This is a genomic window from Candidatus Saccharibacteria bacterium, from assembly GCA_016700315.1.
Lineage (GTDB): Bacteria > Patescibacteriota > Saccharimonadia > Saccharimonadales > SZUA-47.
This window is the reverse complement of record CP065013.1, coordinates 456,339-514,009: the sequence shown is the minus strand read 5'-3', so window position 1 is coordinate 514,009 and position 57,671 is coordinate 456,339. Positions and strand designations below refer to the sequence as shown.

56 protein-coding genes (2 of these 56 cut by a window edge) are annotated in these 57,671 nt (G+C 44.3%); 24 read left to right on the top strand and 32 right to left on the bottom strand.

What is annotated here, in order from left to right:
• Positions 1-315 carry the 3' end of an acyl-ACP desaturase gene (locus IPO96_02605; GenBank protein QQS64457.1) on the top strand. It extends 732 nt beyond the left edge of the window, so 315 of the gene's 1,047 nt are visible here — the last part of the coding sequence; the start codon falls outside the window, past its left edge; the stop codon is at positions 313-315.
• Between the two features lie 24 nt (positions 316-339).
• Here IPO96_02605 and IPO96_02600 read toward each other — a convergent pair whose 3' ends face one another.
• From IPO96_02600 to IPO96_02570, 7 genes are all read right to left on the bottom strand, one after another.
• On the bottom strand, positions 340-2,139 hold the full coding sequence (locus tag IPO96_02600; protein QQS64456.1) for a DUF2207 domain-containing protein: 1,800 nt from the start codon (positions 2,137-2,139) through the stop codon (positions 340-342).
• A 21-nt stretch (positions 2,140-2,160) separates the two neighbouring features.
• On the bottom strand, positions 2,161-2,367 hold the full coding sequence (locus IPO96_02595) for a hypothetical protein (protein QQS64455.1): 207 nt from the start codon (positions 2,365-2,367) through the stop codon (positions 2,161-2,163).
• Between the two features lie 86 nt (positions 2,368-2,453).
• The gene (locus IPO96_02590; protein QQS64454.1) at positions 2,454-3,041 is read right to left on the bottom strand and encodes a hypothetical protein; all 588 of its coding nucleotides are present in this window, start codon (positions 3,039-3,041) and stop codon (positions 2,454-2,456) included.
• A 4-nt stretch (positions 3,042-3,045) separates the two neighbouring features.
• Positions 3,046-3,600 carry a peptide deformylase gene (gene def, locus IPO96_02585; GenBank protein QQS64453.1) on the bottom strand — a complete coding sequence of 185 codons (555 nt, stop codon included), beginning with the start codon at positions 3,598-3,600 and terminating at the stop codon, positions 3,046-3,048.
• A complete protein-coding gene (locus tag IPO96_02580) occupies positions 3,597-4,532 on the bottom strand; it encodes an AEC family transporter (GenBank protein ID QQS64452.1) in 936 nt (311 codons plus the stop codon). The genes def and IPO96_02580 overlap by 4 nt, the downstream gene beginning before the upstream one ends.
• Positions 4,529-5,839 (bottom strand): aspartate--tRNA(Asn) ligase, encoded by a 1,311-nt coding sequence (aspS, locus tag IPO96_02575; protein ID QQS64451.1) that lies wholly within the window; start codon positions 5,837-5,839, stop codon positions 4,529-4,531. The genes IPO96_02580 and aspS overlap by 4 nt, the downstream gene beginning before the upstream one ends.
• Positions 5,840-5,964: 125 nt before the next feature.
• Complete coding sequence (locus IPO96_02570; protein ID QQS64450.1) at positions 5,965-6,933, bottom strand: hypothetical protein; 969 nt, start codon at positions 6,931-6,933, stop codon at positions 5,965-5,967.
• Positions 6,934-7,004: 71 nt separating this feature from the next.
• Here IPO96_02570 and IPO96_02565 point away from each other — a divergent pair, with 71 nt between their 5' ends.
• Both IPO96_02565 and IPO96_02560 read left to right on the top strand, forming a co-directional pair.
• Entirely contained in the window at positions 7,005-7,655 is a 651-nt protein-coding gene (locus IPO96_02565; protein ID QQS64449.1) for a thioredoxin domain-containing protein, read from the top strand.
• Positions 7,656-7,733: 78 nt separating this feature from the next.
• Positions 7,734-9,500, top strand: a complete 1,767-nt coding sequence (locus IPO96_02560; GenBank protein ID QQS64448.1) for a cation:proton antiporter — start codon at positions 7,734-7,736, stop codon at positions 9,498-9,500.
• 1 nt (position 9,501) lies between these two features.
• On the opposite strand, the gene IPO96_02555 is transcribed toward IPO96_02560, so the two are convergent.
• The 5 genes from IPO96_02555 to IPO96_02535 form a co-directional block, all read right to left on the bottom strand.
• Positions 9,502-10,539: an aminotransferase class V-fold PLP-dependent enzyme gene (locus tag IPO96_02555; GenBank protein ID QQS64447.1), complete on the bottom strand. Its 1,038-nt coding sequence runs from the start codon at positions 10,537-10,539 to the stop codon at positions 9,502-9,504.
• 26 nt (positions 10,540-10,565) lie between these two features.
• Positions 10,566-10,832, bottom strand: a complete 267-nt coding sequence (locus tag IPO96_02550; GenBank protein ID QQS64446.1) for a hypothetical protein — start codon at positions 10,830-10,832, stop codon at positions 10,566-10,568.
• Positions 10,833-11,371: 539 nt separating this feature from the next.
• Positions 11,372-11,983: a nicotinate-nicotinamide nucleotide adenylyltransferase gene (locus IPO96_02545; GenBank protein QQS64445.1), complete on the bottom strand. Its 612-nt coding sequence runs from the start codon at positions 11,981-11,983 to the stop codon at positions 11,372-11,374.
• A 235-nt stretch (positions 11,984-12,218) separates the two neighbouring features.
• On the bottom strand, positions 12,219-12,416 hold the full coding sequence (locus tag IPO96_02540; GenBank protein QQS64444.1) for a hypothetical protein: 198 nt from the start codon (positions 12,414-12,416) through the stop codon (positions 12,219-12,221).
• Positions 12,404-14,017: a hypothetical protein gene (locus IPO96_02535; protein ID QQS64443.1), complete on the bottom strand. Its 1,614-nt coding sequence runs from the start codon at positions 14,015-14,017 to the stop codon at positions 12,404-12,406. Before IPO96_02535 ends, IPO96_02540 begins: the two co-directional genes overlap by 13 nt.
• 235 nt (positions 14,018-14,252) lie before the next feature.
• On the opposite strand from IPO96_02535, the gene IPO96_02530 reads away from it, so the two are divergent.
• On the top strand, positions 14,253-15,275 hold the full coding sequence (locus IPO96_02530; GenBank protein ID QQS64442.1) for a hypothetical protein: 1,023 nt from the start codon (positions 14,253-14,255) through the stop codon (positions 15,273-15,275).
• 15 nt (positions 15,276-15,290) lie between these two features.
• Here IPO96_02530 and IPO96_02525 read toward each other — a convergent pair whose 3' ends face one another.
• From IPO96_02525 to IPO96_02515, 3 genes are read right to left on the bottom strand one after another with little or no spacing between them, the layout of a single operon-like run.
• Complete coding sequence (locus tag IPO96_02525; GenBank protein ID QQS64441.1) at positions 15,291-15,791, bottom strand: hypothetical protein; 501 nt, start codon at positions 15,789-15,791, stop codon at positions 15,291-15,293.
• A gap of 59 nt (positions 15,792-15,850) precedes the next feature.
• Positions 15,851-16,669 carry an undecaprenyl-diphosphate phosphatase gene (locus IPO96_02520; protein QQS64440.1) on the bottom strand — a complete coding sequence of 273 codons (819 nt, stop codon included), beginning with the start codon at positions 16,667-16,669 and terminating at the stop codon, positions 15,851-15,853.
• A gap of 20 nt (positions 16,670-16,689) precedes the next feature.
• On the bottom strand, positions 16,690-17,607 hold the full coding sequence (locus IPO96_02515) for a magnesium transporter CorA family protein (protein ID QQS64439.1): 918 nt from the start codon (positions 17,605-17,607) through the stop codon (positions 16,690-16,692).
• Between the two features lie 18 nt (positions 17,608-17,625).
• On the opposite strand from IPO96_02515, the gene IPO96_02510 reads away from it, so the two are divergent.
• Together IPO96_02510 and IPO96_02505 are read left to right on the top strand one after the other, a co-directional pair.
• Positions 17,626-18,033, top strand: a complete 408-nt coding sequence (locus IPO96_02510) for an EVE domain-containing protein (protein ID QQS64438.1) — start codon at positions 17,626-17,628, stop codon at positions 18,031-18,033.
• Positions 18,034-18,152: 119 nt separating this feature from the next.
• Positions 18,153-18,446, top strand: coding sequence for a hypothetical protein (locus tag IPO96_02505; protein QQS64437.1), 294 nt, complete (start codon positions 18,153-18,155; stop codon positions 18,444-18,446).
• Here the strand turns inward: IPO96_02505 and IPO96_02500 are convergent.
• From IPO96_02500 to IPO96_02470, 7 genes are read right to left on the bottom strand one after another with little or no spacing between them, the layout of a single operon-like run.
• Positions 18,432-19,130 carry a class I SAM-dependent methyltransferase gene (locus IPO96_02500; GenBank protein QQS64436.1) on the bottom strand — a complete coding sequence of 233 codons (699 nt, stop codon included), beginning with the start codon at positions 19,128-19,130 and terminating at the stop codon, positions 18,432-18,434. The two genes, IPO96_02505 and IPO96_02500, sit on opposite strands and share 15 nt — an antisense overlap.
• Positions 19,127-20,398 carry a glucose-6-phosphate dehydrogenase (NADP(+)) gene (locus tag IPO96_02495; GenBank protein QQS65400.1) on the bottom strand — a complete coding sequence of 424 codons (1,272 nt, stop codon included), beginning with the start codon at positions 20,396-20,398 and terminating at the stop codon, positions 19,127-19,129. Before IPO96_02495 ends, IPO96_02500 begins: the two co-directional genes overlap by 4 nt.
• Positions 20,399-20,405: 7 nt before the next feature.
• Positions 20,406-21,326, bottom strand: a complete 921-nt coding sequence (locus IPO96_02490) for an NADP-dependent phosphogluconate dehydrogenase (GenBank protein QQS65399.1) — start codon at positions 21,324-21,326, stop codon at positions 20,406-20,408.
• Positions 21,323-21,991, bottom strand: a complete 669-nt coding sequence (locus tag IPO96_02485) for a 6-phosphogluconolactonase (GenBank protein QQS65398.1) — start codon at positions 21,989-21,991, stop codon at positions 21,323-21,325. The genes IPO96_02490 and IPO96_02485 overlap by 4 nt, the downstream gene beginning before the upstream one ends.
• 34 nt (positions 21,992-22,025) lie before the next feature.
• Positions 22,026-23,651, bottom strand: coding sequence for a L,D-transpeptidase family protein (locus IPO96_02480; protein QQS65397.1), 1,626 nt, complete (start codon positions 23,649-23,651; stop codon positions 22,026-22,028).
• A gap of 14 nt (positions 23,652-23,665) precedes the next feature.
• Positions 23,666-24,178: a hypothetical protein gene (locus IPO96_02475; protein QQS65396.1), complete on the bottom strand. Its 513-nt coding sequence runs from the start codon at positions 24,176-24,178 to the stop codon at positions 23,666-23,668.
• Between the two features lie 48 nt (positions 24,179-24,226).
• Entirely contained in the window at positions 24,227-30,088 is a 5,862-nt protein-coding gene (locus IPO96_02470; GenBank protein ID QQS65395.1) for a collagen-like protein, read from the bottom strand.
• Between the two features lie 373 nt (positions 30,089-30,461).
• On the opposite strand from IPO96_02470, the gene IPO96_02465 reads away from it, so the two are divergent.
• The gene (locus IPO96_02465) at positions 30,462-30,710 is read left to right on the top strand and encodes a GIY-YIG nuclease family protein (protein ID QQS65394.1); all 249 of its coding nucleotides are present in this window, start codon (positions 30,462-30,464) and stop codon (positions 30,708-30,710) included.
• Positions 30,711-31,259: 549 nt separating this feature from the next.
• On the top strand, positions 31,260-31,640 hold the full coding sequence (locus IPO96_02460) for a hypothetical protein (GenBank protein ID QQS65393.1): 381 nt from the start codon (positions 31,260-31,262) through the stop codon (positions 31,638-31,640).
• Between the two features lie 3 nt (positions 31,641-31,643).
• Here IPO96_02460 and IPO96_02455 read toward each other — a convergent pair whose 3' ends face one another.
• Genes IPO96_02455 through IPO96_02440 form a run of 4 tightly spaced genes read right to left on the bottom strand, consistent with a single transcriptional unit; the run spans position 31,644 to position 35,061 of the window.
• A complete protein-coding gene (locus IPO96_02455) occupies positions 31,644-32,285 on the bottom strand; it encodes a hypothetical protein (protein ID QQS65392.1) in 642 nt (213 codons plus the stop codon).
• Positions 32,285-33,175, bottom strand: a complete 891-nt coding sequence (gene pyrF / locus IPO96_02450; GenBank protein QQS65391.1) for an orotidine-5'-phosphate decarboxylase — start codon at positions 33,173-33,175, stop codon at positions 32,285-32,287. The genes IPO96_02455 and pyrF overlap by 1 nt, the downstream gene beginning before the upstream one ends.
• A gap of 2 nt (positions 33,176-33,177) precedes the next feature.
• Positions 33,178-34,389, bottom strand: a complete 1,212-nt coding sequence (locus IPO96_02445) for a hypothetical protein (GenBank protein QQS65390.1) — start codon at positions 34,387-34,389, stop codon at positions 33,178-33,180.
• Between the two features lie 39 nt (positions 34,390-34,428).
• Positions 34,429-35,061: a hypothetical protein gene (locus IPO96_02440; protein QQS65389.1), complete on the bottom strand. Its 633-nt coding sequence runs from the start codon at positions 35,059-35,061 to the stop codon at positions 34,429-34,431.
• A gap of 51 nt (positions 35,062-35,112) precedes the next feature.
• Between IPO96_02440 and IPO96_02435 the strand changes: the two genes are divergently transcribed.
• From IPO96_02435 to IPO96_02405, 7 genes are all read left to right on the top strand, one after another.
• The gene (locus tag IPO96_02435) at positions 35,113-35,937 is read left to right on the top strand and encodes a hypothetical protein (GenBank protein ID QQS65388.1); all 825 of its coding nucleotides are present in this window, start codon (positions 35,113-35,115) and stop codon (positions 35,935-35,937) included.
• Between the two features lie 169 nt (positions 35,938-36,106).
• Positions 36,107-36,391 carry a DUF1905 domain-containing protein gene (locus IPO96_02430; protein ID QQS65387.1) on the top strand — a complete coding sequence of 95 codons (285 nt, stop codon included), beginning with the start codon at positions 36,107-36,109 and terminating at the stop codon, positions 36,389-36,391.
• A gap of 841 nt (positions 36,392-37,232) precedes the next feature.
• Positions 37,233-41,924 (top strand): DEAD/DEAH box helicase, encoded by a 4,692-nt coding sequence (locus IPO96_02425; protein QQS65386.1) that lies wholly within the window; start codon positions 37,233-37,235, stop codon positions 41,922-41,924.
• 159 nt (positions 41,925-42,083) lie between these two features.
• Positions 42,084-43,373, top strand: a complete 1,290-nt coding sequence (locus IPO96_02420; protein ID QQS65408.1) for an AAA family ATPase — start codon at positions 42,084-42,086, stop codon at positions 43,371-43,373.
• Entirely contained in the window at positions 43,370-45,088 is a 1,719-nt protein-coding gene (locus tag IPO96_02415; GenBank protein QQS65385.1) for a DUF262 domain-containing protein, read from the top strand. The genes IPO96_02420 and IPO96_02415 overlap by 4 nt, the downstream gene beginning before the upstream one ends.
• A complete protein-coding gene (locus IPO96_02410; protein QQS65384.1) occupies positions 45,088-46,446 on the top strand; it encodes a DUF2779 domain-containing protein in 1,359 nt (452 codons plus the stop codon). Before IPO96_02415 ends, IPO96_02410 begins: the two co-directional genes overlap by 1 nt.
• Positions 46,447-46,674: 228 nt before the next feature.
• Positions 46,675-46,857, top strand: coding sequence for a hypothetical protein (locus IPO96_02405; GenBank protein QQS65407.1), 183 nt, complete (start codon positions 46,675-46,677; stop codon positions 46,855-46,857).
• A gap of 227 nt (positions 46,858-47,084) precedes the next feature.
• Here the strand turns inward: IPO96_02405 and IPO96_02400 are convergent, their stop codons facing one another.
• Genes IPO96_02400 through IPO96_02390 form a run of 3 tightly spaced genes read right to left on the bottom strand, consistent with a single transcriptional unit; the run spans position 47,085 to position 49,504 of the window.
• Entirely contained in the window at positions 47,085-47,879 is a 795-nt protein-coding gene (locus IPO96_02400) for a metal ABC transporter permease (GenBank protein ID QQS65383.1), read from the bottom strand.
• Positions 47,872-48,624, bottom strand: coding sequence for a metal ABC transporter ATP-binding protein (locus IPO96_02395; GenBank protein ID QQS65382.1), 753 nt, complete (start codon positions 48,622-48,624; stop codon positions 47,872-47,874). The genes IPO96_02400 and IPO96_02395 overlap by 8 nt, the downstream gene beginning before the upstream one ends.
• The gene (locus IPO96_02390) at positions 48,572-49,504 is read right to left on the bottom strand and encodes a zinc ABC transporter substrate-binding protein (GenBank protein ID QQS65381.1); all 933 of its coding nucleotides are present in this window, start codon (positions 49,502-49,504) and stop codon (positions 48,572-48,574) included. The genes IPO96_02395 and IPO96_02390 overlap by 53 nt, the downstream gene beginning before the upstream one ends.
• Before the next feature lie 148 nt (positions 49,505-49,652).
• On the opposite strand from IPO96_02390, the gene IPO96_02385 reads away from it, so the two are divergent.
• Complete coding sequence (locus IPO96_02385) at positions 49,653-50,066, top strand: transcriptional repressor (GenBank protein ID QQS65380.1); 414 nt, start codon at positions 49,653-49,655, stop codon at positions 50,064-50,066.
• Positions 50,067-50,179: 113 nt separating this feature from the next.
• Here the strand turns inward: IPO96_02385 and IPO96_02380 are convergent, their stop codons facing one another.
• From IPO96_02380 to IPO96_02370, 3 genes are read right to left on the bottom strand one after another with little or no spacing between them, the layout of a single operon-like run.
• Complete coding sequence (locus tag IPO96_02380; protein ID QQS65379.1) at positions 50,180-50,923, bottom strand: SDR family NAD(P)-dependent oxidoreductase; 744 nt, start codon at positions 50,921-50,923, stop codon at positions 50,180-50,182.
• 16 nt (positions 50,924-50,939) lie between these two features.
• Positions 50,940-51,614: an NAD(P)-binding domain-containing protein gene (locus tag IPO96_02375; protein QQS65378.1), complete on the bottom strand. Its 675-nt coding sequence runs from the start codon at positions 51,612-51,614 to the stop codon at positions 50,940-50,942.
• On the bottom strand, positions 51,611-52,087 hold the full coding sequence (locus tag IPO96_02370) for a MerR family transcriptional regulator (GenBank protein QQS65377.1): 477 nt from the start codon (positions 52,085-52,087) through the stop codon (positions 51,611-51,613). The genes IPO96_02375 and IPO96_02370 overlap by 4 nt, the downstream gene beginning before the upstream one ends.
• Before the next feature lie 313 nt (positions 52,088-52,400).
• Here IPO96_02370 and sodN point away from each other — a divergent pair, with 313 nt between their 5' ends.
• The 8 genes from sodN to IPO96_02330 form a co-directional block, all read left to right on the top strand.
• Positions 52,401-52,787 (top strand): superoxide dismutase, Ni, encoded by a 387-nt coding sequence (sodN, locus tag IPO96_02365; protein QQS65376.1) that lies wholly within the window; start codon positions 52,401-52,403, stop codon positions 52,785-52,787.
• 1 nt (position 52,788) lies between these two features.
• Complete coding sequence (gene sodX / locus IPO96_02360; GenBank protein ID QQS65375.1) at positions 52,789-53,055, top strand: nickel-type superoxide dismutase maturation protease; 267 nt, start codon at positions 52,789-52,791, stop codon at positions 53,053-53,055.
• Between the two features lie 127 nt (positions 53,056-53,182).
• The gene (locus IPO96_02355) at positions 53,183-54,517 is read left to right on the top strand and encodes a cytochrome ubiquinol oxidase subunit I (protein ID QQS65374.1); all 1,335 of its coding nucleotides are present in this window, start codon (positions 53,183-53,185) and stop codon (positions 54,515-54,517) included.
• Positions 54,517-55,035: a hypothetical protein gene (locus IPO96_02350; protein QQS65373.1), complete on the top strand. Its 519-nt coding sequence runs from the start codon at positions 54,517-54,519 to the stop codon at positions 55,033-55,035. The genes IPO96_02355 and IPO96_02350 overlap by 1 nt, the downstream gene beginning before the upstream one ends.
• Before the next feature lie 234 nt (positions 55,036-55,269).
• Positions 55,270-55,467 carry a helix-turn-helix domain-containing protein gene (locus IPO96_02345; GenBank protein QQS65406.1) on the top strand — a complete coding sequence of 66 codons (198 nt, stop codon included), beginning with the start codon at positions 55,270-55,272 and terminating at the stop codon, positions 55,465-55,467.
• Positions 55,454-55,819: a hypothetical protein gene (locus tag IPO96_02340; protein ID QQS65372.1), complete on the top strand. Its 366-nt coding sequence runs from the start codon at positions 55,454-55,456 to the stop codon at positions 55,817-55,819. The genes IPO96_02345 and IPO96_02340 overlap by 14 nt, the downstream gene beginning before the upstream one ends.
• A gap of 77 nt (positions 55,820-55,896) precedes the next feature.
• Positions 55,897-56,445: a thioredoxin family protein gene (locus IPO96_02335; GenBank protein QQS65371.1), complete on the top strand. Its 549-nt coding sequence runs from the start codon at positions 55,897-55,899 to the stop codon at positions 56,443-56,445.
• A gap of 10 nt (positions 56,446-56,455) precedes the next feature.
• Positions 56,456-57,671, top strand: the 5' portion of a protein-coding gene (locus IPO96_02330) for a cytochrome c biogenesis protein DipZ (protein QQS65370.1). Its footprint extends 503 nt past the window's final position; the window shows 1,216 of its 1,719 coding nt (coding positions 1-1,216); its start codon is at positions 56,456-56,458; its stop codon lies beyond the right edge, outside the window.

Sequence of the window (57,671 nt, the reverse complement as noted above, 5' to 3'; positions counted from 1 at the left end):
GGTATCCCCAAATTCTCTGCTCTTGCTAAGACAATCGCTGTTTCGGGACTCTTCGATGTAGCCACCATCAAAAACCTTAAAGCTAAGCTTGTAGGCCCAAAAATCTGGGACATCGAAAACCGTCAGTTTGATAGTAACGAGGCCAAGCGTGCCCAGCAAGAACTGCTGGATGGCGACCCAAGAGACGACCGAAAAATCTCCATTTTAAACAGCGTTAGGCAGAAACTAATTGAGAAGAGCCAAGCAAGTGGCGGCTTACGCCCGTTTATCCTTGGGGTAACCGTGACTAAGGAGGAGCTGCGGGCAGTTGCATAAAAAAGAAACAGCCCGGAGGGCAATCTACCAGCCGCCGCCGCCTCCGCCGCCGCCTCCGCCGCCAGAGAAACCACCGCCACCAAAGCCGCTCCCACCAGAACTACTGGGTGCCATGAAAGCACTCTGGCTAGTTGAGCTGAACGAAGAGAGAGAGTTAGCGAAAGCCGCGCCTTGGAAAGTGGCGATATTACCGCTATACCACTGTGGTGGTTGGCTGTAGAGCGGCGCAAACTCTTTGGCCCAGTCTTTATCAAGCCCGAAAAGTATGGCATAGGGAAGCAATCTTTCGAAAAGTTTTATCTTATCATTGTCACTAACCGGACCTGCTAGTGTGCGCTCGGCCGTTTTTAGCCCCTGCGAAAACTCTAGACGCTCTTTTTCGGCCAGCTTCATGTACATCTTTAACCCTTCCAAATACTGTTTCGCAGCCACGCCCTCCTCTGTTCTTTTGGGCATAATACCACTAAAAATCATAACCAGTATTCCTCCCACAAAAAATCCCGCAGTCAGAAAGCTTAGTAACGGTATAAAAAACCCAACAAACGAGACAACTACTATCAGGCCACCGATTTTGAGGAAATTTTTGCGGGCGTCACGAGGCGCCTGGGCATAAAACTGCCGAGCAGCCAAACTCTCGCCCACTGCTTTGTCTGACTCGCTAACTGTTTTATAAAGTTTGTTAGTTAGATCGTTCAGCTTTACTGCACTTCCAACAACTGGCTCGCCACCGAACAGGTCGCGTGCCACCGCCAGCTCCTCCGGTGGCAAAGCTGACATATCTCGGACAACCTTGATGGTGTACTCCAGCTTATCTTTGAAAATCTTCTTAATCTTAGTCTCCTCGATCACAGCATAGTGCTTAACGGCCCAATCTAGCATCAGTGCTGTGATTGCTTGCGGCCTCAAACGCTCGTTTAGAAGTAGCTCGCTATCAAGCACCGATAGACCTTTTGGTGGTATGTACTCTGGCACAACTGAGTTGAGTGACTTTGGATCCCTGCCCTGCGTGCGCCATCTCCTGATGATGAAAAAAATTGAACCTAGTATAGGACTTATAACCGCCGTGAGCGCCGCAATGATCATGTTTCTCAAACGCCTCTTCTCGGCGGCAATCTCTGGCCCAATAACAAAACTGCCCTTGTTAAAACCGACAACTATCGTCAGAGTCTGACCGCCGCTTAAACTTTCAAGGGTTTTAGCACTAATAACAACGTCAGCAACACCTCCACCGCGCTCAATACTACAGCCAGACTGATTATTAGCTCCATAACGTCCACTAAAACAAGATTGATCTTCAGTAAGTAAACCGACCAAATCGCCTTCTATATGCAATCGAGCTGTTACTCGTTCAAAAGTCTGTGACCATTGATCGCCATTAACGTCCCAATAAAACTCGTCTTGGTCCTGAAAATTGATGACATTTTTCAGCCTATAACCAATGACATAGGTAGTTACGCCGTGAACATATTTATCTTTATTGCCGATTCTAAGAATTAGGTTCTTGTTCTCGTGAAGGCTGGAGAATTCTAAAGCAGCACCACTCTGGTCTCGGACATAGTCAATCACAAGACTTACAGTGTGACCCTGATATTCTTCGGGAATCGCCCGTTCTATACCGTGATTCTGATCAAAGCTCGGAAATTCGGCAACTATCCTCTCCTCGACTCTAAGTTGGCTGGTCTTATTAGCATCACGCGACAAGTAATAGTCTGCCTCAAAAGACTTAATAGTGAAATTATTTACGTCGTTTACGCCCTGAGCAGAAGCGGCCGCAGGAAAAAGCAGCAATAGAAGCGCCAGAACTGAGCCGAGCCTCCTAAACACGCTGCCTCCCTTCTTATAAGATTACTGCTTTTCGCCAGTAAATTTTTCTTGTGCTGCGTCAACTACCGAGTCACCCATGGTACCAGGAACAGCATCTTGAATCTTATCAACTACACTGTTGATTTCTTCGGCGTTGTTTTGAGCAAGATCTTTTACTTTATCAACTAAATCACCTGCACCTTGCACTGAATCGGTTTTCTTTTTCTTAAAAAAATCTAGAAATCCCATAATTTTCCCTCGCTTAGTTTGTAACTTCATTGTACTGCAAAACATCAGCACGTACAAAAATCTTAAGGTTATCGTCCGAAGTATTATTAGTTTTGTTTATACTTAAGCCCCAGTTTGAACTTGATCAGAACATAAAGCAGTGCTGTTACGATAACAATATAGAGAGCGAAAGCATAATTCTCCGCCTTCCAATCCTTAATCGTTAATAATGTCAGGCTCGACGCGATAAATGCTAGTAGGAATGTTATGGAATGCTCCGTTTCTGGCTGATAAAAAGACTTACTTATTGTAGGTAAAGCCGCCATAAGATCAGCCAACACACTCAGAAGTATCGCCAATAATCCTTTCCCTGTAGATAGCCAGAGAATTAACGCAAACAGTGAAACGCTGCCGCATAAATAATCGAATCGTGATGCTTGCCAGAAAGCCTTTTTGTTCATGAGCGACGCAATAAGCACTAGAAGTGGCATAAAGCCATTCATAAAAGTACTAAGAGCTATCAGCCCAACCCCCTCGCGGAACTGTGCAGATGCTGCAATTAACGGCGCTAGAGCCCACAGAAACCAAGTTACTCGATTTGGCTTGGCCCTACCTTTCAGGGTTTCAATAACGTATGAGCCGGTACCAATCACATTAAGAATCGCTCCCAGATATATAAAATTCTCGTCGATCATTATACTAGTCTAGCAGGTTTTTAACTTTGGCCTTCTTGTATGCTTGATAGGTCATGTACGTTTTTGAGTCAACCACCCTGTCAACAAACAAAATGCCATTTAAATGGTCGACTTCGTGCTGTATAACATGAGCAGGCAACCCCTCAAAAGCTTTTGTGTGTTTTTTTGCATTTTCGTCATAGTACTCTAGCTCAATTCTTTTATACCTTGGCACTTTGGCAAACAGCCCAGCCTTGCCGGCGCCACTGCTAATACAACCCTCCCACATCTGCATTTTACGCCCAAAAGTTTTAGTAACTTTAGGGTTAATTATATTTAGATCTAAGGCATCGACCTCTGGTCGAATTTTGGTAGGGTGGATTCTTATCACAGCAACTGCCACGCTAATACCAATTTGCGGAGCCACCAAACCAACACCTAGCTTTTTATCTGCCAATGTCGCAGCCAAAAGACTAATCAAGTTTTGAACAGTGGAGCTCTCTATTTCTTTTGGATTAACCTTGTTAGAGTTTTGGCGTAAGATTGGTTCACCAAACTGAGTTACCTGTGAATTCTTCATGTTATTGCTGGTAAAACGTATGTTGTCATTAACGGTATGTAAATTATTGCAAAGATAGTACTAATAAAGACCATAAACGCAGTTTTTTCTGGTTCAGTTTTTAGTAATGTGGCATAGGCTACTGTATTAGCGGCTAGTGGCACTAAAGATATCAAGAAACTAACGTTATATAGATTGTTAATATCATTGAATATTTGCCAATAGTTTTTATCTAACACTATCAGTAAACCAACCACGATTGGCCACAATATGAATTTAAATATGAAAGCTCGTTTCAAGGCTGGCAAATCGACGTGGTGCCGCCTAAAACCTGCCAGAGCAGCCCCAACTACAAAAGATCCCAAAATTACGTACGCACCCCTAAAATTCGGAACAAAATTCTCATATACACTACCTAAACTTATATTCATGAAATTCAGAATTAGAGCAAGTAAAAATGCATAGAGCATCGGCAAATGCAGTAATTTATTGATGCTTTCCCGAGCAGAGTAGCCGCCCCTAGCTGCCAAAAAGAAGCCGACGGTGTTTTCGTACATCACAAACCCAAAGGTCAAAAGCACTGCTAAACCAATTATCGAGTCACCAAATAAAGCAATAGCTACCGGCAAACCAAAATAGCCAGTATTACCACTGCCGGCCGTGAACGCCAATATGCCACGCATACTTTGTGGTTTAAACTTTTTATTTATTACAAAAGACAAAGTTGCTAAACAAGAGCTGATACAAAAGAATATTAACGGAACTAAAAGTAATTTACCGCTCAAATCCAGCGAGTATACCCCGCTAAATATTACAACTGGCGCAATTAAATAAATTAGAATTTTGACTAAAGTATCTTTATCTAATTTATGTAATCTTGTAAGCCAGAAACCTAGCCCGATAACAATGTAAATCGGTAAAAGTTTTAGTATTAGTGTGACAAAAACGCTCACGGTGCGAGGCGGTTAATGTCGCGTGGAAAGAGCGAGGCTTCCTTAACGTTTTTGAGCCCGATGACTCTAGCAGTCAAACGCTCTAGACCCAGCCCAAAACCACCGTGCGGTGGCAGACCAAACTTAAATGCCGACAGATACGCCTTATAGCCATCCTCGTCTGGGTTAAGCCCCTGCTTTTTCATCTGCTCTACCAGTTTGTCATAGCGGTGTTCGCGCATAGGGCAAGTCATAATCTCGATGCCACGGAACAAGAAGTCGCTTCGCTCTGCAATTTCAGGATTGCCATCTTCTGTTTTGTGGTAGAACTTCATGCTGGCAACTGGCCACTCGGTCACAAACACGGCTTCGCTACCCTTGTTTTTCTTGGCCCACTCACAGATCCAGCGTTCTTCGTCTGGGCGCAAATCTTCCTCGCCGATAGTTGAAGTTCCAGTGGCTTTGGTATAAAGCTCATGAACCTCGTGCATTGGTATAGCTACATGATTTTCACTTAGAATTGGCTTGGTAGCGTTCCAAAGCTTCAGCTCATTAGCGCATTGTTCCCAAACTCGGTCGACAACATATTTGAGTAAGCCATGCGCAAACTCACGCAGTTCCGGGAAATCAATAAAGCCCATTTCACAATCGATAGTCACATATTCGGTCATGTGCCGGCTAGTGGCCGAAGGCTCAGCGCGGTAAGTACCGCCCATCTCAAAAACTCGCTCAAAAACGCCAACCATAATTTGCTTATAAAACTGAGCACTTTGAGCTAGTGAGGCAGTTTGACCAAAGTAATCCATCGTGAATACTTCGGCGCCGCCTTCGGTTGGCTTGGCAAGTAGCTTTGGTGTTTTCATCTCCGTAAAACCGTTCTGGTAGAAGTACTCACGAGCAGCTTCCATAATACGGTCTTGAATTTTAAAAACGGCGGTTTCGCGCAAGTTTCTTAAGGTAACTACTCTGTGGTCTAGTAAAGTCTCCAGCGCCTCGCCCTCGTGGCTAATGGGCTTGTCGATTTCGACCGGTGGCTCATAAGTCACCGGCACCATCACTGTTACAACTGGCTCGTGAATCTCAGCGCCGCCTGGTGCACGCGGTTCTTCAATGACATTACCGCGTACCTCTAGCACTGTGCCTACCTGCAAACCTCGAAGTTTTTCTACTTCGTCTTTGTTCTCGATCAATATTTGAGTTAGTCCATCTCGATCACGCAGTGAGATAAATGTTAGTCCGCCAAGTAAGCGTTTTTTGTGCAGCCAACCTTTGACAATCGCTTGCGAGCCAACCTTAGTTTTTAATTGGTTAGATAATGTTCGTTCCATATTATTCTCCAAATTAGTCTTAATTTGTCTGGCTGATTTTGGGTCGTGAACTAAAGCAACTCGCCGGTTGTTAGTCGACCCGTGGATTGCTATCGTTATTTACCAAAACAAATTTCATTTCTAAGCTATTTTACCACTGTTTCACTTGGTTGAACAGTGCTTGGGCCGACCAGCCCACCTACTAGCTGCTCCAACGTCAAAAGCCCCACAACATCGTCGAAGCGATTTGTGACCAGAAATACCTGCGCATGGCTAGTTCTGTAAATATCTAACACCTCAAGCAAGCTGAGTCCTTCGTCGATAAAAGAAACGTCCGTCACCGCTGCCTTGCTAACCTTGCCCCCTGTTTTCATAGTCGTTAGTCTTGGCAGCGACACCACACCAGCCACATGATCTTGGCTTCCTTCAGTCATCGGAAACCATTTCTGGCCAGTTTTGTGGAGTTCGTCCATCACAATCGGGCCAACTTCTGTGGTAGAGCTTAAAACGGGCAGTTTTTCTAGGGGCGTCATGGTTTTTCTGACCTTCAGGGTCTTATACTTCAAAGCGCGCTGAATAAGCTCAATCTCACTTTTATCAATATCCGACATCGGAGACTGCTCATGGCGATCCAAAATAGCAAAAAGGTGTTCCCGACTATAGATTATCGGTTGGGCACGACCATAACGTTTATCAAGTAGCTTCGCTACTGGCCAGCTTAACGGCTTGGTGATGAATAGGATCTTCCCCAAGATTTTGCCAAATGTGTCCATTCTGGGCTTCAAGAATGCTGGCAGACTATGCGCACCCCATACCTCGCCGACAATTGTCAACACAAATGTAGCCAGCAAAACTGACGGCAATAGCGAAAACAACTTTGATAAAGCAAGTATAAAACCAATTATTGCCAGCCACTGCCATATCACCAAACCAATTAGTGGTTCATAACCGGCTTGCTGCATTGCATACAAAGTACGCGCGCCTTTACGCTTTAACTGGGCTGCCTTTTTGGATTCATAATGGCCAACCCTACCCATGAGTACGATCAAGGCGCGAAAGAAAATACTAGCCAGACCAAACAAAACGCTCAAGGCTATCAATATTTTCGTATTCATAAACCTATTATAACTCGACTTTCATTCAGCGCACGTGTGCTAGAATATAATCTGAAATAAAGGAGAATTTAATGAAAAGATTTCTTACTATTATCGCAATTGTAGCAGTAGGCGTAGCAGCGCTTTTGATTTTAGGCAGAAAAGACACCCAAACACCAAATAGCAGCGACTCATCAAGTAATTCTACGTCGAGTATCTCAAAAAGGACTGTCGGTACCGGGCCTGTTGAGGTTGTAGAATTTGCCGACTTTCAATGTCCTGGCTGTGGCTCTTTCTACCCAATAGTTAAGCAGGTTAAAGAACAGAATAAAGAAAAGATCACCTTTAAGTTCAAGCACTTCCCGCTCCAAAGTATCCATACCAACGCCAGAGCCGCCGCTAGAGCTACCGAAGCCGCTGCGAACCAAAATAAATTCTTTGAAATGCACGATATCTTGTATGAGAATCAGGCTAGCTGGTCAAGTTCAAACAACGCTCCAGCCATTTTTGAGCAATACGCCTCTCAGATAGGTCTTAATTTGGAAAAGTACAAGTCAGATGTTGCAAGTAGCGCTGTTAACGATAGCATTAACGCTGACCTTAAAGAAGCTCAGGATAAAAAGCTAAGCGGTACTCCAACCATCTTTATTGATGGTAAAGAATTTGATACCAAAGATATTCAAACTGTTGAAAGTTTCACCAAAGCCATCGATGACGCTTTGGCAGCCAAACCAAAGAGCTAAGCAGAAAAGTAGCCAATCTTCTGGACGGCGCAACGCTTTTACTGTAGATTATAAGCATAAAGATTAAAACAAATATTTATGCATGCTTCTCTATTTTCTGAACTGAGCCTAGTCATCGTTGTTGGTACATTGGTGGCGCTTTTTATGCGCCTTATCCGCCAACCAATGATCATCGGTCACATTTTGACTGGCCTTTTGGTAGGGCCGACACTGCTCAACTTAATTCATTCTCCAGAAACAATTGATGTCTTCTCAGAGTTCGGCATTGCACTACTACTGTTTATTGTTGGTCTCGGCTTAAACCCGCGTATTATTCGAGAGGTTGGTAGAATAGCCGCCGCTATCGCACTTGCAAAAATTGCCGTATCTACGGGAGTTGGCTTTGTGCTGGCAAATTATATGGGCTTTGCCACTCGTGATGCACTTTTTGTAGGTATTGGTTTGTCATTCAGCTCAACAATTATTATATTGAAGCTGCTCGCCGACAAAAAAGAGCTAACCAGGCTATACGGCAAAATCTCAATTGGTTTCTTGTTGATTGAGGACATCATCGCAACATTTGCTCTGCTGGTAACGGCAGCATCTAGCGCTGGGGGGCTTTCGGTTGGAGACTTTTTGGGGCTAATAGTCAAATTCTTGGCGTTGGTTGTCGGGATGGTAATAGTCAGAATGGTTGTTATCAACAACATGAAGCAAATTATCGCCAAGAGTCAGGACTTTCTTTTCCTGTTTGCAATAGGCTGGGCGCTTGGAGTGGCAGCTCTTTTTCAAAAAGCTGGTTTCAGCCTCGAAATAGGTGCACTGCTAGCGGGAGTAGTCATGGCTTCACTGCCTTACGCTCAAGAGATCTCGTCTCGCCTCAAAATCCTGCGCGATTTTTTCATTGTGCTGTTTTTCATAGGACTTGGATCGCACTTGGAGCTATCAAACATCAGCCAACTGCTGCCTAAAGCCGGTCTGCTATCGCTTGCCGTTCTGGTTGGTAATCCTATTATTGTAATGACGGTTATGGGACTTTCGGGCTATACCAAAAAAACTAGTTTCCGCACCGGCTTAACTGGCTCTCAGGTCAGTGAATTCTCACTTATACTACTGCTACTAGCCAATCGTACCGGCCAGATTAGTCAAGAAGTTGTCTCACTCGTAACACTCGTTGCGTTAATCACGATCGCCTTCTCGACATATATGATGCTTTACTCCGATAAACTATATTTTGTTTTTGAAAAGTACCTGCAGCTCTTTGAGCGCAAACACGCCAAAGAACGCAAAGAAAAAAATGAGATCTACGACCTAGTTTTAGTTGGCTATCAAAAAGGAGGCCACGAATTTCTTGACTCGTTTTCTCAGATGAAAAAGCGCTACGTTGTCATAGACTACGACCCAAATATCATCGACCACCTCGAGCGACATGGTGAACACTGTATTTATGGTGACGTTACTGACCCTGAACTGCTAGAAGAAATAAACCTCGAAAAATCAATGTTGGTTGTGTCAACTATTTCTGATCTTGGCACTGATCTTTACTTAGCTCAGTGGCTAGAGAAGCACAACGAAAAAGCCGTCTTCATCGTAACTGCAAGTAGCGCTGTCGAGGCAACTGAACTTTACGAAGCCGGAGCCAGTTACGTAGTTTTACCACATTACATTGGTACTGAGAAGATCACTAACTTCTTGATGAAATCTGGTCTAAAAAAGAGCGAATACAAAAAGTTCAAAGACAAACACCTAAGCTATCTAGCTAGTCAAGCCAGCCGCGAAGAATCAGCCGAGCGTAAGATCATAGGCCGTGGCATGCTCGATAGGATGCTCGAGCTCGCCAACAAAACAATCCCAAATAAGAAGTAGTCTAGGACTGTAAAATAGCTTTTAGATCTTTTAGGAATTCGTCTATTACTCCTAAAGTGCATGACCAAGAAGTGACTAGCCGAATTTGTGAGTGAGTGCTGTCAACTTTTGACCAAACATAGAAGCCGTAAGACTCTGAAAGTTTGCTAATAGTCTCGTTGTCTAAAATCGGAAAAAGTTGATTTGTACCTGTTGGCGATATGTCAACACCAAGTTCTACCAGACCGTCTGACAATCTCTTCGCACAGTCATAAGCGTTTTTGGCCAACTGCAAATATAGTCTGTCATTACCAAAAAACCGCGCAAATTGCTGACCAATGATCCTGCCTTTGGCCATAAGAGCGCCCCGCTGTTTAATATGGTAACGGAAGTTTTCTTGTAACTGCCTGTTTACTATAACCATTGCCTCACCATACAAACCGCCGTTTTTTGTCCCACCTAGGTAAAACATGTCTATGCCCAGACTGCCGTAGTCCATTATTGAAATGTCGCAGACTGGTGAAACCAGAGCCGCAGCTAACCTTGCTCCGTCTAAGAAAACGTACAGTCCTAAACTTTTGGCCTTACGCACAACTGATTCGAGTTCCGCTTTTGAGTACAACGTACCAAGCTCGGTCGGCTGAGTTACATAGACCACCCTTGTCATCACGGTGTGCTCATCTTCATGCCTTGAGTTTGCCTCCTCGATTAACTCGGGAGTAAGTTTGCCGTCGCTACTACTTACCCACAGGATCTTGTGTCCTGTTGCTTCTATTGCTCCAGCTTCGTGAGTGTTTATGTGCCCGCTGACAACGCTTATCACTCCCTCATACGGCTTAAGCATTGAAACTAAACCGACTACGTTAGTTATAGTCCCATTTGGCAAAAAATGCACAGCCGCATCTGGCAGCCCAAACGCTTGTTTAATTCGATCTGAGGCTAACTTGCTATAGTCATCGTTACAATAACCTGACTGTTGATCAAAATTATTCTGTGCGATGTAATCCAAGATCTGTGGCGCTACGCCTTCTGAATAGTCATCATAAAATAGATATTTCATTTTTTCTCCTTAAGTTAATTATACTCCTATCTCAGCCAAGTCCGTTGCGGTTTAAGTGCCGCTAATTTAGCCTGTTTGATTCTACCAGCTAAACCTTTGACGGCCGATCTGGCGGCATTTACTTCTATCCGAATTTGCCCGATGCGTTCTCGATCTACTGGATCTTGCGCTTGGAGCTCTCGAACTAGCAACCTGCCTGCCCGAATCGTTTCCTGATTTATATACATCTGTAAACCCAGATTGTCTGGATCTATGCGGGGTTTTATTACCTCACAACTATTTTCTTGATACATGATTTATCTCCATTTTTTTAAACTTAATTAAAAACGACCGCTTCATGGCGGTCGCTCTTTAAGTTTATTTATAGTCGTTTAATACGTTCGAGGAGCAACCGCCTGAATAAAAGATGAAAACAGAAAATAGTCGCCAATTTTTTGGTCGTCGTTACCTAAGCAAGCTAAGATGTGTTGTACTGACATAAACGAAAGTTTAACAGAGTTTTTGACAATATACAAGTATTATTTTGTTGGCAAGCTTTTCTGATTGCGTGTAGATTAGCTTCTAATGAAACTTTTGTTCATCGCCAAAACCTCCTCAGTCTACTCGGGCTGTGTTTCAATAATGGCGAAGCACAGGATAGCTAGACTACCGCTAGAACAGTCCAATTAAAAAGCTTCGCTGAAAAAAGCGAAGTCTTTTTAATTATTGGAGAAATGCGAAATGAAAATACCAGAAGTAGATATTACAATTTTCTATATTGCAAAAAATAACAGATGTCAGGGTCAGACCCTGTTATTAAATGATTTGAGGATTTAGCAAGTTTGGGAGACCTTTAGGGGTAGAGGTTGTTTTGAAGTATGTAGTTTGAGACTGCTGGCGGGGTGTCTCTGCTACGGATCTGCTGATCCACACGTATCTGGGTTGACGAGATTGGACTAAGACCCTTGATTATCTTGGCTTCGACTCCTATACTTTTTGCAACTTTTTGAACCATTGCCCCTTCGTGGCTGCGTAGACCTACTATGAAACTACAATAATTTACTAGTGTGTTGATGCCCTGCCACTCGGCGATGTGTTCAAAAACATCGCTACCCATTATGAAACTAAGGTTTTTGCCGTAGCGTCTTTGCAATACTGGTAATGTGTGGGCAATGGTGAATTCCGCCTCATTTAGACTAATTACTTCGAGCCATTTGTTTTCATTTGCAACTAACTGGCACATCGCCAATCTGTGCTTGAGATCCGTAACGTTATTTTTACGACGAGGGGTAGAATCGAGAAGCAGTACCACTTTAACTAGGCCAGCCTGCTCATACGCCATCTTAGCTAACTCCAGATGCCCATTGTGAATGGGGTCAAAAGTGCCGCTAAAAACTCCAACCATCCTAAATGCCCTCGCAGCATTTGGTTTTGTAGCGGCAAGCAGGACACTCAAAATGACCATGCACTGGTTTTATCGGGTAGTACCCACAAACTTCACAAAACAGCTCTTGTGGTTTTTCGGCAACAACTTCTTCATAAATTGCCTGCTCTTCTTTGTTCATAAGTATAATTTAGCAGACAACCTTGAGCATTGAGCAGAAATTTTGCTGATTTCATTTTGCAGATTTGATAAGTACAATTCATCGTCTGCTATCTGTTACCTATTTATTTTCTGCTAGCTTCGCTCTGTTGGTATGTTATCTCCTCACTGTTATTTTACATGCTGGGCAATGGATTGTGGTAGGCGTAAGCTCAGCCGTCACAACTTCATGACAAAACGGGCACTTAACGCAAGCCATGTAATCACGTTTCTCAACCAACTGATCTGTGATGTCGCATAAGCCGTCGCAACTAGCTTTCTGCGCCTCGTATTGCTTCTCCGTCAAGCCGCCCATTTCGCCCCCTTGCCGGCTTTGGCGGCAGAAAATGCAATTACTCTGGCTGCTTTTTTTCTTACCTGCTTAGTGGGGTCCTGCCTCCCGCAACTTACGTCCTCCTTACATCCGAGTTCTTGACAAACGTAAACCCAACCACTTTCCGAACGTCTGCGGTCATTATTGTGGCCTTTAGGGCATTTAAACTGATACGGCCCGTCCTCATCACCTTCAGCAGAGTCATGCTCAGTAGCTTGGGCCCCTGAAAGATCTGTTTCAATACTTTTGAAAATATCATTTCTTAGAGGAGAAGAACCAAAAACTAGGTCGCTATCTTGCTTGGTCAGAGATATAGGTGAACAGCCACCAGGCGAGCGGTTGGCGTTAACGCCAACAGCAATACTTGCAGCTAGGCTTCGGTTCATAGCATACATCTCAGCAGGGTTAAAAGTTATTGGCGGTGATATGAAGTAGTAGTCTTTGTAGACTATTGGTGTTTCCTCTGGCGGCTGCTGACTTGCAATGAATCTTTCAACATACCCCGCAAGATTCGGTCTGATCTTTTCGAGAGTTGCGTAACGAAGCATTATTTTCATTAGTCGAGCATCGTCATCCTCAAACTTATCGCTACTCGCAATTTTACTTAATCTATCCTTTACATCGTCTTTCAGCTTATCAGCTACTTTAGTTAATATCTCAGATGCAAAAGACTTAATATAAGGGTCGTTACTACCAGTCCCCAATGATTCAGCTATCCTCGGCATATACGCGTCAAATAGATTCCTTATTTCTACAATGTTTTCGTCCAAAAATCCTTCAACTGGAATAAAAGTTGTTGCTGATCCTATAATTTCACTGTGTCTTCTTAGAATCTTCCAGCCTAGTTGTTCGACTTCAGCTTTAGACATTTCGGCTTTATGCACATGATTTATCCAAAAATCGGAGTGTGTGTCTGGCGGTATGAGCATGCCAAACATTTCATCATAAACCTGCGACATCGCATGCTTGTCAGACTGCTTAATGGAAAATGGCCACACCAACATCGTATCTTCATCTTCTCGCCAGGCAATATGGACAACCGACATGCCCTGCCTGTAGCCAATCGAGTCACACAAACCATCTTGTTGAGTGCCCTCTGTTTCCTCATACCACTCTTCTGGTACAAAGCTGGTAGCATTTGCAGTTTCCCCGGGTTTAAGGCCTTGGAAAATTTCAAGCAGTGTTTTATCGCCCGCGTCACGATCAGATTGGTGCCTATAAGTTGGATCGCTTTCGGCTAGTCTACGTGAATGCTCTAAGCTTCTAGTAAGAATGTCTTCCATTAATTGTCCATCTTTGGATACAATCTTGGCGTCAATCACTTGCCTTTTCCTAGGAGCACCAAAGACAAACTCTATGTCTCTTCTCTTGTCTTCCTCAGAAGTGACAATATTCTCTGCCATGGCAGTAATATGATCATCAAAGCTGGCCTCTTGCGCAGCTGCAAATTCTGAGTGATCAACTAAACTATTTTTAGCTGTCAATGCAATAAGAAATCTTGCCCACTTTCTTTCAAGCACAAGAGAGCCACAATATCGCTCACCTTCGTATACTTCCGGATTAAAGCCTGCTGATGCTGCCAATTGAAAAACCCTCTTTCCCTGAAGCAAGAAAGAGGGCCACGAAAAGCCATAATATTTCCTGCTCGGGATTTTATTGCTAGATCGGACTTGTCCCTTTTTTGGGCTTACCGTTGCGGCACAGTTCTCGAATTACACGAGATTCCAGCTATCTTTTTTGTTAAGTACTAGTAGTATAACGCTAATGCCCCACGCTAGATATTGTGTTTTTTACTTTGTCTGATAAGATTAATGCACTATGTTTGACGAGATAAGAGAGAGAATTCACGAAATCCAAGAACCAGTTCTAACGGGCTTACACCGTAGCGCTGTCAAACATGCCGGGCTTTCCGGTGGGCTTTTGGTGGCTCAAGAGCTAGATATCGCGCTGCACCCGAATCAGTCTTTGTTTTCGGCAGTTGCCAAAGGCAGCCCAACTGACAAGCTAGCCGATGTAGCAATGATTGCCAGTATCGTTAGACCAGCCTTCGGTGCTGTTTCTAAAGCACTTAACCAAAGAAACGAAACAAACAAAGCCCTAGAAGATATGGGCGAAATAATAGACAGCGGCCAAAACGTAGTTTTGGGCTTTGATCATGGTGAGGACGTAGTGGCTTTTGCCGCTTCTGCGGTTGCAATTAATAATCAACTTAGAGCTAGAGGTCACATTTTCCGCACGGGTTTTGTTGGCAGTAAAATGCTAGACTTTTTGGAACTAGACACAAATTACTTAGGAGACTTTAAAGATTTTGCAGTTCAAAAACTCGAAGGCATTGGCGTAACGCCCGACACGAAAGGTAGAGTTGCGGCACGAGCTATATTATCAAAAATTTTTGACCGCCAATATCTGACTATCCCAGGCACTGCATCGACAGGCGAACTAAGAAAAGCACACAAGATAGGGATCCGGCATTACAATAACCATGTTTTAAGCGAACTAGAAGGTGATTTAAGCCGAAGATCTATACGCAAAAAACCACCGATGGTAGCTGCGATAGCTCTGCCAGGTGCTATCAACCAGACCAAAGAATCAGGCGATAAAAAGACAGAGACAGTCGGGCGGATAAATGCGACCATCGGGGATGCGATTGCCGAAGCTCTGACTCTCCCAGTTGTAGCAAAACTCAACACGCAGCCGGCCTTCATACTCATGGGATCAGATTTTCGCTGTTTCAATAGTGTTGAATCAGCTAACTTTTTTGGAGAAGAACACATCCGCTTGCTAGCCGAAGCCGACCCCAGTAAAGCTTACCGCTACGATAAGCACGGCGAACTGTTTTGATTTTTATCCGTAGTTTTACGGAGCTGGCGAAGTTTGAGTTGTAGGCTGCGATGATTGAGTATTTTGCACGTTTAGTGAGCCAACTTTGACTAGCTTTTTTTCGCTTGGACGATAAAGAATAGCAAGCCCTGATTTTTCGTAGACAACTAGGTAGTCACCCTTTTTGGCATCAACAAAGAATGGTTGATCTAGTGGTGGCTTTGACTTGTCGTCATCTTGCACAACAGCTGTCAGGCTAGGTTGTTCATTGCTAGGCAGAGTATAAAGTTTGCCAATATCTTCGATGTAGCCAGCGGTTGATTCATTTTTTATCTTATTTATAGTGTTGGTGGGATCTGTAATGAGATCATTTTTGAGCCGGCTAATCTCGTCATTCTTACTAGACAGCTGCCCTCCAAGCTTAGCCGCAGTTTTTCGCAGCTGTACAATCCGCCAGCCACCATAGGCAAGAGCACCGACAATTAGTAGCATAATCAGGGTTTTTACGATCAACATTCGATTTTTCATTTTTGCCATATTTAGTTTTCCTCTTCGTTATGCTGAAATTATAGCATAAACGCTTAGCGCTGTGCGGGTTAGTTTAGATAGCCTAAAGCCAAAAGCGCCAAGATCAAACAGCCGAACGCGATACGGTAATAAGCGAAGCCTTTGAAATTGTGCTTTGAGATATACTTTATTAGCCAGCTTACCGCAAATAATCCCGTCACAAACGCCGAAATCACACCAGCTGCTAACGCCGCCGCGCCGCCAGGCAAGCTAGAGATTTCACTATGATGTTTGGCTAGTTTGTAACCGCTAGCCAAAACCATGATCGGTATACTCAAATAAAACGAAAAAGCCGTAGCAGTTACTCGATCAAGTCCAGCTAGCAAGCCACCGACAATCGTGGCGCCCGATCGAGAAACACCCGGGATTAGCGCCATCACTTGGGCAAACCCAACACCAAGAGCTTGCTTTGGCGTCACCTCATCAAGCCTCGCGGCGGACGGGCTACGAGGTGCACGGTGATAAACCTCTACTGCCAGAAGCGCCATACCACCCAAAATTAAAGCCCAAGCTACAGTTCGAGGCACAGCATATTTTTGTAGAGTCTTGTCTAGAGCTAGCCCAATTAAGCCAGCAGGGATGGTCGCAATTATCAGATTTACCCAAAACTTTATACTTTTATCTTCCCTTTTGAATAATCCGGTAACTTTACTAAGTATATCGACTCGATAATACCAAACTACGGCTGCAATTGCTCCAATTTGCACTACGACGGTAAAAAGCTCAGCCGCATCTTTGAAGCCAATGACTCGCTCAGCGACAATCAAATGCCCCGTGCTGCTTATTGGCAAAAACTCAGTTAACCCTTCGACCACCCCTAGGAAAATAGCCTTCAAGATCAGTAACATGTTTTATCCCCGCTTTAGTGCTAAAGCCATTTATTTTTTCTAAAAAAGTAAGTCGCTAGCCCGATAAGCCCCATAGTAAGGCTAAAGATTATCCAAAAAGCTTGAGGATTATGGGCCGCCGGCAGCGCGATGTTCATACTGTACACACCAGTTATTAGTGTAAAAATACCCATTAAAATCGTAATGCTGGTCATTAGTTTAAAAACTTTATTGAGGTTGTTGGCGGTAATTGTACTATAAGCTTCACGAATGTTTTTTATGGTTTTGAGTTGCGAATCAGTCTGGTTAATCAGCTCCTCACTGCCGAGCTCAAGATCCTCCATAAGATCTCGGTCATCTTCATACAATCTAATCGATTTGCCTGTAAGCAGGTGGTTTAGAAGCGTATTCATCGGCTCAAGCGCCAGAAGGAAGTCGTTGAGGTCCTCTTCGAGGTCAATAAAACTAATGAAATCTTCATTTTTGATCTCCGACTTGTTGAGCTGTGATCGAATCTGCCAAATACGTTTGGCAATAGCCAAAATACTCAATTTATAGCTGCGTTGAATGATGTTTAGGATTTGCAGAAGTGTTTGCGCACGTTTACTTGTGGTTATCTGCCCACTGTTAATAAGCTTTATTAAGCCTTCAAAAGGTTGTTTTGTAACTACATACAGCGTATCAACACCGAAAACTATTAGCACTGGGGTTGTGGTCTGCTTGGCCGTGGCCGGCAAGACATAACGGCTATAGATATATGTACGCTTGTCCCAATCCTCAATACGCGGAGCTTCGTTTGGGTCTAGGCCGTCTCGTAGCAAGTCTATATCAAGCCCCTGCCCTTCTAAATATGTAAGCTCTTCCTCTGAAGGATCTTCGATATAAACTAGACACCCTGCTTTGGCATCTTCGATGACACTTAAAGGAGTTACCCGATTGCTAAAATAATTTGTTATCACTAAGATATACTATAACTTATGAATTACTTTTTAGTGAAGGCCGATCCTGATCATGATTACTCAATCGACGATCTTGAGCGCGACAGTACAACAATTTGGGACGGGGTTCACAACTTCGCCGCTATTGGTTTCATAAAGCAGATGAAGCCTGGCGACAAAGTATTCGTTTACCATTCAGGTAAGCAAAAAGCCGTGGTTGGACTAGCTGAAGTAGCCGATACGCCTTTTGAGAATAAGGCTGATCCGCGACCTAGCTGGGCGGTAGAGCTTAGGTACTTAAAACATTTTGATAAACCTCTGACCTTACAAGAAATAAAAGCTCAGCCAAGCCTCAAAGATTTTAAACTTGTCCGAGAATCGCGGCTATCTGTTATGCCTCTGACAAATGAGGCCCTCAGTTTTTTTAAGGAGAGACAGATTGCGTAAGAGATCGACTAACTCTAAATACAAAATCAAATGATAAATACCAAAATATCGACTGTATTCTTTGTGAAGATAATGCAGTAAATAACCAAATACTAAGAACAACCAAACTCTTCAAAATTATGGTCAATAAGTTCCTGTACGATTTTTGGGATATGAAAAAGATCAAAGAACATATCATGATTATCCCGATTAGGCACGTGGACTCTGTAAGTCATTTCAATCATTCTGAACAGACGAAATTTCTCAAATTACTAAGCGAGTACGAGGCCAGTGGGCACAATTTCTATGGGCGATCACCCGGTGACATAACAAAATCGATTGCTCATCAGCACACCCACTTAATCAAGCCGATTGGCAAAGAAATTAAATTCATTTCGTATGCAAAAAAACCACATTTTTTATTCTTTAGATAAAATTGCTAGGCTGCTTTCGACTTTTAGGCTAGCTTTGTGAGCTACTAGCCACTCACTGACAGCAGTTGCAGCACCGGGCAACGCTTCGTTTGTGTAGTCGTCCACAATTACTACTGAGCCTTTGGAAAGTTTTGGCCAGATCAATTTAAGACTATCTTTTATAGATTCATAATAGTCGCCGTCCAAAAAAGCAAAGCAGATCTTATCAGGTAGATCGTCAGGGCTCAACTCGGAGAACCAAGCTTTTTTAATTTTTGGTAGGCGAAGACCGGCTTTTTTGAAGTTTAGGATTAGCTGTTTTTTCGATGCAGATAGCTCACCAGTTTTAAACTGAAGACCAGCTGGGCTAGAGTCTTGCTTGGACTTTTCCGGCAAACCCTCAAAGCTATCATACAACCACAAAAGCTTAGTTTGTTCCTCCGGTTTTTCCAAGTTTTCCAAGGATAGTCCTTGGAAAGGTTTTGGGCTAGCTATTTCTTCGTTAGGCTTTCCAAGGATAGTCCTTGGAAAGGTTTCGAGAGACCGTTGGAGAAACAAACTAGTAGTACCAACGAAGCAACCAAACTCAACAGCGTCACCCTCTACTAGCGCTTCTAATACACGGCGTAACTCACGTACGATTACAGTTAGTTCGATCGAATCAATTTGATCAGAGATTAACTTGTGACCCTCAAATTGTGTCATTTTGGAACGACTGCGTGATAGTCGCTGCCCTTTTTGTATTTCATTATCTCTGACTTACTCATCGACCAAGTATCCAATAGCGGTTGCAGGATACGCCAACTTTCTAAAATCTCATCGCTACTGGCAAACAGGCTCTTGCGTGAATTTAGGGCATCGACTATGACTTGTTCGTAGGCATCTGGCAGCACAGTGTTTTCCGGATAACTAAATAGCATTTTTTGGGTTTCAAACTCCAGTTCGTAGCCTGGCTTTTTAGTGTTTAGGTCAATTTCTAAGCCTTCATCGGGCTGAATCTTAAAACGTAGACAGTTGCAGGCTTCGCCGCTATTTGACCTGAAGTAAACCTTTACCTCGGTTGATTTTTTGTCGAAGGCCTTGCCAGTAGTCAAACGCAGCGGCACGTTTTTCCAGCGAACGTTGCGACTCTTAAGCACAAGGCTAACAAAAGTCTCAGTTTGACTGCCAAAATTCTTGACTTCCTCCTGATAAGAATCATACTGACCTCGAACTGCTAGCGACGGGTCAGCCGAGCTAATTGATTTTAGTGCTTCCAGCCTTAACTTGGGTAGATCGTCCCAATTTAGCCTTTTTGGAAGAGTTAGAATAGTCAGGCTAAGTAGCTGCATCAAATGGCCTTGCACAAGATCACGCAGAGCACCTACTTGCTCATAGAATTTGGCACGACCTTCTATCCCAACCTTTTCCACGGCTATAACTTCTATCCGTTCGATCGCACCGCTTTCCCAAACGTACTGAAACATAGCGTTACCACTCCGGAATGCCACGATATTCTGGGCCATTTCTTTTGCTAGGTAATGATCGATGCGGTAGATTTGCGATTCTTTATAGTATTTTGCGGCATGTTCAACCATGTCTTTTGCAGATTTGTAATCAACACCAAAGGGTTTTTCAAACAGTATTTTAGTATTAGTCCCGTTAATTTTGGCCAGCCCCAGGAACTCCGTTATCTGAGCAGTTGCCAAAGGTGGCACAGATAGATAGAATACCAGCTGCTGGTTTTCGCTACTACCGAGATAATCGGCCAAACCTACATAGTCATCCTTATTGGCAAGGTCCATGCAATAAACTGATGTGACACTTTGTAGCTTATGCCCAACCACATCGCTAGCGCTAACATTACGTCGACTTACCCCGACAATCTCTAGATCATCAAACACTTTGCGTTCCACGATCTGTTCCAACGCTGGCAACAACTTACGTTTAGCCAGATCACCCGTTATTCCAAAAATTACTAACTTGGTCTTCATCGAAGTTTTAGGCGGCGCCTTCGCCGTTTAGATTGTGATTACCAAATTTATTGCGCTGGGCTGCGACAACTTTAGTGGCGAAATTTGTCTCTCCTTTTTGACTACGCAAGCGCACATCGAACGAAGCACCAATAGCTGGTAGCTCGATATCGCACTGCTTGGCCGTCTCGATCGCCCAACGTGCTTCACCGCTCTCGGCAACATAGCCAGAAATTCCGTCCATATTTGGGTTCTCAGCTAGAGCATCGCGGCTGAGCTCGTTAAGCCATGATGTGATGACGCTGTGATGCTGCCAGACTTCACCGGCAGCCGCTAGATCAATCGCTTCATAAGGTCCTTCTTTGAGTAAACGATATCCCTCGCCGAGCGACTGCATCATGCCGTATTCAATAGCGTTGTGTACCATTTTGACATAGTGCCCGCTACCCGAAGGCCCAAAGTGTTTGTATGCTCCCCCAGGCAAAATAAGGGTTTTTAGAGCTGGCTCCACACAAGTAAACGCTTCCGTTTTATCGGCACCGCACATTAACGGGAACCCGTTCTGGTAACCCCAAACACCGCCACTTACGCCAATGTCAACAAGTTCCATGCCAATTGCTTTCATTTTTTCATTTAGCTGCCTAGTTTTGCGGTAATCGGAGTTGCCGCCGCTAACTATAACGCTGCCTTTAGGTAATATTTCAGCCCAGGCGAGCATTTCTTCGTCGGCCACCTCAGCTGGCAACATCACCCAAACAATTATTTTCTCATCGCCAAAGTTTGCCAGCACCTGTTGCTTGGTCTCAGCGCCAATACAACCATATGAAACTGCTTCCTTAATTGGCTCTAGGCTGCGATTGTGTGCAATCACCTGGTGTTGGCCGCTTTCAGCTAATTTACGAGCGATCTGCATACCCATTCTGCCTAAACCGTGAATCACTATTTTCACAATAACTCCTTTATATCTGTGTAGACTACTACATCCTTAATTTTATTTAATAACATGCTTGGAAGCTCCGCGGTACTAGACGCAGCCGCCTTCAAACGGCTAAGCGCATCGAGCTTTGCCTGCCCCCGCGCCACAACAAATGCCTTATCAACACCCACCAACCAGTTCGGCGTAATGGTCATACGTACATAATCTTGCCAAACATAGCCATAAACGGGTTGCTGCGCATCAACTGCCGCTGAACCTGGTAATATCCCGGCAGTATGCCCGTCAGCACCGATCCCAAAAGTAGCTATTGTAAAGTCGGACTTTTTGGTCAGATCTTTTAGGAGATTGGAGTAGTTTTGAACTGTTTGATCGAAATCTAAATTCTTGGCTAAAACGTCTATCCACGTGGCCTGGCCTGTCTTGAATCCAGCCTGCTTCAACTGCTGAAAGTTCGAATCAGGATGCCCAGACTCACCAAAGCGCTCATCCATAGCCAAAATAGTTAGACCCTCTAGACTTACGCCTGAGCCAACCAAGTGATCCATAATTTTAACTTGAAGTAGGGTGTTACTACCACCACTGCATAACCACAAAACTCTGGATTGCCGATCGAGCTGAGTTGCGATCTCTGTAGCGATAAGAGCCGCCAAGTCTGAAGAATACCCCTTAAAACGCATATTAATAGTATAGCTCAATCATCTGTCAAACTGTTTACAAATGTGTAATCACCACTGTACCGACGGGTGCCCAATCGTAAACCCATTTGGCTTCTGAAGTCCTCAGTCCAACACAGCCGTGGCTACTATTAATCTGGCCAAACCACCAGTCGGGCCGCCAATAAACTCCGTGGATTGCATAACCACCATAAAAATAGTTCACGTATTGAACGCCTGGCTGAAAATAACTTGTACCGTCGGCGTTTTGACCTCGCATATCTTGAGATTTTAGTTTGTAGAGAATCTTATACATACCTACTACAGTTGGAGTAACGGGAGCGCCTGCGGAGACCAAAAAAGTCTTTACCTTTTTGTCCTTCTCATACACGTCCATATATTTGTTAGTCAGATCGACAACTATCCATTTGTCGTAATCTTCAGCTGAGACCTTACCATATGCTTGGTTGGTAACTGTTAATTGAACTGCAACGGGTTCAGCGGCTAGCAACTTGTTAGATATGTCGGCCGCGATAGCATCTTTATCGGCAACGTCTGTTCCATCACGACCAGAAACTAACTTTAATTCGCTACCATCGTCTCTATGCATTATAATCTCGCTTCGTGCTGGATTAACATAATTTTTGGCTATCTTGTCGATGTAAGCCTCAATTTCACCACTGTTAAATTCTAGATTGGGCTTCTTATCGTCTAATGAAATAGGGCTTATCCACGACCCGATTTCGGCTCTACTAGGCTCGAAAGTCTTGCCTGCTATCGTTAGGCTAACCTTCTGAGCTAAACTGTTTGCAACTCTTGCCGCAATCGAGTTAGTGTCTTCATCGGAAACGAAAGGCTTAAGCTCCGAGGACTCCATCGTGAAAATTGTTGACTGGAGTTTGGCGGCTGACTCAGTAACCCTTGCCTCGGCGTTTTTGACAATAAAGCCTCTCCCTACACTGCTTTTACTAAGTTGGATATTGCCGTTTTCAATAACTAAAGTAGCGTTGGTGGGCGCCTGCTCGACTTTAGTCATTTTTTCTTCTACAAATGCCGCCATTTTGTCTTTATCAACCTGGAGTTCGGCATTGATTTCAGTAACCTTCCACCATTTTAGACGTTGCCAAATACTGCCTTTTTCCTTTGCTTCAAGTGCCTTATTGACGCTTATCTCTGCCAACAACTCAATTCCAGCGTCAGCTGGTGTATAAAGCGATGCTTTTTCGTTGTTATCTTTGACCGATAATGTGACTTGGTTAAAATTGTCGTATAGATTTGAAATTAGTTTACTTTTGTCTTCGGCACGTTCGATTTTTTGGCCTGCCAATTTTACTTGGCCAAATGACCCTTGGCGTAACAAAAGTCTATAAACCGCCAGGCCGCCGCCCGCCAAAAGAATTAATATAGTCAGAACTACTGCTGTGATAGTCCAGGCATTAGTTTTGTCGGGAACGGTATAGCTAAGAGGCTCGTGATGAAAACTGGTATCAATCTCGGACAGTTTTTCTGAATCTTCGGCGCTAGCTTTGATCTCATCTAACGGCTGTGCTTCGCTGCTGCTGACGTCTAACGCTGTCTCTGAAGTAGTTTGGTCACTACCTAATCCTAGATCTAGTTCAACATCGGCCGGCTGATCTTCAGCTTGTGCATCGACCGTATCCTCTGAGGGCTGACTTACGGCCACTCTTTTGTCACTTTCTACTTGGTTGTTTTATTTGTTGTATTGGTAGGCGTCTTTGTGTCGGCAGGTTGGGTGCCGTTTGTCTTGAGTTCTGAAGTGTTTATTATCGGAGCAATGTTGATAATCTGTCGGTTAGCTTCGCGGTAAATCATAGCGCGCTTTGGATAAATTATTAAGTAATCACCCTTTTGAACGTTTTTGTAGAATTCTGCGTTAGAGCTCTTGAGTTTTTCAGGATCTTCGACGCGAGCAACTGTAGGTGATTCTGTTTCTTGAATTAAGATATCTTCCTTCAGTTTGTCGAGTACGCGTGCTGTCTCGGCTTTGTTCTTGTCTTGCTGAGCTGCAGTTGGGTTTGCCTTTAGATCTCGGTTTTGCTTGTAGAGCCAGCCAGCTAGTACGGCTAGCGCAACAAGAACTAGCACAACTAAGATTTTTCCAGCTTTTTTGTTTAGTGGTAGTTTTGGCATTACTTTGTTTCCTCTCTCAGATGACTCTTCTTTTTTATTCACTCTTATGATATCTTCCATAAAATTCCCCTCTTTACTTATAACCTATTGTATCAAAAAGTTTATGTTTTATCTTGATGTAGTGAATGATTGTTCGGCTTTCATGTAGTCGATGTCCATGGTTCGGGCGGTGGTGCCGACGGATTTTATCATCAGATGCCCAAAGCCGAGCGCCCTTGCCGTACCCGTTGGTATGTTGGTGGCGATGGTTCCGACATTAGTGCCATTGATGTAGAAGGTGGCGGAGGTACCGGCGGCATTGACTTCGACGCGCAATTTGTACCAGGTTGCAGCCGCTACGGCCGTTGTTGTTGTGGTCCAGCTACGCGTTGAGTTGCTGGCTGTTCTGATTTGCCAGTTGGCGCTCGCAGCCGATCCGGTTGAAACACCGCCTTCGTCGTACACAAATGAAACTGCATCCACTTGATTAGCTGCGGTCGCGGTATCAAACAGACCGATGACCAACTGGTATCTCTCCGTTCCTGTGGAAAGCGTGGCAATGTTTACCGCCGTCTCGTACGACATCGCTCCGCCGCCGAGCGCAAAGGCAGTCAGATTTGAAGCAAATGCCGTGCGCCCCGTAGCGGTAGTACCTGTGGTAGAGCGGAAAATACCCGGGCGATTGGCGGCAACGTTGGCACTCGCAGCCGTCGCCGCACCTGTTCCGCTGTTTGTGGCGTATACGTCTTGGCCTGTTGTCGTAGGACTACCCGTAAATTCGCTGAAGAAATAGTAGGTTGCCGCCGTGTCATTTTGACTACCTGGGGCCGAGATACAGTCTTTCCAGGTGCTTGATTCGTAACAGCGAAACTTGGCCAGGCCAGAATCGTAGTACATGGCACCGTTGACTGGGCTACCAGGCGCAGTAGTAATGCTGTCGAGCACCAGAAGTGAGCCAGTTGCGATAGCTGAGGCTGGGTCGCCGATGTAGACACCGCCATTATCTTGAACAATAAATGCTGTGGTGCCGTTATCTTGTACGATGAAATCGCCGGTGGATGATAGGTTTGTTACGACATTGCCAGCGCCACCAGCCGTAAAGGTCAGGTTGTTGGCTCCGAGCGAAATCGAAGTAGCTACGTCGAGCGACATGGTGTCGTTTAGTTCGGTAAAGTCAAGGGCGTCGGGTGCGACATCCGCCGCGGCAATCGTGCCGTTCGCGATTTCGGCAGAGCTAATATCGCTGCCCAGCTTCGTGACGTTGGCGCTCAAGGCGCTGTCGCTCACCGTGCTAGTGGCGCCAATTGTTAGCGTGTCAGAAATTTGTGTATCGCTGAGTGTACCGGTGTAACTAAGGCTACCTAGCGCCAAGGTGCCGCTACTGAGCGTACCGGTGTTATCAGCGTCGAAGATGTAGCTTTCGACCGTAGCCTCTGAAATAATCGTGTCATTGTCGGCAGCACAGGCCCAGACATCGGTCGTTTCATTCCATTTTAAGACCTGAGCATCCGAGCAGCCCTGGAGGAGCGCAACCCCCGTAGCAAGCGCTTCAATACCCGAGCCGGAGCTAGTCGTAGAAGATAGCCCGTCGGCACTAGCTGCTGTTCTGACAGCGATGTCATCGGCGTTGACGGTAATGCCGTTGCCTGCACCAATGTTGAGTGTGGTGGTGCCGCCAAGCGAAACGCTACCACCGTTAAGTAAGCCGTTACCCGCGCTAACCGTGAGCGATGAATTGGCCAGCTGGCCGTTGGTGATGCCAGCCGTACCAGAAATGTCGGTTGAGGTGATCGTTCCGTTCACGATCTCGGTCGAGTCAATGTCGGTGCCGAGTGCCGCCGCAATCGTGATCGTGTCGGTGGTGCCGTTGCTGGTAATTGTAACGCCGCTGCCGTTTGCCAGCGTCAGCGTGTCGGTCGTCGTGTCGGCGGCCGGGTTGCCAGCATCCGGGGTCGCGATCGTCGTAAAGACATTTTGCAGTTCGTTGGTCGTGCTACCGTCGACTTCACTGGTCAGATAGCCATTGTTCGCCACATAGGTATCGACCTGGGCCTCGCTAAGTACCGTGTCGTCAAGGTAGCCGCTAAGGTCTACGGTCGTGCCGTCGCCACTCAAGCTCAAAATATTGCCTGCGAGCGATAAGTCCTGAGAGTCGGTGTTGTCCATAAAAGCCGTAAGGTCGACGCTGCCGCCCGCCACCAGGCTGAGCGTATTGCCAGCAAGCGATAGGTCTTGCGTATCGGTATCTGCATCGGCCGCGCAGGCCCACGCACTGCCATTCCATTTGGCAATTTGGTTCAGCCCACAGGACAGCCCGGCCAGAACATCGGTATTGTCCATGTATGCGCTAAGGTCAACCGTTGTGCCATCGCCGCTTAGTGCCAATGTATCCCCCGCGAGAGACAGGTCCTGGATTTCGTTAGAAGTTGAGCCGTCAACTTCACTAGTTAAGTAGCCATTGTTTGCTACGTAGGTGTCGACTTGGGCCTCGCTAAGCTGGGTGTCGATGTCGTTAGCACATACCCAGGCTGTTGAGCCATTGCTCCACTTAATAACCTGCCCATCCCCACAAGAGTTCTGGGCAAGGTCGGCCAGAGTAATAGTGCCATTGGTAATCTCGCTGGAATCAATGCTTACCCCAAAATCATTCGTAAGGTTCAAAGTAACTGTGCCACCTAATGATACCGATCCACCGCCAGACAGACCCGTACCAGCTGTTACAGTCACAGCCGAATTAGCCAGTTGAGCGTTGGTAATACCGGCGGTGGCCGAAATGTCGCTAGTTGTGATGGTACCATCGACAATTTCACTGGAATCTATCGCCGTGCCTAAAGTTGCAGCGATGGTGATTGTATCGGTCGTTCCGTCACTCGTAATTGTGACGCCGGCACCGTTAGCAAATGCTAATGTGTCTGTAGCCGAGTCTGCTACAGAAGCTGTTCCTCCTGGTGCAGAAATTGTTTCGAACAAGTTTTGTGACCCCGCTAAAGAGCCACATGCCCAGGCCGAACCATTCCACTGCATAACCTGATTCGTCGAGCAGCCGTTCTGGGCAATGTCGGCAAACAAAATTGTGCCGTCAGTAATTTCGCTGGTATCTATTGCGGTGCCTAAAGAAGAAGTCAAAGTTACCGAACTCCCCAGTGCAACTGCCCCGCCGCCCGACAAACCAGAGCCAGCGGTAACTGTAACTGCGTTGTTGGCCAGTTGAGCGTTGGTAATACCGGCCGTAGCCGAAAGGTCAGCCGAAGTTATCGTACCATCGGTAATTTCTGTACTATCTATGGCTGTTCCGAGTGAGGAATTTAGCGTAACTGTGCCACCTAGCGAGACTGAGCCGCCGCCTGTTAGCCCTGTTCCAGCAGTGACTGTGACACCCGAATTGGTTAGCATTGCATTAGTCACACCGCCAGCGGCAATCCCTAGTGTATATGGCGACACGCCTGTGCCGCTGCCAGACCTGGTTAAACCACCACTGACAGTTGCATCTGTAACCTCGTTGCCAATAACTCCGTCAACTTCACTCGTTAGCCCGCTGTCAGCCGCACAGGCCCAGCCACCGACGACCGTGTATTTAAGGATTTGGCCGTCGCTAGAACAGTTTGCTAGTTTGGCTAGCGTAATGGCTCCGTCAGCAACATCGACTGTGGCAATTGAACCGTCTACTATCTTACTTGAGTTAACTGAACTGTTAGCTAGATCGGCTAGGGCGACTGTACCATCAGTTATTTCACTAGAATCAATGCTTGCACCAAAGTCATTGGCTAGGTTTAGGGTAACTGAACTACCTAGAGTGACCGCCCCGCCGCCAGATAAACCAGTGCCAGCGGTAATGGTGACGGCGGAGTTGGCTAGATCAGCATTAGCAACTGAACCATTGACGATTTTGGAAGAATTAACTGAATCGGCGGCTAGATCAATCAGCGCGACAGTACTATCGACGATTTCTGAAGAATCTATGTCGGTGCCGAGCGTAGAAGATATGACATTGAGACCCGATACAGCAATACCTGTTCCAGCGGTGTAGGTGGTGTCGTTGTCGGCAGCGCATGTCCAGCCAGTGTTGTATTTGAGTACTTGACCGTTGCTACAGCCGTTTTGGGCAATGTCGGCAAACAAAATTGTGCCGTCGGTAATCTCCGTGGTGTCGATGGCCGTTCCGAGGGTCGATGTCAAAGTTACCGAACTGCCCAAAGCTACTGCCCCACCGCCAGATAAACCAGCTCCAGCTGTCACCGTGATGCTGGAGTTAGCCAGCTGTGCATTGGTGATACCAGCCGTAGCCGAAAGATCGGCAGTTGTGAGCGTGCCGTCGCTAACTAAGGCTGCAGTTATGGCGCTTGCGGCAATGTCAGCGGTGGCTATGGTACCGTTGACGATTTCTGAAGAATCTATGTCTGTGCCAAGGGTTGAGCTAAGCGTCACCGTGCCACCTAGCGAGACCGAGCCTCCGCCCGTAAGGCCAGTGCCAGCGCTAACTGTCAAAGCAGAATTTGAAAGCATGGCATTGGTAACTCCACCTGCGGCAATGCCGAGTGTATACGGCGACACATTCGTTCCCAGACCCGCGCGCGTTAGGCCACCACCGGCAGTTGCATCGGTAACCTCGTTGCCAATAACTCCGTCAACTTCACTCGTTAGCCCGCTGTCACTAGCACAGGCCCAGGCACTACCGTTCCATTTGGCAATTTGGTTCAGCCCACAGGACAGGCCGGCGAGTACATCTGTATTGTCCAAATACCCTGCCAAGCTAACTGTGCCAGCGCTGCCAGATATAGACAACGTATCGCCAACCAAAGAAATGCTCTGCGCGTCGGTGTTATCAAGGTAGCCTGCCAGATTCACCGTGCTGGCGTTACCACTAATCGACAGCGTGTTGCCGGCAAGCGAAATGCCCTGCGCGTCTGTGTTATCAAGCAGGCTAGACAGATCAGCAGTATTACCACCACTAATGGACAGAAGGTGCGTGCCTGTTGAGTAGCTTAGTGTTTGCGCATCAGTGTTGTCTAGGTAACTGGCCAGATTCACCGTGCTGGCATTACCGCTAATAGACAGCACATTTGATGCGACCGAAATACTTTGAGCATCGGTGTTGTCTAGGTAACTGGCCAAACTAACTGAATTACCATTTAGAATAGACAGCGTATTGGCTACGAGGCTCAAAGTTTGGCTGTCACTCGAAGCAGCAGGACTAGCACACGCCCAAGCGCTACCATTGTACTGCGCGATCTGTCCGGCAGTACAACCAAGTGATGCTAAAACATCAGTATTGTCTTTAAGGCTAGATAAATCGACTGAATTACCGCCGGCAATAGAAAGAATGCTTGCTCCGCCAAAACTAAGTGTTTGGTCATCGGTTGCTGGATCGCCGGACGGCCCTTGAGCTCCCGCCGGGCCCTGGGCGCCATTTGTGCCATTAGTTCCATTTACTCCTGCTGCCCCATCAGCACCTTTTTCGCCCTGCGGACCAGCCGGACCTTGTGGGCCAACTGAGCCTGAATCACCTTTTGCACCTTGAACTCCAACGACAGTCGGAGCTTGTTTGTCCGTCTGTGCAAAGAAGTTATTGCCCGAGTCAACATAAGTACAGCCATTGCCAGAAATTGACCCGTCTCGATTGCCAATCAAACGATAAAGAAAATTATTTGAGCTGATATTGAGGGTCTGAGGACACTCAGCTTCTACAAATACCTTCTTTTCGACTACAGGGTCTTTACAGCCCGTTGGGATATCCTCGGCATCTAGCCCATCTTCTGCAGCGCTTGGGTCACCACTATGACATACCTGAAAAGTTGACGAGCCTGTATCTGCGAACTTGGGTATGCTAACCGGCAGAGTGTATTGGCCGTCTTTGACAACCACATCTTGGAAATCCTGAGATAAAATCTGCTGACCACTAACGGGGTTGAACGCCACTACGCGCATGTCATAGTAGCCATCTTGGGCAATTGTCTTGCCATCAGCTTTTCTGAGCAATCCCTGTAGCGGCACCCGGTTTGGGCGCAGGACAAAATAACCCGCCGCGAGCAGGAAGCCGATTATTACTGTTATTACAGTAGTTTTTGTCTGTATTTTGATAAACGCCCCCGCGAGATAATGTACTAAAATACAGTATACCGCTAATGTTTGCTGTAAATAAAGCAGTTATCCACAGCCCGTAAAGTGTTTGTTTGCCTTTGGCTGTGGCTATCTCGGTAGCATAGCGTCTAGCCCGCCGACATTTGACGTCACAAGATGTAGCAGCTATAATTTACATCTGTATTCGGAGATCCGCTAACTGACGGCCGAATCGCACATTGCAATTTAATCGGGAGTAGCGCTCCGCCAGCTGGCGGAGGTAGCGCCGTTGTAATATCATTGCAATGTGTATGTTGTATATGCGATTTACAATCGATTATTAGACAAAGTTTATATTGGTCAAACCAGCGATATAGATAAGCGTATCAAAGAGCATAATCTTCACACTTTTGCTGGTTTTACATCTAGGTTTGAGGGCAAATGGGAATTGATTTTTAAAGAATCAGTTGCCACTCGCTCTGAAGCATTAAAGCGCGAAAAGCAGCTTAAATCTTACAGAGGAAGAGAGTTCATTAAAACACATATTCGGGAGTAGCGCAGCGGTAGCGCAGTTGGCTGTCAGAGGCAGCCTACTTGGGAAACCAAGTAGTGAAAATAGGGTGAATTGCTGGAAGCCTAAAATAGCATCAAAGCTATATGGTAATCAGCAGCCAAGCCGAACTTAGGCTAAAAGAGTTCGGAAGGTTCAGAGACTAGGATGTGAGCCTAACAATAATCGTCCAAATAGCGCCCTACATCCGTAAGGATGATGATATAGTCCACGCCATTATGAAAATAATGAATAAGTGTAACCAATTGGTCGCCAGTTCGAATCTGGCCTCCCGAGCCAGACCAAGCAGAGAAGAACGTAGACCTAGTTCCTAGACCTGTGCCTAACTTCTCTCTTTGGTCAGAGAAATACTAATTTACAGTTCGTAAGTTACAAACGTTAGAACCGTCCGAAAGGATGGTTCTTTCATTTCATCCCTGTAGTTCAGTTCGAACCCAGCCTCTCCCGTCCTGAAGGAGCAAGCACCCCAAAAGCTAACCTGTTTCCTTGACCGACATTATGATTAATTAGTATTTTATTGTATAATAAAACTATATGGAATTCCCTCAAGACAAGTTTAAACCTAAGAAAGACCGATACGCGAAATCTCGTGGGGGTCCGTCAAAATTTCTGTATATCGCATGCGGTAACTGTGAGGAGCCAGCCATGGTCTATCAAAAAGATGGGCCAGGCCGCTTGCTGCGCTGTTATGCTGATCGAATCGTTTGGCCACCAGAGCTTGTTGAAGAGCGAGCAGAACTGACTTCTGCGACTGTGAAGGAAGCTGGCTCTCTTGCATGTACTGCGTGCGCCAATGTCCTAGCCAAGCCAATGGTATATGAACCCGAGAATCGTGCAGCTTACAGAATCATCCCCGGTTCTATACATACCTACCGTAGCCCCGAGCAAGCTGAAGCTAGATCTCAAGAGCAGTAGTTATCACACGACAACCTGTTGTATAACGTCGAGAATATCATGTGCAGCTTCGACCACAGCACCTTCGGCGTTAACTATGCTTATGTCAATATCGGGATGATTGAAGCCTGCCATCGCCAATGATCCGAGTTCTCTAGTGCCAGCCTCAAGTCTCCCATTCAAATTCCGGCCGCTTGATTCAATTCGTCTACGCCATGTTTCCAATGAAGGTGGATATATATACAGTTTAAGTGTGTCGTACTCAGGACGTTGGAGAGCGTGTACCGTATCCAGCGGGTAATCAAGTATAGGCGTATTGTTTCTGCTTAGCGGTGAAGTGATTCCCTGTAAAGGTGTGCCATAACGGACTCCGTAAAGGGCGTTCACAACTACAAACTCGCCCTGCCTCTGCAAAGTATCGAACTCGGTATCAGAGACGCTTATTTTATCGGACTCGTTAGGCCGGTTCGGTCTTGTGATAATTGGCTTTACATATTCGAATGTAGTGTCAGTGGACTGGGCGTTTAGCTCTTGGATCAACGTAGACTTACCCGTTGCTGATGGCCCGAGCAGCAATACAAATAGCCGGCTCTTCGTAAGATTACGTCGCAACGTCTTATTGATCTCCGCTTGCCGGTGGCTAGCTGAAAATACGAATTCATTCATTAGGCTGCCCTGGCTACATTGATACTCATACGCAAGTCTTGAATTGAGCGACGAGATGCGTCTTGCAATGTCTCGCCAGCGCATCGTTCCGGGTACAGTATCGCACGTGATGCGCTTATCATAAGACCATAGCCATTAGTATCGAGACATATTGGCACGCTTTCTTCAAGGCTGCCACCTTGCGTACCAATACCTGCTAACAGAATAGGTGTGTCACCGACAACTTCTCGTACTCCCAAAAGATTGTCTTTATGAGTAGCGCTGAGTACTGGGAGAATGTTCCCATTATAGTTCCAAGAGTCCATGCTTTCTCGTAGAATATGTCTCCACAATGGATTACCGTCAGCGAGCGTCAGTCCTTGGACTTCTTGAGCTGACGGGTTTGATGTATTTATGCAAAGCACGACAAGCTTATTCTTCCATTTCACGAATGGCTCGATAGCGTCTAAGCCCATATACGGGTTCAATAGCACTGCGTCAGCATCTAGCTCACCGAATATCTCTTCAGCAATTTTGTCAGCTGTGTGGCCTACATCCGCAAACTTACCATCACACACCCGAAGAACTTTGGGATGATTTGCTTTTATGTAATCGAAAGTACCGGCTAGCGCGCGTCGCCCTAATTCACCCTGGAAGAAATTTGAGTTTACTTTAAAATCCACTGCATATTCTGCTGTGGCATCTATGACCTGCTGATTAAAAAGAAGCATGCCGTCTGCTAAGTTACTTCTACCGCCAACTTCATCCCAGATCTCGCTAGGAATTTTATTGACGTCAGGGTCAATGCCAACGCCAGCCATGGAATCAATTTCTAGCCACCGATTTCGAATCTTTTCTATGCCACTAGCTGCAGGTGCATAATACAAACTCCCTGGACCTAATCTTTCCATGCTTATTCCTCATCCTTGCCGTAATAGATGTCCCCGTGTCGGTGCTTGGCTTCAACGTGATGTAGCGCTCCACGTGCGCCAGTGGTGTTTGTTGGCCGACGTGTAACATTTATTCCACCAGCCGCTAAGCCCTCGGCTTTCAAACGGTTGTCTGTTTGTAGAATGATTGACTCGACGCCTATCATGCCCAAAAGTTTTCCTGCGCCTTCATAGCTGCGAATATCAAACTCTGCGCCCAAAATTAATTGGGCGGCAGTGATAGTGTCAACTGCTTGAAGATTATTGTGGTTGGTGGCAACTTTAATACCGCGCTTTAAACCCTCTGTCTCCATTTTAGTTGCCGCGCCGAAGCCTCTTCCATCTTGAGAAGGTATATGAATTACAGCGCCATTGCCTAGCTCTTTGATATCCGTAAGTGCAGTATGCAACTGCTCACGACAGTCACATCCTCTATCATCGTAAATTTGGCCGATATCACAGCCTGAATCAATTCTTACGAGAAGGTCTTTGCCTGACATTTTCTCGATACGTCGAGGGGTAAAAATTTCGTAATATTTCCACGGGTCATTATCAAGAATTAGGCCGTACGAATGCACTTCGCCGCTCGCAAAAGGATATTTGCGGGCGTGAACTGTTTGCAGCATACTGGTTTTAATAGAGACATCTTCTTTTTCTGACGGCTTGCAAAGTGTAATGCTAACTTCTGGCTCGTGGAATCCCGTGACCGCAATAATTTTCTCTAAGTGCTCCGAAGATTTAGTACGATCCCGTGTAGGGGTAATACTTCTAGGGTAATAGGCCATGCCTGTGTTGCATTGGCGGATTAGAACATGTTTTCTGTCGCCGATGAACTGGCTCATCAGCTGCTCATACCCAGGGTGCTCAGCTGGCGTTAATTTGTAGCTTGCTTCGTCAACCTCAAGCAATGAAACCGGTAGCTTAGGGTTATTGAAAGCTTCTTGAGGCGTAGTATTTACGTAAAGTATCTGGAAGTAGGAAAAGCTTTCTCCGTCATCCACCTCAACAGGACTCATCCACACATCTTTATCTTCGTCTAAGTCCAGCTGACAACCATAGAAGTGGGTCACTTCTCGATCTTGTAATAACACGAGGCGGCTTAAAGATTCACGATAGGTATCGTTAATTGCGGGAGCGCCAGGAATTGGATGTTCATCAAATTCAGCAATCCCGGGAAGGAAAACCTCGCTACTCATGACTAATTTATAACATATTGGAGCGCGTAATGCAAAGTTTTAACCTTGTAATTGTGTCTGGAGCAATTCAATTTTCTCAGAATCTTTCAGGTGTAAGTGGCACGAGTCTAAGAAATGATAATAGTTACCAACCGGTCTGTCTATTCGTTCAGCTATGTAATGTTGTAAAGAGATAAATTCAAGCATATTCATCAACAACTTTTTATATGCATCTGAGGAGTTAGCGTGAACGTGCAACTCCAGCTTTCCATGCTTAATGCGCGCCCAGATTATTTGGGTGCAGGGCGAAACTTTTTGACCTTGATCAATGTTTTTATCCCACATTGATATCTGCGCTTCACCGACTGGGCGTTCTGCATTTAGATTTGCAATCAAGAACTCTATTTGTGAATTTGGCTCGTCAAAGGCACGATGGTAGTAAAGTTTTGTCCAATCGTGAACGACACTGTCTTCGTTCTCGCCGGTATAGATGTATCTATTGATTACATCTAGGTCAGCTTGGGCCATTGGAAATCGTGCGTCCGCCCCTATGACCTCGGGGTCAGTAATTTCTATGAGCGTAGTTTCATCACGCAGGTACTTTTCATTACCTGTAGCATCTCCTTCTTCAAGAAGAGTTTTAAATGTGCTGATCCAAGCTTCGTTTGCAGTTGTTGCAGTTATATTAATCATTTAGGTATTTTATCACGTTCTAACAGATGATTTGCATGATACCATGAGTAGATGAAACTCTTGATTACCGGCAAACCAAAAAGCGGAAAGAGCACCATATTAAGCGAGCTAGTTGCCGGCGTTTCTCCTCGGCGTGGTTTTATAACAAAAGAATTTGTCAAAGACCATCACAGAATAGGGTTTGTTGTAGAGGATATGAACGGTCTACGTGCAGTTTTGGCTCAAACACAGAACCATACAAGCCTGCAAGTCGGGCGTTTTTATGTTCACCCAGAAGTCTTGGCACAATTTACTCGAAGCTTATCGCATCCAAAGACTGGCGAGCTTTTGTATCTTGACGAGGTAGGCCAAATGCAACTTTACTCTAACGAGTTTAGATCACTCGTTGAAACCTACCTAGACGCTCCGAATGATTTCTTAGCAACCATTACGAGCGTTTATAGTGATGAGTTCACGAAGAATATCTTAGGTAGGGATGACATCGTGCTATTTCAACTAACCGTAGCGAATAGAAACCAAATTAAAAAATCATTGAGCATTGCTCTGCATAATAATGATCTATTCAGTGAACTGTCTACAGCAATTCAGAAGGCTGTCGTAGAATACGCCAACAACTACTTAAACAAAAATTCATTCATATCGTTTAACAAATTATTTACTAATGCAATCAGGTATTTTCTGGAAGGTAATATTAGTGTAGTTGAGGCAGACACATATACCGTTAAGGGTAACACTAACGAACATCTAGTCCGTTGTAGGCCCATGAATGGCTTGAGCTGCGATTGTCCGTTATCAAACGGCAAAGAACCCTATGACGAACCGATGGAGTGCTCTCATATACAGGCTGTGCATCTTTACAGAACAGAACTATCTTGATAATTAATTGATTATAGAAAATTCGAAAGCTAAGCTAAAGTAAAGCGAGCCTAAAATTTAGGTGGTAGAAATACTTGGTTCGAATCCAGTCCCCGGAGCCAAGAGTATATATTTTTCAAAGAATCTAGTAAGCATTCACGCTACTGGATTTTTGGTATAATTTGGCTGAATGAAGTTTACTGTACGTAACACAGTTCAGCGCTTTTCAGGACAATATGGCTGGTATTATCTCGAGCTAGATGAGATTATTAGCAAGGACCTACGACCTATGCTCAAAGACTTATGGCCTGCATTACTTAAAGCGCGTTTTACGATCAATAATACAACATGGAATAGCTCAATAATGCCCATCAAGGATGGCCCTTTATTTATTGCCTTGCCAGCGAAGATCAGAAAAACAGAGAACATTGACGTAGATCAAAGCATTAACGTTACAGTTGAGCTTGAAATTTAGGTGAAGAAAAAAGTGCGTGACCTGTATGCTGAGCCAAAAGAAAGTGAGTCAGATTAATCTGGCTCATTTTCTTTTTGACATCGAAAGATGCCTGGTTCGAACTGGAAGTTCGATAATCCCCCGCCCGATAGCCGGCGGACAAAACGGGCGGATTATACATTATTAATCTGGCCTCCCGACCCAAGATTGATTTTGAGAGCACTCTGAGATTACATCAAATGGTGCTTTTAGATTGAAAACGAGCTTTTTGTCCTGAGTTATGAGGTACGAAAGTAAAAAGCGTAAAAGCTTGGATTTAGAGCCGCTATTGAACTTTGGAATAGCTTAGGAGCTTCTGCAGCTATTTCTAACAGATACTAACTGGTCAATGGAGAATCTTTATCATTGTGGGCCAAATTAACGAGCTGGTCGTCTAATAGCTCTCGTCGAGCTTTCAGGCCCTTTACATATTCGTCATAGTCTGTGATACGGCTTTTACAGCCAGGGTAAATTATGCGATAGAGTGTCGCAACAAAGTGTCATTTAGTTTTCGTACTGTTCAGTAGCTTAACTTGTAGCATCGAACAAAATTTTGCTAGATAACCCATCCGAAATTAGATACAAAAACGACGATTAGGGTCGAAAATCTGGCCGAAAAATTTGTGAGCCATACCCCAACCAAATAATTACCAAATAGATGAACGATTATTTGATGCCCACTGACACGCATTTGGAGTGGTCAGGACGTGTTTTCTTGCAATTTACGAGTAATTTTATTTGCTGCAAACATAACCGTGTCATTTACGGCCAATAAAAAGCAAGTTTCCAACAGAGGTAATTTTAAGATACAATAGTTTATAATATGGCATTCAACAAAATTCTAGAAAAATACCGCAATTTAGCTCACTCGGAACGAGATAAAGGAACAAGATTTGAACGCCTAATTCAAGCCTACTTTTATACTGACCCAAAGTATAGGCATCTAGAAAAAATATGGCTTTGGAATGAATTTCCACATAGAAGTTCATTCGGCGGAAAAGATGTCGGGATAGATTTAGTTGCACTCACTACTGAGGGTGAATACTGGGCCATCCAATGTAAGTGCTATCAGGCAGACTCAGGTATTAGTAAAGAAGAAGTTGATACATTCCTGTCTACTTCAGGCAAAAGTTTTGAAGATGCAGATAAAAACCGAATTAAGTTTAGCTATCGCTTATGGGTATCGACTACCAATAAATGGACTTCTACGGCAAATGAGACTTTACTACATCAAGACCCACCAGTTACTAGGTTAAGCCTAAATGATCTGGAAGAGGCTCCAGTTGACTGGTTAAAGATAGATCAGGGCATCTATGGCGACAAGGCACGTACCGCCAAAAAGGAACTTCGATTTCATCAGCGTGATGCGCTTCACAAGTCTATGGATTATTTCTCTCAAGGAAACAGTAGAGGAAAATTGATAATGGCTTGCGGTACAGGTAAGACATTTACGAGTTTACGTATCGCAGAAGAAATAACGCAAAAAGATGGAGTTGTGTTGTTCCTTGTCCCATCTATTGCCTTACTTGGTCAGACACTGCGTGAATGGACTGCTGATGCAAAGGAAGAAATAAACCCGATAGCAATATGTTCGGACTCTGAGATTACTAAAGACAAAAAGAAGAATGAAGATGCCCAGACATTTAGCATTGTTGATCTAGCTATTCCGGCTTCTACTAATGTCAATCAAATACTAAAGCAATTTGAATACTTTGAAATGACTAATAAGAAGGGGCTGACTGTCGTATTCTCAACCTATCAGTCAATAGATGTTATCTCTAAAGCACAAAAACGACTTGAGAGCATAGGTAGTAAGTACGAAAAATTTGATCTAGTAATATGCGATGAAGCACATAGAACTACTGGAGTAACTCTTGCAGGTAATGATGAATCTGCTTTTGTAAAAATTCATGACAATGCATTCATAAATGCTGACAAGCGTATCTACATGACAGCTACCCCTCGCTTGTATGGCGAGGAATCAAAGCGTAAAGCTGAAGATTCCTCAGCAGTTATTTGCTCTATGGATGACGAGGCATTGTACGGAAAAGAGATCTATCGTATAGGCTTTGGAGAGGCTGTAGAACATGATCTTTTGTCAGACTATAAGGTTTTAATCCTCACTCTTTCAGAAAACGATGTAACCCCAGAAGTCCAAAAAGTCATACAAAATCCAGAACACGAAATTAGCGTTGACGACGCATCAAAGCTTATTGGTTGTATCAATGCTATGTCCAAGCAAATATTGGGTGAAAAAGGCACGGTTCATATTTATGATCCTGAACCTATGAGACGAGCAGTAGCTTTTACTTCAAATATTAAGACCTCTAAAAAAATAACCGACTCTTTCAATGCTATTAGTGACACCTACTCAGAATCTGTTCCAGAGTTAAAACGAGAAACACTCGTCCAGCTCAATTCAAAGCATATCGATGGTGCTATGTCAGCTACACAACGAGACGAACTAATGTCATGGCTTAAGGAAGAGCTTGAAAATCAACAAGAAGCACGGGTATTGACTAACGTGCGTTGTCTTAGTGAAGGTGTAGATGTTCCGTCTCTAGACGCCGTAATGTTCCTGTCTGCACGAAATTCACAAGTAGATGTAGTACAGTCTGTTGGGCGTGTAATGCGTAAAAGTCCTGGAAAAAAATATGGTTACATAGTTATACCAATTGTAGTGCCAACGGATGTCGAGCCAGAAAAAGCCCTCGATGATAATGAAAGATATAAAGTTGTCTGGACCGTACTTAATGCATTGCGAGCTCACGACGACCGTTTTAACGCGACCGTCAACAAGATTGATCTAAATAAAAACCGTCCAGATCAAATATTAGTTGGTCGTCCAGATCCAGATGGTGATGGTGACCCCTTCAACGATCTTGAATCAGCACAGGCACAAGTTAAAAACACTCAGCTCGGTCTGCAATTTGATGCACTACAAACAGCAATATACGCAAAGATGGTGCAGAAAGTTGGTGATCGTCAGTATTGGGAGAACTGGGCTAAAAATGTAGCAGATATTGCAGAACGTCAAATAATTCGGATTACAAAAATTGTTGACGAAGATGACGAAGCACACATGGCATTCCGCCAGTTTGTTAAGGGTCTACAAAAAAATATCAATCCTTCCATTACAGAACAGCAAGCTATTGAAATGCTTTCTCAGCACATTATTACTAAACCAGTTTTTGAGGCTTTGTTTGAGGGTTACTCGTTTGTGCAAAACAATGCTGTATCAATCTCTATGCAAAAAGCTTTAGATGCCATTGAAGCTAAAGCAATTGAAGATGTTGACGCAGAACTATTAGAAGGGTTCTATAAGTCAGTTCGTAAGCGTGCCGAAGGCATAGACAACTCTGAGGGTAAGCAACGAATCATTGTTGAGCTATACGACAAATTCTTTAAGACTGCATTTCCTAAAATGGTAGAACAATTAGGAATTGTTTATACGCCTATTGAGGTTGTGGACTTTATCATTCATTCAGTAAATGATGTGCTCAAGAAAGAGTTCGGCAGAAGCTTAAGTGATGAAAATGTAAATATCTTAGACCCATTTACAGGCACGGGTACATTCATTACGAGATTACTCCAAAGTGGCGTTATCGAACCTAGAGACCTAGAGAGAAAATATAAACAAGAAATATTCGCAAATGAAATCGTACTGCTTGCTTACTATATTGCGGCAGTGAATATCGAGAACGCCTACCATGATTTACTAGAAAAAGACGAGTATGATAGCTTCGAAGGCGTAGTACTTACAGATACATTCCAGCTCTATGAAGAAGATGACAATGCTAAATTGTTCAGTGAAGCCCTCGCAGAGAACTCAGAACGCCTACAACGCCAAAAGAAGTCTCCACTAAGGGTAATCATCGGTAACCCTCCATATTCTGCAGGGCAAAAATCTACTGATGACAATGCACAGAATCAGAAATACCCTAAGCTAGAAAAAAGAATAGAAAAAACCTATGCAAAAAGTGTTGATACGAATAACAAAAATAAGTTATACGATTCTTACATTAAGGCGTACCGCTGGGCTTCAGATCGCTTAGGTGATGAGGGTGGCGTAGTTGGTTTCGTAAGCAATGGTGCTTGGCTTGAGAACTCAGCTATGTCTGGTTTCAGGAAAAGTCTAGAAGAGGAATTTACTAGCATATACGTCTTTAATCTTAGAGGTAATGCACGCACTAGTGGTGAACAGCGTAGGCGTGAAGCTGGCAACGTTTTTGGTGCTGGTACGAGAACGCCAATATCAATTACATTATTGGTTAAAGACCAAGAAAATCAAAGCGATAAAGCTAAAATATACTACCTCGATATTGGCGATTATTTATCACAAGACCAGAAATTAAAAACGATTAGTGAATTTAGAACTGTAGAATCTGTAATGAGCTGGCAGACTATACATCCAAATGAACATGCAGATTGGGTTAATCTAAGAAACGATTCCTTCAAGAAATTTCTGCCCCTGCAAGAAAACGACGAGGACAAATCTGTGTTCAATGTAAAGTCAATGGGCATACAAAGCAAAGGTGATGCAAAGGTATACAATTCAAAAATATCTAATGACTATTGGGTTGAAAATCGAGTTAAAAAAGACATCCTGGACACGGTGGTTTATAGACCGTTCTTTAAGCAGTTCATGGTGAGATCAAAACCTACAATTTACCGCCCTGGTAAATGGAATGACATTTCAGTAGGCACAAATGAGAACTACACGATTTGTGTTACTGGCATTGGTGGTTCAAAGGAGTTTTCCTCACTTATGACTAATCTTGTCTCAGACTACCAAGTTATGCAGAATTCACAGTGCTACCCGCTACATCTTTATGAAAAGATAAATAACTCAATGCCGTCATTATTTGGCGAAACTAACGATGATTATGTGAGAAAAGACGGTATCAGCGATTACGTCTTACGGACAGCTAATGACCAGTACCCTAACCAGAATATTTCTAAAGAGGATATATTCTACTATGTGTATGGCTTACTTCATAGCACTGATTATCGGCATGAATTCGCAAATGACTTATCAAAAATGCTACCAAGATTGCCACTAGTAGAAAAACCCGAAGAATTCTGGGAATTCAGTAAGGCTGGCCGAAAGCTCGCTGACATACATGTAAATTATGAAGACGTTCTGCCTTATGAAGGCGTTAAGGTGACCGGTACCCAACACAATAATTATATTGTCCAGAAGATGAAATTCCCGAATAAGGAGCACAAGGATAAGATAATATACAATGCCCAGATAACAATCGATGATATTCCTGAAAAAGCGTATGAGTATGTAGTAAATGGCAAGAGTGCAATAGAGTGGATTATTGATAGGTATCAAGTAAGAACCGACAAGAAGACAGGCATCACAAATGACCCGAATGATTGGGCAAAAGAGGTTGGGAACCCTAGATATATACTTGATCTACTGTTAAGTGTCATCAATGTAAGCGTACAGACAGTAGACATTGTTAGTAACCTGCCGAAGCTTGATTTTAGCGAGAAAGATACCTAAGCCGTGGAGTGGCTAATAGTCATTGGCTTAGTAGGTGCTATAGCCTACTTCGTGGGTGAAGCTTCTGGTAATAAAAATACGAGCCAAAGCACATATCAAAAACCGACTCCTAGTCCCCGACTTCAGCCGAAACCAAAGCTCAACATAAAGCAAGTAGACATATCAAGCATCACGCTTAGCGATGAGCAAGCAAACATTTTTAATCTCATCGAGACGACAAATGATAATTACTATATAACTGGCAAAGCTGGTACTGGTAAGTCTATTCTCCTCCAATATTTTGTTGAAAATAGTGGCAAGCGAGTTGTAGTAGTAGCGCCTACTGGAGTTGCTGCACTTAATGTCGGTGGTCAGACTATACATTCGTTCTTCAAAATGCCATTTGATATTGATTTTGATGATCTAAAGGTAGACTACAAATTACGTGAGTTGCTTCGAAATATAGATACGGTTGTTATCGATGAGATCTCGATGGTTCGTGTTGATCTTATGGAAGCAATCAGTGAAAAGCTACAAATAGCACGCAAAAACGATGAGCCGTTTGGCGGTATTCAGATGGTAATGTTTGGTGATTTGTATCAGCTACCGCCAGTAGTTACGGACGGAGAATTAGATAGGTACTTCAAACATAACTTTGGCGGAGTCTATTTCTTCAATGCCCCCTCGATCAAAAATTCAAACCTAAGTATCTACGAATTAAATAAGATATTCCGACAAAAAGATGCTGATTTCAAAGCAATACTAAATTCTATAAGATATGGAAAGATCAAAGAAGATCAGCTGAAAGAACTAAATGAACGTACCAAGGCAGAAAAGCCAGAGGGCGGGTTTATTACTCTTGCGGGTCATAATTCTACGGTTTCATATATAAATCATAAAAAGCTTGCAGAGTTATCTGGCGAAGAAAGAACTTACGAAGCGGAGATTTGGGGAAATATAACACAAAGTTCATTCCCCACAGAAAAGCTACTAAAGCTAAAAGTCGGAGCACAGGTCATGATGCTAAAGAATGATACTGAAAAGCCACGTCGTTGGGTAAACGGAACACTTGGCGTAGTAACAAAATTGAATCAAGACATTGTAAGGGTAAATATAGATGGTGTTGAGCACACTATTGCACCTGCGAGTTGGGATAAAATCCAATATGAATATGACCCCGATGAACGAAAGCTCGATAAGAAAGTTATCAGCTCTTTCAAGCAACTTCCAATACGTTTAGCGTGGGCAATAACAATACATAAATCACAGGGTCAGACGTATCAATCCGTAGCAGTCGACCTAAGTGATGGTGCATTTGCACATGGACAAACCTACGTTGCATTGAGTAGATGCGTCTCACTAGAAGGGTTATATTTAGATTCGCCAGTTAAGCGCTATGATGTGATAGTAGACCCAGATATTGTTGATTTTATGAAAAAAGCTGTAGTAGAAGGAGAAATTAAAGTATGAAAATAACACCAGATAACCAAAGCTTATTTGGGCTAGTAGAGAAAGCCCAGAAAGGACAGTTGGTTTTACCTGAATTTCAACGTAGCTTTGTATGGCCATATGCAGATGTGAAAGATTTGCTGATCTCTATTTTCAAGGGCTACTTCATAGGATCTATATTGCTACAGGATGCAGATAGCAAAAGCTTACCTTTTGCTTACAGAACAATTGAAGGTGTCGCAGATATTGCCTCAGAAGACACCGTACAGAAATATATTCTTGATGGTCAGCAGCGTATCACAACTCTCCATTACGTACTTTATGCACCACAGAATGTAAATCTAAAATACACTTCTAGCCCTTATCGATTTTTCCTAAATCTAGTAGCACTTATGAAAGACGACCTGGAAAATGCTATATATGGTGAGCGCGAGAGAGATGTAAGAAGATTGATCGAAAATAAGGAATTGCAGTTTGAAAAGAAGACTGTACCATTCACTGCACTCACTCAAGCACATTGGAACGCTTGGCAAGCCGAATATATGTCTAGCGCTGACGATGCCATAAAGCCCGAACGAGCCATGGAAGTACTGGCCTGGCAAGCAAAGCTACAACCTTTCTTTAATTTTACGGTGGCAACATTACAAATTGACAAGGTGAAAGACGATGATGCAGACGGGATTGCAGAAATATGTGCTGTGTTTGAAAAAATGAATAGCAAGGGCGTGAAGTTAACCGTCTTTGATCTTTTAACGGCACGTTTGTATAGATCGAATATTGCATTGAGACAACTTTGGCGGGAAGCTCGACAACAACACGAAAACATTAGCCATGTATCGGATGAAGACCCAGACATTTATGCAATCTTTATTCTAAGGATCATAGCCTTACTCCGTGGACTTGATGTTAAGTCATCCACACTAATAAATCTATCCGCCGATAACTTCGAGACAGACTTCGTTGTTGCTGCAACATCTTTAGATAAAGCATTAGCCAGAATCAAGAGCACCCAGGGATACGGTGCATTTGATACTAAATGGATACCATATCCAGGTACGGCTGTAACTCTAGGTGCCCTAATACACATTTCACAATCAGAGCGACTAGACGCTACAAGTACTCGAGCCATTGACAAATGGTACTGGGGCTCTGTTTTTGGGGAGAGATATTCAAGTGCGGTCGAGTCTACTACGACAAGTGACTTCCGTGATCTAAGGGATTACTTGATGGGCAAATCGAATGACAGTGATGTTTTGGCAAGAATTAGCCAGGACCTCGACCACAAGTATCTTCTTAATAAGCTCTACTCGACCAGCAGATCTGGTAGTTCGGTTTATAGCGGAGTTATGTGTCTTTCGGCGCTTAAGGGTGCTAGGGACTTTAGAATTGACGATGCAATTACATTACATACGCTCGATGACCACCATATCTTCCCAAAAAATTACCTTGCAAAACATTACAAGAATAGCGATCTCAAGCTAACAGATAGTCAAATAAATTGTGTATTGAACAGAACACTAATTTCTGATGTAACAAACCGGAAAATTAGTAACAAAGCACCATCAATTTATCTCAATGACCCTGCGCTAATAGACATAGATCAACGAGAAGCAATTCTTCGTCATCACTACATAAACGCGGACGGACTAAATGCTATGCTTTCTGATGATTTTGCTCTATTCCAAGATGCTAGGGCAAATCAAGTAATAATAGATATTCTTGAAAAGGTATCTTAGTGCAACTATCTAAGTCAGACTACATGTTGTTCCTGAAGCACCCAGCTTGGCTTTGGATAAAAAAGAATGACCCAAAGAAGATTCCTCCAGTTGACGAAAACACTCAAGCAATGTTCGATGCTGGGCATCAGTTTGAGCCATACGCTGAGTCATTATTCCCAGAGGGAGAAACGCTTGGATTCTCTGACTATAATGAATATCTAACACTGCCCAAGCGAACACAGGATGCAATTGATCGTGGAGATCAGGTATTATTCCAACCTCGTTTCGAGTGGCAGGACTTCACCTGTATATGCGATATTGTCAGTTTCGTTGGTAAGAATAAAGTAGATTTATTTGAAGTCAAAGCCAGCACCAAAGTAAAGGCGGAACATGAGTTTGACCTTGCGTTTCAAACCGCCGTGCTTGAAGGTAGTGGATTGAATGTACGAAAAATCCACGTTATACACGTCAATAATCAATATGTTCGTCAGGGAGATATATTAGCAGATGGAATTACTCATATTCAGGATGTATCTGAATCTGTTCGAGCTAAGAGTGAGCTGACAGCAAAATATATGCCACTTGCACTCGAAATTGCAAAACGACCTAATATGCCAGATCCCAATCCTAATCTTGCTAAGCTTGGATCAAAGAATGATTGGCTCAAAATATACGCCATTGTAGTAACATCAGAACCAATATCTCAAGAGGAGGACGTATTACCAGCTATTCAACACGATGAGATCAAGCGTTTTCTTGGTGATCTTCAATATCCACTCTATTTTCTGGATTATGAAACCATGTCAGGCCTTATTCCTTATTTTGATGGCCACCGCCCGTATCAGCAAGTTCCGTTTCAGTATTCACTACACATCATAAAATCTCCAGATGCCGAACTTGAGTGGAAGGAATACCTTCATCGTGAGAATTCAGACCCATCACGCCCTCTCACCGAACAGCTCTTAAATGATATTGGAACGAAAGGCACAGTACTTGTTTGGTACGAGAAGTTTGAGAAAAGTCGAAATACAGAACTTGGCGAAATGCTCCCAGAATACAAAGAAGCAATGGAGGCTATCAATGCCCGAGTTGTTGATCTAATAATCCCATTTAAGAACAAGTGGTACGATGATCCACGATTTAATGGTAGTGCAAGCATAAAACAAGTCTTGCCCGTAGTCTGCCCAGAGCTTTCTTATCAGGAACTAGGCATCCAAGAAGGTGGTTCAGCCCAACGACTCTGGATGGAGGCGATACTTGACGATAAGCGAGCTGACCAAAAAGAGCAAATTCTCGCCGATCTAATCGAATACTGTAAGCTCGATACACTGGCAATGGTCGAAATTTACCGCTGCTTAACACGACTGCAAGCATAAGCTATTTAGTGTTTATTTGAATGTAAATAACACAATATATAGCGTAAAGCTTGAGAGTTATAATAGAGAAGTTCATAGATACGAGTGAGTGGGGAGACCTCCTCTCGACTCTCTAAGAAGTAAGTATTGGTGCAAGACGGTACAGCAGACGTCAGCCACCAATAGTAATGCTGACGAGAAAGGAGAACAAACACTATGGCAAACAAACGTGCACCTGATGCACCTGGCATGGCTGGGTACAGATCACGTAATCAAAGTGGACCATTACGTCAAAAACGTAGTGACACATTGGTTAAGACCATCGAGAAGCAATACAACGTGGACTTCAAAGTCCGTGATGATATGCAACTCGGCACCCTCTTGAAAAAGACAGGTGAAGGATCGCTCAACGATTTACTGCGTAAGCAGTAGTTGAGTGAGAGGAAAGGGCTACAACTCCCCACTCACTCGTATCATTGATTAGAGTATAGCATAAGTATAATCGTGCTTAATCGTGATTATAACTTCCCTTTCCGCCAGCTGGCGGAGTTGTGAGCCAAAAGAAAGTGAGTCAGAATTATCTGGCCATTTTATTTTATTGGTAAATTACAGCATGCATTTCTCTTATTTTACTCTAGTAGCCTCGCCCTAGTAGCTGATCATTTGCCAAGCAAAAGTGCCAACAAAAAAATGATTAACGCGGCTACAACTATGGCACCGCCAGCTGCAATTCCTACGTAAAATGCCATGAACAACCCGACGATAACGGCAATTACTGCAAAAAAGGTGGCTAACAAAATCGTTTGACCAAAACTTTGGCTAAATCGACTGGCTGCTATTACGGGAATAACCAAGAGCGCACTGATAAGTAGCCCCCCGACTATGCGCAGGCTTAAGACCACCACCAAAGCTGTCATAGCAGCCAACAAATAATTTAAGGCGCTTACTTTATAGCCGGCAATCCGGGCGCTATCTTCGTCAAATGCAATGTGTAAGAATGCTCGATAGTTTATGAGCAACAGCCCAATTACTACCGCTGCTGCGGCTAAAAGCACATAAATATCTTTTACGGCGGTAGTTGCAATGCTGCCAAAAAGATAGGAATTAAAATCTGCGCGCCCTCCTTGAGCTAGGTTTGCAAGCACTACGGCAATAGCCAGACCGCTACTCATTAAAATTGCTAAACTCGTTTCGCCGCTTACTTTTTTATTCTGACGCAAATATTCCATCACCAAGCCACCTGCCATAGTTACGGGTATAGCCAGAAAAATTGGCGTAGTGTTCAGTAGCAAACCAGCGCCTATACCAGCCAGGCTAACATGAGCTAGACTATCAGCTATCAAAGAATAACGACGAGCAACCAGAAAACTACCCATAAGCGGTACGGTAATAGCCACTAGTAGCCCTGCAACGAACGCACGCACCATAAAAGAGTATTGAAAAATCTCAAACATTTTTTGCGTCCTGGTGTTGGTGGTGTAATAAGACATGTTGTTGGTTGTATAGGCGCGGCATAAACTTGTCTTCCTCAAAGTGCTGAGGCGGACCATCGTACAATATACTGCGGTTGAGACACATAACACGGGTGACTACTTTTAGCACGGTATCTACGTCGTGAGAGACCATAACTACAGCTATACCTTTCTTATGGAGCCTAAACATCGTTTCAAAAAACTCAGCCTGAGAATTATTGTCTACGCCAGTGGTCGGCTCATCGAGTATAAGAATCGTTGGGTTGCTAGCTAGAGCTTTAGCAATCAGCACCCGCTGTTGCTGGCCACCAGACAACTCAGTAAAGCGCTTATGAGCGGCATTCTGCATGTTTACTTCCAAAAGTGCTTGTTTTGCCCGCTCGTTATTGCCACGTGCTCCAAGTTTTACCACTTCCAAAACAGAGAGCGGTACTTGGTTGTCGTGCGTGTAACCCCTTTGCGGTACGTAACCAATATTTTGCGGCTTCATGGATAGCTGCCCTTGCGTGGGCAGCATAAGTCCAAGCAAAACACGCAGCAGAGTTGTCTTGCCCGCGCCATTTGGACCAATTAAGCCGACAAACTCGCCAGCGTGAACACAGAAAGAAATATCTTCCAGTATAATGTTGCTGCCAATAGTCACGCCAATATTGTCGGCATCAAGTAGTAGCTTTTTACTGACATGCGAGGGCTGTTCGTAGATTGGCAAGGTTTTCTCGCTGGACACTAAGGTAGTCTTTGCCTTGTTTTTGGTCATCATCACTAACTCCTTCTACGGGATCGAATACCGCTGTTTTTGCACCTGTTTCGCTTGCTACCGTTTCGGCAAGTTTAGGACTCACTAAGCCTTCAAAGAAAACATATTTAATTTGTTTATCTTTGACAAGCTTTGTTAGGTCGGCAAGCTTGGCGGCGCTTGGTTCTTCACCCGGAGTAATACCGGCGATTGAAACAATATCTAAATTATACCTTTTTGCTAAATATCCGAAAGCAGCGTGCGAAGTAATAGCGCTTCGGCTTTGGCAAGTAGCAAGGCCAGTTTTGAAATCTTGGTCTAGCTGGGCAAGCTTATTGTTATATGCTTTAGCACGGTAGCTAAAATAATCTTTGTTTTTAGGGTCAGCCTTGATTAGTCCATCGCGAATGTTGTTCACAATTTGCTGAGCAAGTACTGGGTCAAGCAAAAAATGTGGGTCTTTAATGTCTTCGGAAAGCTCGCCAGTTTCTTCGTCCGAACCTTCGACAAAATCAATGCCGCTGCCTGCTTGCACGCCAATGCTCTTATAGTCGGCTATAAACTTGTCAACCCACGGTTCCATTGTGCCGCCGTTATAAACAAACACATTACTTTTTTGAGCTTCAACTAACTGCTGCGGGGAGGGTTCATAGTCATGAGGCTCAGAGCCAACTGGCGTTATGTTTTTCACGGATATCTTGTCACCGCCGACGTTTTTTGCAAAATCATAAAGTGGGTAATAACTTGCTACCACGCTTACTTTGTCATCAGTTTTGCTGTTTTGGTTTTTAGTCACTGCCAGGATTCCCACAATAAGTACCGCCACAATGGCGATTGCCGCTCCCAACCTCCAACTTCGTTCATTTTTCATCGTTTATAACTCCTTTAACAATTAATATCCCGTGCTCACAAATATCCGATTGTTTTTACTGATACCCAAGGCATTTCTCATAGAGCAATGATATATGATCCCTGCGATTTATTGCAAATCTTTTGCAATTTTGCTATAATTTTGCAAGATGAATCCGTTAGATAAGCTTAGTTCCCTGCTCAAAAACCAGGGCTATAGTGTAACTCGACCGCGCACAGTTGTGTTTCAAGTACTGATTGATGCGCATGATGCCCTGACTGTCGCTCAAATTATTGAAAAATCGAGCGAAGTGGATATGGTAAGCGTATATCGTACGCTACAGTTGTTTGAGAAGACCGGTGTGGCGCATCGAGTGTGGAGTGGGTTCAAAAGTAAAATTGAACTGAGTGAGGACTTTTCACCCCACCATCATCACTTTACGTGCAGCCGGTGTGGGTCGAGTGTAGCCATCAAAAGTGATGAACTAGAACGTAGTTTGCACGCATTAGAGACTGTCTATGGTTTTGCCTTAAAGCAACATTCGGTAGAATTAAACGGCTACTGCAATAAATGCCAACCTTAGACGGACTTACCAAGTGGCATCATACCATCCTAGGTCAAACCACCCCTTTCCTGCCCGCACGAAGCCGAACCTCATAAGTCACATTTACGGCGTCAGATGCGACCTTAGTTGGCTTACTGATTTAGGGCGGCGTAGCGGGTGGCGTATTCGCCGCTTGACTCAGCCTCACGCAAATATTTGACGTTCTCAACCAGCACTTCTTCAACCGCATCATTGCCCTCAAGAATGCCCGTGACTTCTTCGATAAATGCAGCCAGCGGCATAGCCGATGGGTCGGTAGCTTGCTGAGGGCCAGTGAGCTCGGTCTGGACATAGGGCGGAGCCAGTTCAATCACCTGCACGCCCTGAGATTTCAGTTGTGAGCGCAGCGACTGGGTGTAAGAATGGATGGCCGCTTTGGTGGCGCAATAGGTCGGGAACATCGATGTTGGCACAAATGCCAGGCCCGATGATACAGTCATAATGACCGGGTTCGTATTGGGCCTAATGACTGGCAACAGTTTGGAATTGAGCTCGATAACGCCGGTCAGATTGGTAGCGATCGTCTCTTTGGCGGTTTGGACATCGTTATTCCCGACTTCTTCGGGCCTCATAATACCCGCGTTTAAGATAACGGCATTGAGTTTTGGGTGCTCTGCCTTGACCCGCGCGACTAGAGCGTCGATTGAGGCACTGTCGGTGATATCGAGCTCGATTGACTGCATGCCTTCGTTCGTTGCGGTGACTGCGTCGAGCCGAGCTTTGTTACGCCCGGCAATGATGACGCGGTTGCCACGTGCGTGCAACATTTCTGCTAAACCTTGGCCGATGCCTGACCCGCCGCCGGTTACTAATACTGTGTTATTGGTTAATTTCATGACCTTACTCCTCTTGTTATTTTATGATTGCTATATTAAACATTGGCGTACCGAGTGCGTCCATCAGGCGAAGCCACAGCGGCAAATACATCTCGCTGCCTCGGGCGGTCGAAATATCGCCGAGGTCGATGATGGTGTGCCAGCCGTAGCTCTCGGCGAGCTCCGTTACTTGCTGTTTGGCCACAGCGTCATTGCCGCTGATGAAAAGTGCATGCTCACCGCTCGCGATGAGACTAGGCTCCACTTGCAGTGCCGCGGTGAGCGTGTTAAACGCCTTCACCACTCTAGCCTTCGGTATGGCCGCCTGTAGTTGCTCGCCAAGGCTGTCGGTATTACTAACAGAAAGGGTTGGCGGAAAGCCATGAGAAAAATCAAGCGGGTTGGCAATATCTATAACTATCTTTTTGCCAATCTGCTGATTGAGACCCGTAAGAACCAGCACCGACACTTCGCCGGATAGGGCGTTGATGATGATGTCGCCGAACTCGGCCGCTTCGTGGAACGGCATAAGTTGTACGCTCTGATTTTTTGCCAGCCAGTCGGCGAAAAGCTGGCCAGCGTTATCGGGCTTATCGCTCTTCTTGGTTGCCTCGACATCTTGCGTGCCGAGGGCGACCTCGTGGCCAAGCGCCACAAGCCGCCCAGCATGCGCTTTGCCGACCATGCCTGTTCCTAGTATTGCTATCTTCATTTTTGCCTCCTATACAGATTACTATTGAGCAGTTGTTCTGCTACCTTGCGGTTCTTTGTGATAGCTTCATCTAACTTCGTCTCATCGTTCTCGACGCGTGCTTGCCAGTACAATACCTTTGTCTGGATGTATTCATGTTGTAACTTCAGCGTCTTCAGCTTCTGAGCAAAGGCTTTTTCGTGCTCGACAAACATCTTCAGCGCTTCAACGGCATAGTTGTCGACGCTGCGAATATACTGTAGGTAACGGCGCATTTCCGAGATAGAAAAACCACAGGCGCTCAAATACGATAAAGATTGCAATGTGGCGACGTCATCTGCGCCATAGAGGCGGTGCCCGCTGTTTGCGTCTCTGCTGATAGGGCGTAGTAAACCGATTTTCTCGTAGTAACGAAGCGTGTGCTCACTCAAACCACTGAGCCGCGACGCTTCTTGTATTTCAACCGGATACTCAACATCACTTTTGTGACCCATAGCCATACTATAAATGACTTAGAGTACTCTAAGTCAAGTGGTCAATTAGCGGCAGCTCCTATACGATCCAGGAGGCGTATGTGCTACTTTATTCGTTATAGTGATAATAGGTTCAAGGACAGAAAAACGCATGCTGAATATTCGCCAATCCGACCGCAAACAGAGCTTATACTAAAAAATGCGCATGCATCGTTTGGCAAAGGCCACGTCTTGATTCCCCATTAGTCTTCCGACTAAACGGCCTCATTTAACTAAGTCTGGCTCTTTTCGATGCTGCTAGGCAGATATTTTACTTGTAAGCTATACTAAAGTTATGAAGTTATTCAACATCAAACCAGCTTACGCTCACTGCGACCTACCCTGCGGCATCTACGACCCAGCTCAAGCAAGGATTGAAGCAGAAAGTGTATTGGCAATACAAGAGAAAATGGAGGGTCTTGACCCTGACAATAGAATTCGTGCGGTTATTATCAAAGAACAGAGAGCAGAGCTAGTAAAACATCATCTGTGGGTTCTGTGGACTGACTATTTCAAACCACCACATCTGGAAAAATACCCCGACCTTCATGACAAAATATGGAGAGCTACCAAGCAAGCCGGAGAATGCAAGCACCATAGCGAACCCGAAGAAGGCAAAAAGTTACTAATAATGATAGACGAAATTGCCAAAATATTCTGGGAGACAAAAAAAGCATCTTAGTATGTTGCGTAGAGTAGTTGGAGCAAGTATGCTTCCAAGCCTCAGGCCTGGACAAATCATCTATGTTAGACGCTGGCGTTACGTTCCAAAAGTGAACGATATTGTCATGGTTAAGCATTGCGGACTCGAAAAAGTAAAAAGAATAACGGCCGTCGAGTCAGATGGTGTTTATGTGGTTGGCGATAACACTGATGCAAGTACTGATAGCAGGCATTTTGGCGTAGTGCCATTTGCTATGGTTATTGGTAAGGTATTTAAATTGCGGTAAGCCACTTGAGCATGCAAGCATCTTAGTACCCCAAATTTAGGGACCAAAAAAACTTCGTATTTATATGCACGAAGATGTTCGGCTGCATTTTTTGCACTAACGAAAATACCCTGTTAACATAAGCGTAATGATAAATGTAGATGCTGCGCGCGCATTGATGGCTGATAGCCTCGCATTTCATATAATTTTCGCACTACTTGGCGTAGGGCTTCCACCCGTAATTCTTTTAATGGAACAACTTGCGATACGTAGGAAAAATCCAATAATTATTGAGCACGCTAAGCGACTTTCGTATGCAACTCTTATTCTGGTCATTGCGGGGGTTGCTTCAGGTACAATAGTCGCCATACAAATGTCACTTATGTGGGCCGGACTAGTTAAGTTTGGTGGACGAGTTATGGGCCTTGCGTTTGGTTGGGAAGGTTATGCGTTTATGCTGGAAGCTGTATTTTTAGCCTTTTATGTCTCGACTTGGGGCAAGATCAAAGGCTGGAAACATTGGTGGCTCGGAGTTCCTGTGGCTCTTGGGTCCTTAGGATCTGCTTTTGCGATTACGCTCGGAAATGCGTGGATGCAAAATCCGGGGACATTAAATGTAGTTGACGGCGTTGTTCAGACGACTAATCCTCTTGCTAATTTATTATCAAGAACTGCATTGTTTATGGTTGGCCACTCAATTGCAGGGTATTATTTAGCAACGTTACTGTGTGTTCTAGGCATATACGCATTTTATACACTTAAGTTTAGGCCAGCGGGCAACGACAAAAATGCCGTACGGCAAATTATGTTCAGGCTCTCTGCAACAGCGGTAATTTTTATCGGTATTACAGGTATTATTGGACATTTTCAGACACAGTATTTGGCAAGATCTCAACCTCGTAAATTCGCAGCAATTGAGCTCAACGAGACAACACAAAAAAATGCTCCATACATTCTTGGCGGTCATTGGAATGAAGACGGCAAAGTCGAGGGAGGTGTAAAAATCCCAAACATGCTTAGCATTTTAGTAGGAGATAGCCCATCAACTGAAGTTAAGGGTCTACAGGATTTTCCGAAAGATACATGGCCAATGCTATTTATAAATTTCCTCTTTGAAGCCAAGCTTTTATTAGTCGGCTCGAGCGCAGTGATTACAGTTTTATTTACGGCACTACATTCAAAAAAGCTCAAGCAAAAGTATCGTGATTGGCGTTATAAAAAGCCGACATTAATCGCACTTTTGCCCCTAGGGCCGCTAGCAATTATCGTCGTAGAGCTTGGCTGGATGGTTGCAGAATTTGGGAGACAGCCTTTTATCGTCAATGGGTACCTACTAACTAGTGACGCGTTTACTGGGCAAATCGGTTCTTGGGGTTTCATTTTCCCCATTTTATATCTAATTTTATTTGCGGTTACTTCGCTGGCATTATGGATATTGTTTAAGAAACAAGGTGAGGTAAAACCTGCGAAAGGTTTGTATTGATGTCTGCCATTTGGTTTGTAGTTATACCGATTCTAGCCTATATCCCCATGTTCATAGTTGAAACATACATTTCACTGCGGCGCATCGGTAAGCCTCTAGACAAGGGCGGCGAGTATCTTCATGCAACATGGGAGGCCACCCACACGTTTTTGATCCTAGGGATTAATTACTTCATGTGGCTGTACAGCTCTGCAATTGTTGATGTCGCCACGAATGTGTTCATACCCCTAATTTCATTTGGTGCTTTTTTTATTGTTCGCGCAATAGTGTATCTATATTTGTTTTATCTTAAGAGGCCCGAAAAACCGAATTTATTTGTAGATTGGATTTTTGCTATATGTCACTTATTAATGCTGGTCTGTGTTACTTGGGTCGCTATTGTAACTATAATCATCTTGAGAAACAAGGCTTACACATCAAACGACATACTACTCCCGCTACTATATCCAGGATTATTTTTAATGATCCCGCTTATAAGTGTTCCGCTATATTTCTTGTATAAAACCAAGAAACAATAAGTCGGTTTAATACGTTCAAGACGAATACATTACTTGATCTTGCTTATTCTCAATTCTAGCTTCCTCTTCTGCCAGCCGCCAACTGGCGGAGTTTGAGTTATGAGCCAGATAAAGAAGGCAAAAAGTCCAACTTGCTCCAGATATTCGTATCTTCAGGAGATATGCTATGATATGTACGGTTGACTATACAAAATCGGGAGCTATTAATTGTTTATCAGAGACAAAGAACACACGGTGGTTAATACAGTGCGTGAAGCGCGCACTGCCCTTAAGATTACCCAAGACGAGCTGGCCGATAAGGTACAGGCGACTAGACAAACTATCATTGCTATCGAAAAAGGCAATTATGTGCCAAGTGTGCTGCTAGCGCTTAGATTAGCCGCTATACTAAACAAAAAGGTGGAGGAGATCTTTAAATATGAAAAAATATAAATCATTACTCGACGTCGTCCTTCTGCTTGGCCTCACTACCATTTCCCTTCTTGCGGTCGCCCCAAAAAAGTTTGTGATGCCCTCTAGTTTTCAGATGGTAATACTCACCGTCGTCCTCGGGCTTATCGCGATGTTTTTAGTTTTTTTGTGGCGTGAGCAACCAGTTGACGAGCGTGAAATACAGAACCAGGCACTTGCTAGTAGGTCGGCATACATTGCGGGTTCGTTGGTACTGATTGCTGCGCTGGTCATTCAAAGCCTACATCACGATCTTGACCCGATTGTCCCGGTTGCCCTGCTATCTATGATTGCTACCAAGATTGTCGTTCAACGTACAAAAGACGGCAGATAACTGTAAAGTCAACTTGACACAGGTCTTTGCTACAATTTATACTTTTTCTATACAACTAACTAAAAGCGGGGGTATCCATGAACAAGAAAACATCAGTAATTGTAGCTAGCATTGTCGGAGTATTATTGGTCGGCGGTGGAGTAATGGCCTACAACAATAATCGTAACGACAAAAAAGAACAAGAGAAAATGGCGATGGAGAAGAAGACTGAGGAAGAAGCTATGATGAAAAAAGATGAAGCCGCCGCTATGGAAAAAGATAAAATGGCGAGTGAGGGCGACGCCATGGCCGAGGGCGACGCCATGAGCAAGCACGGCTCGTATGTAACGCTTGCTGACTACAATAAAGACTCCAGTAAATATGCTGATTCAAAGAAAGTCTACTTCTTCCACGCAAGCTGGTGCCCTATCTGCCAAGGTATTGATAAAGAAATAAACGCTGATATGACAAAAATCCCAGCTGGTGTCACGCTAATAAAAACCGATTTTGACAGCTCGACCGACCTACGCCAAAAATACGGCGTCACCACCCAGTACACATTTGTGCAGGTTGATACCAATGGCAATGAAACAGCGCAGTGGTCTGCAACTTCGCTTACTAAAGCCATTGACAGTATAAAGTCGTAAGGTACGAAATATGCTGGTAACGGCACTACTTTCATATGTTGCGGGGCTGCTGACGGCTCTAGCCCCGTGCGTACTGCCACTACTGCCAATCATCCTCGGCGGCAGTTTTGTGGCAGAGAAAAAGGACAAGTGGCGGCCATATATCATCACAGCTAGCCTGGTTGTTTCACTTATCCTATTTACTCTGCTTCTCAAGGCTTCAACCATATTTATAGGTATTGACCCAAAAGTCTGGACGATTGGCTCAGGGATTCTGGTAATCATCCTAGGTATTTTTATGCTACTGCCTGATTTATGGGCACAAATCATCGGAAGGCTGGGCATTGAACACAGGACTCAAGGTTTACTCGGTAAAGCCTACAAACAACAAAATGGCACATTGTCGGCAGTTCTCATTGGTGCGGCGCTAGGCCCCATTTTTAGTAGCTGTAGCCCAACCTATGCTTGGGTAATTGCCACCGTGTTACCTTCAAGCACATTACTCGGGATGTTTTACCTGACGTGTTACGTCCTCGGGGTGGCTACGGCATTGTTGGCCATAGCGCTACTTGGTCGTAGGTTGCTAGAGCGTATCAAGTGGGCAAGCAACCCCAGGGGATTGTTCCAAAGAGGCATCGCTGCTTTGTTCATTTTGGTTGGGATACTTGTTGCAACTGGGCTAGACAAAAAAATACAAACTTATCTAGTGGAAAAAGATTTTATCAACATAAAGCTACTAGAAGAAAAACTAGTTCCAAAAAGTGATAATTCGTCACATTCAAATAGCGCTGCCGACACAAATAAAGAAAGATTTAATGTCGATGCTTATGATGCGCCGGAGCTAAAAAATATTGCAGAGTGGATAAATAGCGACCCACTGAGCATTAAAGGCTTAAGAGGAAAAGTGGTACTTATAGACTTCTGGACGTATTCCTGTATTAATTGCCAACGGACTCAGCCATACTTAAATACTTGGTACGACAAGTACAAAGATGATGGATTTGTCATCGTTGGCGTGCATGCTCCAGAGTTTGCTTTTGAAAAAGTTACCGAAAACGTCAAGCGCGCGGTAGTTGAAGCGAGCATTAAGTACCCAGTAGCTTTGGATAACGACTTTGCTACCTGGCGAGCGTACCAAAATCGCTTCTGGCCCGCTAAATACTTGATCGACAAGGATGGCCAGGTTCGGTACACGCATTTTGGTGAGGGCGACTATGCCGAAACCGAGAAAACTATCCAAGAATTAC

Excerpts from the sequence above, each read along its gene's own strand:
- IPO96_02595 (QQS64455.1), bottom strand. The coding sequence starts at position 2,367 with ATGGGATTTCTAGATTTTTTTAAGAAAAAGAAAACCGATTCAGTGCAA.
- IPO96_02590 (QQS64454.1), bottom strand. The coding sequence starts at position 3,041 with ATGATCGACGAGAATTTTATATATCTGGGAGCGATTCTTAATGTGATT.
- def (QQS64453.1), bottom strand. The coding sequence starts at position 3,600 with ATGAAGAATTCACAGGTAACTCAGTTTGGTGAACCAATCTTACGCCAA.
- aspS (QQS64451.1), bottom strand. The coding sequence starts at position 5,839 with ATGGAACGAACATTATCTAACCAATTAAAAACTAAGGTTGGCTCGCAA.
- IPO96_02570 (QQS64450.1), bottom strand. The coding sequence starts at position 6,933 with ATGAATACGAAAATATTGATAGCCTTGAGCGTTTTGTTTGGTCTGGCT.
- IPO96_02565 (QQS64449.1), top strand. The coding sequence starts at position 7,005 with ATGAAAAGATTTCTTACTATTATCGCAATTGTAGCAGTAGGCGTAGCA.
- IPO96_02560 (QQS64448.1), top strand. The coding sequence starts at position 7,734 with ATGCATGCTTCTCTATTTTCTGAACTGAGCCTAGTCATCGTTGTTGGT.
- IPO96_02555 (QQS64447.1), bottom strand. The coding sequence starts at position 10,539 with ATGAAATATCTATTTTATGATGACTATTCAGAAGGCGTAGCGCCACAG.
- IPO96_02550 (QQS64446.1), bottom strand. The coding sequence starts at position 10,832 with ATGTATCAAGAAAATAGTTGTGAGGTAATAAAACCCCGCATAGATCCA.
- IPO96_02545 (QQS64445.1), bottom strand. The coding sequence starts at position 11,983 with ATGGTCATTTTGAGTGTCCTGCTTGCCGCTACAAAACCAAATGCTGCG.
- IPO96_02540 (QQS64444.1), bottom strand. The coding sequence starts at position 12,416 with ATGGGCGGCTTGACGGAGAAGCAATACGAGGCGCAGAAAGCTAGTTGC.
- IPO96_02530 (QQS64442.1), top strand. The coding sequence starts at position 14,253 with ATGTTTGACGAGATAAGAGAGAGAATTCACGAAATCCAAGAACCAGTT.
- IPO96_02525 (QQS64441.1), bottom strand. The coding sequence starts at position 15,791 with ATGGCAAAAATGAAAAATCGAATGTTGATCGTAAAAACCCTGATTATG.
- IPO96_02520 (QQS64440.1), bottom strand. The coding sequence starts at position 16,669 with ATGTTACTGATCTTGAAGGCTATTTTCCTAGGGGTGGTCGAAGGGTTA.
- IPO96_02510 (QQS64438.1), top strand. The coding sequence starts at position 17,626 with ATGAATTACTTTTTAGTGAAGGCCGATCCTGATCATGATTACTCAATC.
- IPO96_02505 (QQS64437.1), top strand. The coding sequence starts at position 18,153 with ATGGTCAATAAGTTCCTGTACGATTTTTGGGATATGAAAAAGATCAAA.
- IPO96_02500 (QQS64436.1), bottom strand. The coding sequence starts at position 19,130 with ATGACACAATTTGAGGGTCACAAGTTAATCTCTGATCAAATTGATTCG.
- IPO96_02495 (QQS65400.1), bottom strand. The coding sequence starts at position 20,398 with ATGAAGACCAAGTTAGTAATTTTTGGAATAACGGGTGATCTGGCTAAA.
- IPO96_02485 (QQS65398.1), bottom strand. The coding sequence starts at position 21,991 with ATGCGTTTTAAGGGGTATTCTTCAGACTTGGCGGCTCTTATCGCTACA.
- IPO96_02475 (QQS65396.1), bottom strand. The coding sequence starts at position 24,178 with ATGGAAGATATCATAAGAGTGAATAAAAAAGAAGAGTCATCTGAGAGA.
- IPO96_02460 (QQS65393.1), top strand. The coding sequence starts at position 31,260 with ATGGAATTCCCTCAAGACAAGTTTAAACCTAAGAAAGACCGATACGCG.
- IPO96_02455 (QQS65392.1), bottom strand. The coding sequence starts at position 32,285 with ATGAATGAATTCGTATTTTCAGCTAGCCACCGGCAAGCGGAGATCAAT.
- pyrF (QQS65391.1), bottom strand. The coding sequence starts at position 33,175 with ATGGAAAGATTAGGTCCAGGGAGTTTGTATTATGCACCTGCAGCTAGT.
- IPO96_02445 (QQS65390.1), bottom strand. The coding sequence starts at position 34,389 with ATGAGTAGCGAGGTTTTCCTTCCCGGGATTGCTGAATTTGATGAACAT.
- IPO96_02440 (QQS65389.1), bottom strand. The coding sequence starts at position 35,061 with ATGATTAATATAACTGCAACAACTGCAAACGAAGCTTGGATCAGCACA.
- IPO96_02435 (QQS65388.1), top strand. The coding sequence starts at position 35,113 with ATGAAACTCTTGATTACCGGCAAACCAAAAAGCGGAAAGAGCACCATA.
- IPO96_02430 (QQS65387.1), top strand. The coding sequence starts at position 36,107 with ATGAAGTTTACTGTACGTAACACAGTTCAGCGCTTTTCAGGACAATAT.
- IPO96_02425 (QQS65386.1), top strand. The coding sequence starts at position 37,233 with ATGGCATTCAACAAAATTCTAGAAAAATACCGCAATTTAGCTCACTCG.
- IPO96_02415 (QQS65385.1), top strand. The coding sequence starts at position 43,370 with ATGAAAATAACACCAGATAACCAAAGCTTATTTGGGCTAGTAGAGAAA.
- IPO96_02405 (QQS65407.1), top strand. The coding sequence starts at position 46,675 with ATGGCTGGGTACAGATCACGTAATCAAAGTGGACCATTACGTCAAAAA.
- IPO96_02400 (QQS65383.1), bottom strand. The coding sequence starts at position 47,879 with ATGTTTGAGATTTTTCAATACTCTTTTATGGTGCGTGCGTTCGTTGCA.
- IPO96_02390 (QQS65381.1), bottom strand. The coding sequence starts at position 49,504 with ATGAAAAATGAACGAAGTTGGAGGTTGGGAGCGGCAATCGCCATTGTG.
- IPO96_02385 (QQS65380.1), top strand. The coding sequence starts at position 49,653 with ATGAATCCGTTAGATAAGCTTAGTTCCCTGCTCAAAAACCAGGGCTAT.
- IPO96_02380 (QQS65379.1), bottom strand. The coding sequence starts at position 50,923 with ATGAAATTAACCAATAACACAGTATTAGTAACCGGCGGCGGGTCAGGC.
- IPO96_02375 (QQS65378.1), bottom strand. The coding sequence starts at position 51,614 with ATGAAGATAGCAATACTAGGAACAGGCATGGTCGGCAAAGCGCATGCT.
- IPO96_02370 (QQS65377.1), bottom strand. The coding sequence starts at position 52,087 with ATGGGTCACAAAAGTGATGTTGAGTATCCGGTTGAAATACAAGAAGCG.
- sodN (QQS65376.1), top strand. The coding sequence starts at position 52,401 with ATGAAGTTATTCAACATCAAACCAGCTTACGCTCACTGCGACCTACCC.
- sodX (QQS65375.1), top strand. The coding sequence starts at position 52,789 with ATGTTGCGTAGAGTAGTTGGAGCAAGTATGCTTCCAAGCCTCAGGCCT.
- IPO96_02355 (QQS65374.1), top strand. The coding sequence starts at position 53,183 with ATGATAAATGTAGATGCTGCGCGCGCATTGATGGCTGATAGCCTCGCA.
- IPO96_02350 (QQS65373.1), top strand. The coding sequence starts at position 54,517 with ATGTCTGCCATTTGGTTTGTAGTTATACCGATTCTAGCCTATATCCCC.
- IPO96_02340 (QQS65372.1), top strand. The coding sequence starts at position 55,454 with ATGAAAAAATATAAATCATTACTCGACGTCGTCCTTCTGCTTGGCCTC.
- IPO96_02335 (QQS65371.1), top strand. The coding sequence starts at position 55,897 with ATGAACAAGAAAACATCAGTAATTGTAGCTAGCATTGTCGGAGTATTA.